Below are 56,791 nucleotides of genomic sequence, written 5' to 3'. Positions count from 1 at the left end.
GCGCTGGGCGGCCTGCACGGCCGCGCCGGTAGCGAGGATGGCAATGGCACCGCTGTCAACGTGCAGGGCGAGATCCAGCAGAAGCTCGACGTGCTGAGCAACGAGGCCTTCCTGCGCGTCAACGAGTGGGGCGGCCACCTGGCCGGCATGGCCTCGGAGGAAATGGCCGAGCCGTACCAGATTCCCGAGTGCTACCCTCGCGGCAAGTACCTGCTGGTGTTCGATCCGCTCGACGGCTCGTCGAACATCGACGTCAATGTCTCGGTGGGCAGCATCTTCTCGGTGCTGCGCGCACCCGAAGGCGCCACCGCCGTCACCGAGCAAGACTTCCTGCAGCCCGGCACGGCCCAGGTGGCGGGCGGCTACGCGCTCTACGGGCCTACCACCATGCTGGTGCTGTCCGTGGGCAACGGGGTCAACGGCTTCACTCTCGATCCCAACCTGGGGGAATTCTTTCTCACCCATCCCAACCTGCGCGTGCCGGTCGATACCCAGGAATTTGCCATCAACGCCTCGAACAGCCGCTTCTGGGAAGCGCCAATCCAGCGCTACATCTCCGAGTGCATGGCCGGGAAGAGCGGGCCACGCGGCAAGGACTTCAACATGCGCTGGATCGCCTCGATGGTGGCCGAGGCGCACCGCATCCTGATGCGTGGCGGCGTCTTCATGTACCCGCGCGACAGCAAGGACCCGGCCAAACCCGGCCGCCTGCGGCTGCTGTACGAGGCCAACCCGGTCGCCTTCCTGATGGAGCAGGCCGGCGGGCGCGCCAGCACCGGCCGGCAGCCGCTGATGTCGGTGGCGCCGGGCGCGCTGCACCAGCGCATCGGCGTGATCTTCGGCTCGCGCAATGAAGTGGAACGGATCGAGCGCTACCACACCGACCAGTCCGATCCCGACCTTCCCAATCCCCTGTTCAACGAGCGCAGCCTGTTCCGCGCATCTGCCTGAGGTGCATGGCCATGTCAGAACGTTATCCCATCATCGCCATCACCGGCTCCTCCGGGGCCGGTACCACGTCGGTGACCCGTACCTTCGAGAACATCTTCCGCCGCGAGGGCGTGAAGTCGGTGGTGATCGAAGGCGACAGCTTCCACCGCTACGACCGCGCCGAGATGAAGGTCAAGATGGCCGAGGCCGAGCGCACCGGCAATATGAACTTCAGCCACTTCGGCCCGGAGAACAACCTGTTCGGCGACCTGGAGAACCTGTTCCGCTCCTATGCGGAGTCCGGAACGGGCCTGCGCCGGCGCTACCTGCACAGCATGGAGGAGGCGGCCCCGTTCGGGCAGGAGCCCGGCACCTTCACCGAGTGGGAGCCGTTGCCGGCCGACACCGACCTGCTGTTCTATGAAGGTTTGCATGGCGGCGTGGTGACCGACGAAGTCGATGTCGCCCGGTACCCCAACCTGCTGATCGGGGTGGTGCCCGTCATCAACCTGGAGTGGATCCAGAAACTGTGGCGCGACAAGAAGCAGCGCGGCTATTCGACGGAGGCCGTGACCGACACCATCCTGCGCCGCATGCCGGACTACGTGAACTACATCTGCCCGCAGTTCTCGCGTACGCATGTGAACTTTCAGCGCGTGCCGTGCGTGGACACCTCCAACCCCTTCATCTCGCGCGAGATCCCCGCGCCGGATGAAAGCATGGTGGTGATCCGCTTTGCCAACCCGAAGGGGATCGACTTCCAGTACCTGCTGAGCATGATCCACGACTCCTTCATGTCGCGCGCCAACACCATCGTGGTGCCGGGCGGAAAGATGGAGCTGGCCATGCAGCTGATCTTTACGCCGTTCGTGCTGCGCATGATGGAGCGCCGCAAGCGCGCCGCCCTGTGAACCGCCGTGTTGCAAGGACACCCTAGATGAACGCACCCGAACGCATCGATTCCGCAGCGCGCTGCGCCAACGCGCTGCGCTTCCTGGCCGCCGACGCGGTGGAGCAGGCCAGGTCCGGCCACCCCGGCGCACCCATGGGCATGGCCGAGATGGCCGAAGTGCTGTGGCGACGCCACCTGCGCCACAACCCGGCCAACCCGGCCTGGCCCGACCGTGACCGCTTCGTGCTGTCCAACGGCCATGCTTCCATGCTGCAGTATGCGCTGCTGCATCTCACCGGCTACGACTTGCCGATTTCGCAGTTGCGCCAGTTCCGCCAGCTGCACGCGGCCACGCCGGGTCATCCCGAGCGCGGCGTGACGCCGGGCGTGGAAACCACCACCGGGCCGCTGGGGCAGGGCCTGGCCAATGCGGTCGGCATGGCGCTGTCCGAGAAGCTGCTGGCCGCCACCTTCAACCGGCCCGGCTTCGACATCGTCGACCACCACACCTATGTCTTCCTCGGCGACGGCTGCCTGATGGAAGGGCTCAGCCACGAGGCCGCCTCGCTGGCGGGCACGCTCAAGCTGGGCAAGCTGGTCTGCCTGTACGACGACAACGGCATCTCCATCGACGGCGACGTGGCCGGCTGGTTTGCCGACGACACCCCGAAGCGCTTTGCCGCCTACGGCTGGCATGTGATCGCCGGCGTCGACGGGCACGATGCGCAGGCCGTCGATGCCGCGCTGCACTCGGCCAAAGCCGAGCGCGAGCGGCCCACGCTGATCTCCTGCCGCACCGTGATCGGCAAGGGCGCGCCGGCCAAGGCCGGCGGGCACGATGTGCATGGCGCGCCGCTGGGCGCGTCGGAGATCGCCGCCATGCGCGAGGCGCTGGGCTGGGAGGCCGAGCCTTTCACCGTGCCGCCAGACGTGGCCGACGCCTGGGAGGCGCGCGCACAAGGCGCCGCGCGCGAGGCCGACTGGGAGGCGCGTTTCGCCGGCTATCGTGCCGCGCATCCGGAACTGGCCGAGGAATTCCTGCGCCGTATCAACGGCCGCCTGGCGGAAGGCTTCGATGCGGAACTGATGACGTTGCTGGACGCGCCCTCCGCACTGCAGGGCAAGATCGCCACGCGCAAGGCATCGCAGCTCTGCCTGGAGGCGCTGACGCCCGCCTTGCCTGAGCTGCTGGGCGGCTCGGCCGACCTGACTGGTTCCAATCTCACCAATGTCAAGGCTTCGGTCTGGGTCAACCACGCCGGGCACGGCAACTACGTCAGCTACGGCGTGCGCGAGTTCGGCATGGCCGCGGTCATGAACGGCATTGCGCTGCATGGGGGGCTGATTCCCTACGGCGGCACCTTCATGACCTTTTCGGACTATTCGCGCAATGCCATCCGCATGGCCGCGCTGATGCGGCTGCGCGTGGTGCATGTGCTGACGCATGATTCCATCGGCCTGGGCGAGGATGGTCCCACGCACCAGCCGGTGGAGCACGCCGCCAGCCTGCGTCTGATCCCCAACAACCAGGTCTGGCGCCCGTGCGATGGGACCGAGACCGCGTATGCGTGGCTGGCCGCGCTGCGGCGCGAGCAGGGTCCTGCCTGCCTGGTGCTGTCGCGGCAGGCGCTGATGCCGTTCGAACGCGATGCGGGCCAGTGCGCAGCCATCGCGCGCGGCGGCTATGTGCTGCGCGATACCGTGGCGCCGCGCGTGGTGCTGGTGGCGACTGGCTCCGAGGTGGAGATCGCGCAGCGCGCTGCGCTTGACCTTGCCGAGGCAGGCATCGCCGCGCGCGTGGTGTCCATGCCCTGCGTCGAGCTGTTCTACGCGCAGGAAGCGAGCTACCGGGACACGGTGCTGCCACCGGGCCTGCCGCGCGTCAGCGTGGAGGCGGGCGCCACCTGGTTCTGGCGCGGCGTCGTGGGCGAGGGCGGCGTGGCGCTGGGCATCGACAGCTTCGGCGAATCGGCGCCGGCCGAGGCGCTGTACCAGCACTTCGGCCTGACCCCGGCGCATGTCGCCGCTGCCGCGCGTTCCCTGCTGGAGGACAAGTGATGCCCACCGTATCCCTGCCTTGCACCGCGGTGCTGATCGACCTTGACGGCACGCTGGTCGACAGCGCGCCTGACATCGTCGAGGCCGCCAACCGCATGCTGGCCGAGCTCGGCAGCCCGCCGCTGCCGTTCGACACCGTGGCCGGCTTCATCGGCCGTGGCGTGCCCAACCTGGTGCGGCGCGTGCTGGAAACCGCGCAGCTTTCGCCGCGGGTGGAAGCCGCCGCTGCCGAGGCGCTGTTCCATCGTCACTATGCCGAGACCAATGGCCGCCTTGGGGCAGTGTTCCCGGGCGTGGAAGCGGGCCTGGCCGCGCTCAGGCGCGAGGGCTACCGGCTTGCCTGCGTCACCAACAAGCCGCGCGCACTGGCGGCACCGCTGCTGGCGCTGACCGGGCTGGCAGCGTACCTGGAAGTCCTGGTGGCGGGCGATTCGATTGCGCAGATGAAACCGCATCCCGAACCGCTGCGCCATGCCTGCCGGCTGCTAGACGTCGACCCCGCGCAGGGCGTGCTGGTGGGGGATTCGCCGGTGGATGTTGAAGCGGCACGCGCGGCCGGCATGCCGGTCTGCCTGGTGCGTTACGGCTACGCCGGCCCCGGCGGGCCCGCGGCGCTGGGCGCCGACGCGCTGGTCGATTCGATGGAGGCATTGCCGGCGCTGCTCACGCCGGCGCGGCTGGCTGCGTGATGTTTGGCCAACGCCGGAAAAGATACCAAGACAAGCACAAGGAGACATCATGACCATCAAGGTTGCCATCAACGGCTACGGGCGCATCGGCCGCAATGTACTGCGCGCCCACTATGAAGGCGGCAAGCGGCACGATCTCGAGATCGTCGCCATCAACGACCTCGGCAACGCCGGCACCAATGCCCACCTGACCCGGTACGACACCGTCCACGGCCGCTTTCCGGGCGAGGTCACGGTCGACGGCGATGCCTTCCGCGTCAACGGCGACCGGATCCGCGTGCTGGCCCAGCGCAACCCGGCCGAGCTGCCGTGGGGCGAGCTGGGCGTGGATGTGGTGATGGAATGCACCGGGCTCTTCACCAGCAAGGACAAGGCATCGGCCCACCTGAAGGCCGGCGCGAAGAAGGTGATCATCTCCGCCCCCGGTGGCAAGGACGTGGACGCCACCATCGTCTACGGCGTGAACCACGGCGTGCTGAAGGCGAGCGACACGGTGATCTCCAACGCCTCGTGCACCACCAACTGCCTGGCGCCGCTGGTCAAGCCGCTGCATGAACAGCTGGGCGTGGTGAACGGCCTGATGACCACGGTGCATGCCTATACCAACGACCAGGTGCTGACCGACGTCTACCACGAAGACCTGCGCCGGGCGCGGTCGGCGACCATGTCGATGATCCCCACCAGGACCGGCGCCGCCGCCGCGGTCGGGCTGGTGCTGCCCGAGCTGGACGGCCGGCTGGATGGCTTTGCCGTGCGCGTGCCGACCATCAATGTGTCGCTGGTGGACCTGTCCTTCGTGGCGGCGCGGCCGACCACCGTGGAGGAAGTGAACGGCATCCTGAAGAGCGCGGCCGAAGGCGAGCTCAAGGGCATCCTGGACTACAACACTGCGCCGCTGGTCTCGGTGGACTTCAACCACAGCCCGGCCTCTTCGACCTTCGACGCCACCCTGACCAAGGTCAACGGCACGCTGGTCAAGGTGTCGGCCTGGTATGACAACGAATGGGGCTTCTCCAACCGCATGCTGGATACCGCGGTGGCGCTGGCCCATGCCCGCTAGCAGGTTGCCATGATGAGCCTATCCCATCCGAAACCCACGGCGCCCCACACGCTGTCCGCGCTGCTCGCCGCAGGCGGGCTGGCCGGCAAGCGGGTCTTTATCCGCGCCGACCTCAACGTCCCGCAGGATGCCGCGGGCCATATCACCGACGACACCCGCATCCGTGCCTCCGTGCCCGCCATCGCGGCCTGCCTGCAGGCGGGCGCTGCGGTGATGGTCACCTCGCACCTGGGCCGGCCGCAGGAAGGGGAGCCGGACCCGCGCCACAGCCTGGCGCCGGTGGGCCGCCGCCTGTCAGAGCTGCTCGGCCGCCAGGTGCCGCTGCTGTCCGGCTGGACCGAGGGCGGCTTCCAGGTCCCGCCCGGGCAGGTGGTGCTGCTGGAAAACTGCCGCATGAACCGGGGCGAGAAGATAAACAGCGGCGAGCTGGCGCAGAAGATGGCCAGGCTGTGCGACGTCTACGTCAACGACGCCTTCGGCACCGCCCACCGCGCCGAAGCCACCACCCACGGCATCGCCAGGTACGCCCCGATCGCCTGCGCCGGCCCGCTGCTGGCCGCCGAGATCGACGCGCTGGGCAAGGCGCTGGGCCAGCCGGCGCGTCCGCTGGTGGCGATCGTGGCCGGTTCCAAGGTCTCGACCAAGCTGACCATCCTGAAGTCGCTGGCCGACAAGGTCGACCACCTGATCGTCGGCGGCGGCATCGCCAATACCTTCATGCTGGCCGCCGGCCTGAAGATCGGCAAGTCGCTGGCCGAAGCCGACCTGGTCGGCGACGCCAGGGCCATCATCGACATCATGGCCAGGCGCGGCGCCTCGGTGCCGATCCCAGTCGACGTGGTGTGCGCCAGGGAATTCAGCGCCACCGCCGCGGCCACCGTCAAGGACGTCAAGGACGTGGCCGACGACGACATGATCCTGGACATCGGTCCCAGGACCGCCGCGCAACTGGCCGGGCAGCTCAAGGCCGCCGGCACCATCGTCTGGAACGGCCCGGTGGGCGTGTTCGAGTTCGACCAGTTCGGCAACGGCACCAGGGTGCTGGCCCAGGCCATCGCCGATTCCAGGGCCTTCTCGATCGCCGGTGGCGGCGACACGCTGGCTGCCATCGCCAAGTACGGCATCGCCGACCGCGTGGGCTATATCTCCACCGGCGGTGGCGCCTTCCTGGAGTTTCTCGAAGGCAAGACGCTGCCCGCACTGGCCGTGCTGGAGCAGCGCGCCGCCACCTGAACCGGCCTCACCGAATCCCCATCGAGTAAAGGAGCTTCACCATGTCACTCATATCCTTGCGCCAGTTGCTGGACCACGCGGGAGAGTTCGGCTACGGCGTGCCGGCTTTCAACGTCAACAACCTCGAACAGATCCACGCCATCATGGAAGCGGCCGAGGAAACCGACAGTCCGGTCATCCTGCAGGCCTCGGCCGGGGCCCGCAAGTATGCCGGCGAGGCTTACCTGCGGCATATGGTGCTGGCCGCCGCCGAGACCCATCCGGACATCCCCATCGTGCTGCACCAGGACCACGGCTCCAGCCCGGCGGTCTGCCAGGCTTCGATCCGCTCCGGCTTCACCAGCGTGATGATGGACGGCTCGCTTCGCGAAGACATGAAGACCCCGTCCGACTACGACTACAACGTCGACGTCACCCGGCGCGTGTGCGAGATGGCACATGCGGTCGGCGTGTCGGTCGAGGGCGAACTGGGCTGCCTGGGCTCGCTCGAAACCGGCCAGGCTGGCGAAGAGGACGGCGTGGGCGCAGCCGGCACGCTGTCGCACGAGATGATGCTGACGGACCCGGCGCAGGCGCGCGACTTCGTTGCCCGTACCGGCGTGGACGCGCTGGCCATTGCCATCGGCACCAGCCACGGCGCTTACAAGTTCTCGCGCAAGCCCACTGGCGACATCCTGGCGATGGACCGCATCCGTGAGATCCACGAGCAGATTCCCGATACGCACCTGGTGATGCACGGCTCTAGCTCGGTGCCGCAGGAATGGCTGGAGATCATCCGCCAGTACGGCGGCGACATCAAGGAGACCTACGGCGTGCCGGTCGAGGAGATCCTGCGCGGCATCAAGACCGGGGTGCGCAAGGTGAATATCGACACCGATATCCGCCTCGCCATGACCGGGGCCATCCGCAAGGCCCTGTCCGAGGACCGCAGCGAGTTCGATCCACGCAAGGCGCTGCTGGCGGCCAAGAAGGGCGCGAAGGGCGTGGTGAAGCTGCGCTTCGAGGCCTTCGGCTGCGCCGGGCAGGCCTCGCGCATCAAGCCGGTGGCGCTGGAGAAGCTGGCAGAGCGCTACCGTTGACTGGCGCGCCGGCCGCGGGCAGACCGGCTGCCGGTCATTGCCCGCGGCAAGCCTGCTCAGGCACGTGCACCCATACCCGGAATCAGGTGCCCCACGCCGTGCCGGCATCCAGCGGATAGACCGGGCGCGCGACGTGACGGAACGGGAAGCGCTCGTAACGGGAACTGGTGACCCCTTCGCCATCACATTCCACCACGGCTTTCGCGATCGGAACGAAAACCGGGCGGCAGTACATGCGGGACTTGAGCAGCAGGAAGCGCGCCTTGAGCGGATCGATGCCGATATGGGTGAAGATGCCAAGGTCCCAGTGCTCCTGCGGCGTCTCCGTCACGATGACCTGCGCCGCCCCGATATCCAGCAAGGCGGTGCGTCCCATGCGGATGCGCTGCCCGGTGTAGGTCGGGCCGCTGATCACATACTCGCCGTCGCTGATCGCGGCAAGCTTGCCGGTCAGCAGCCTGGATTGCGGGAACACATCCAGTTGGGGCAGCGGTACCTTGTCGCCGACCGGCAGTGTGATGCTGGTGCCCACGCCGGCTGCCACCAGCGCCGCAACTGCCTGCGGATCGCAGACAGGCCCCACCGCAATGCCGATCAACCCCTGTGCCAGGGCCTCGTGAAGCACTGCCATGTTGTCGCAGGTGCCGCCGGACATGCAGTTGTCGCCATGGTCAAGCAGCAGGACCGGCCCTTCGCCGGGAGCGTCCGCAAGCCGTGCCGCACGCGCAATCGAATCGCCGAGCGGCTCGGCGTGATAGCCGAAGCCATCGCGCTCGGCCCAGGCCAGTGAGGCAATCCGCGCGGCCACGGCGTCGGCCCTGGCCTGGTCGCCGTCGCCCACCACGATCACGCTCAGGCATGGCGCTGCAATGTCGGCCAGGCCGAAGCCGGCCAGGACCGAGACGGCAAGCATGCCTTCCTGCTCTGCCTCGCGCGCCAGCGCTACGGCGCGCTGCATCGCGCCTTCGTCGGTACGGCTGCGCAAGGTGTGGGTGACCAGCGGTGGACGCCGCCACGCCATCACCGGCCGTGTGCGGCCCGCGATCATGTCCAGCAGCAGCCTGCCCGCATGCTCCCCGGTTTCGTACATGTCCACATGCGGGTAGGTCTTGAAGCTGACCGCAATGTCGGCATGGTCGATCAGTGCCTGGGTGATGTTGCCGTGCAGGTCCAGCGCCACCGCGACCGGGGCATCCGGCAGCACCTGCCGCAGGCGCATGAGCAAGTCGCCTTCGCCGTCGTCGCTGTTCTCGGCCACCATCGCGCCATGCAAGTCGAGCATCACGGCGTCGCAGCCGGCGGCGGCCGAGACGATGGTGTCGCTCAGGTGCGTGTAGGCGTCGGCCGCCACGCGGCCACTCGGGTTGGCGCCCGCGATCACCGGCACCACGATCTGCGCGCCCGCCGCCTCGGCCAGGTCGATGAACGCAGCCGCCGCGGTGCGGGTGCCCTTGGCGGCGCGATAGGCGTCCTGTCCGTAGCGCGGATCGAAAGACGCCAGCGGCGTCGGCACCGGGGAGAAGGTGTTGGTTTCGTGATTGAGGCGGGCAATCAGGATCTTCATTGGCAGGTCCGTTCAGGTGAGGGATGCGCGGGGTCCGCTTGCTACCGGCTCAAGGCCGCGTCGCCGCATCGAGCATGGCATGCAGCAGCACATTGCAGCCGGCTTCGAGGTGCTCGGGCCTGGCGTCCTCGATCTCGTTGTGGCTGATGCCGTCCTTGCACGGTACGAAGATCATCGCCGCGGGCGCCACGCGCGCCAGGTAGACCGCATCGTGGCCGGCGCCGCTGATCACGTCCATTTCGGAGAGCCGGAGCCGCCGTGCGCCCCCACGCACCGCCGCGACCAGCCGGTCGTCAAAGTGCTGCGGCGGGAAGTACACCACCTGGCGCACGTCGATGGCGATGCCGCTGCGCGCGGCCAGCGCTTCGGTCGCGGCATGCAAGGCCGCGTCCATGGCGGACAGGACGGTGTCGTCGGCGGCGCGCAGGTCGACCGTCATCGAGACCTTGCCGGGGATGACGTTGCGCGAGTCGGGATGCACCTCAAGGCAGCCAACCGTGCCGCGGCCGTGCGGGGGATGGTCCAGCGCGATGCGGTTCACGATACCGACCAGCTCCGCTGCGGCGAGCAGCGCATCCTTGCGCAGGCTCATCGGCGTCGGCCCGGCATGGGCTTCCATCCCGGTCAGCACCACGTCGTACCAGCGCTGGCCAAGAGCGCCGGTCACCACGCCGATGGTGGTGTCGTTCGCCTCCAGCACCGGACCTTGCTCGATATGGGCTTCGAAGTAGGCGCCCAGCGGCCGCCCGCCGATCGGCTCCGGACCGGCATAGTCAATGGCCTGCAGCGCGTCGCCAACGCAGACGCCGTCGCGGTCGCGCTGCGCGAGCAGATCCGGCAGCGCGAACTCGCCGATGAAGGCGCCGGAGCCCATCATGACCGGGACAAAGCGTGAGCCTTCTTCATTGGTCCAGACCGCCACCTCGATCGGCGCGTCGGTCACGATGCCGGCATCGTTCAGCGTGCGCACGACTTCGATGCCGGCGAACACCCCGTAGTTGCCGTCGAACTTGCCGCCCGTGGGCTGGGTGTCGATATGGCTGCCGGTCATGACCGGCGGCAGCGTGTCGTCACGCCCCGCACGGCGCGCAAAGATATTACCGATCGCATCGACGCGGATCGTGCATCCCGCGGCCTTGGCCTCGGCGACAAAGAAATCGCGGCCCTGGCGATCGAGGTCGGTCAGCGCCAGTCGGCATACGCCGCCCTTGGGCGTGGCGCCGATCTCGGCCAGGCGCATCAGCGTGTGCCACAGGCGTGCGCCGTCGATACGCAGGTCGTCCCGTGTTCCCGCAGAGGCTGGGGGCGTACGGGTGGCTGGCATGGTAGTCATGGCATCTCTCTTGTCGGTCGGCCGGCGCGCCGGCCAGCTTGATGGGTTCAGGCCGCCAGGCCCACGCCGAGATAGCGGTCCTTGACCGCCTCATCGGCGCGGAACGCGTCATTGCTGCCGGTGTAGACGACCCGGCCTTGCTCGATGATCACGTGCCGGTCGGCCAGTTGCGTGCAGACCTGGAGGTTCTGCTCGACCAGCAGGATCGGCACGCCCGCGGCCTTGATCACCTTGAGCTGGGCCACGATCTCTTCGACGATCACCGGGGCCAGTCCTTCCACCGGCTCGTCGAGCATCAGCAGGCGAGGGTGGTTCATCAGCGCGCGGCCGATGGCGAGCATCTGCTGTTCGCCGCCGGAAAGCTGCGCGCCGCCATTGCCGCGCCGCTCCCGCAGCCGCGGGAAAATGCAGTACACGTCATCGAGCTGCCACGGCGAATCGCGGCGCGCGGCCAGCTTGAGGTTCTCCTCGACGGTCAGCAGCTTGAAGATGCCGCGGTGCTCGGGAACGAAGCACAAGCCTTCGGCGGCAATCCGGTGCGGCGGCATGCCGGCGACATCCTTGCCGCGAAAGACGACCCGGCCGCCGCCCTTTGGTCCCTTCGGCGCGACGATGCCGGCAATCGCCTTGAGCGTGGTCGACTTGCCGGCGCCGTTGCGCCCGAGCAGCGTCACCAGTTCGCCTTCGCCAACGGCCAGCGATACGCCCTGCAGCACATGGCTCTTGCCGTAGTAGCCATGGATGTCCTGTACGTCGAGCATCATCCCTGGCCCCCGGTGATCATGTTACCGAGGTAGGCGGCCCGCACCCGCGGGTCGCCGCGCACGACCGCGGGCGCGCCTTCCATCAGCACCTTGCCCTGCTGCATCACAGTGATGGTGTCGGAGATGTCCATGACGATATCCATGTTGTGTTCGATCAGCACGACCGTGTGGTCCTGCGCGAGGCCGCGGATCAGCCGCTTCATCGCGCCGAGATCATCGACGCCCATGCCCGAGGTGGGCTCATCCAGGAAGATCGCCCGGGGGCGAGCGGCCAGCGCCATGCCGACTTCGAGCCGCCGCTGCTGGCCGTGCGAGAGCACGCCCGCCGCACTGTCGGCGACACGGGTCAGCTCCAGGCGTTCGAGCACCTGGTCAACCACCTCGGCGCAAGCCAGGTCGCCAGCCGGCAGCCGCCACCCGTTCATCGCCTTGCGCGGCGACGTGCCCAGTGCGGCCAGCCGCAGGTTTTCGCGCACGGGCAGGCTGGGGAAGAGGCTGGTGACCTGGAACGAGCGGGCAATGCCGCGCTGCACCCGCTGGTAGTCGGTTTCGGCGGTGACGTCCTTGCCGTCGAACACGATGCGGCCCGCGCTGACCTCGCGCGTGCCGGTCAGCATGTGGAACAACGTGGTCTTGCCGGCACCGTTGGGGCCGATCACCGAGTGGATGGTGCCGGGCATCACGCGCAGGTCGACCCCGCCCAGCGCCATGAACTTGCCATACTGCTTGACGATGCCGGTGGCTTCGAGAATCGGGGTGCTCATGCGCGTTCCTCCTGCGTCACTGGGGCGCGGCGCGCGCCGCGCAGGCGATCCGAGATGGTGGCACCCAGCCCCCACAGCCCGCGCTGCATGAACAGGCTGACCGCGATCAGCAGGAAGCCGAGCAGCATCAGCCAGCGCGGCCAGAGCGTGGAGAGCCAGTCCGCCAGCAGCACGTAGAAGGCCGCACCGAGCACCGAGGCGAAGATATTGCTGGTGCCGCCGATCACGGTCATGACCAGGATCATCTCGCTGGCGTGGTAGTCGATATTGGTCAGCGGCGCGATGCCAGTCAGCATGGCATGCAGCGCGCCGGCCAGGCCGGTTACGGCGCCGGAGATCATGAAGGCCAGCAGCTTGAACAGCCGGATGTTGTAGCCCACCGCAAGCGCGCGCTCCTCGTTGTCGCGGATCGCAAGCAGCGTACGGCCGAGCACCGACTCCGTCACGCGCAGCACGAGGAAGAACACCAGCAGGAACAACACGGCGACGAAGCCATAGAACTGCCAGGGCGACGCCAGCGAGAGGAGGGCATTGCCGCCCACCGACAGCGGCGGACGCGGGATGTCGAGCAATCCGTTGTCGCCGCCGGTGATCGCGGGCGCGGTGTAGGCCAGGAAATAGAACATCTGGGCGAACGCCAGCGTCAGCATCACGAAGTACGTGCCGCGCTGGCGAATCGAGAACCAGCCGACCAGGGCGGCGGCGGCCGCACCGACCACGATCGCCAGCAGCAGGGCGACCGGCATCGGCAGGTCGGCACGCGTCAGCGCCAGCCCGACCGCGTAGCTGCCCAACCCGAAGAAGATCCCCTGGCCGAACGACAGCAGCCCGGTGTACCCGAGCAGCAGGTTACAGGCCATTGCCGCCATCGCATAGATCAGCACCTCGGTCGCGAGCGTGCCGGACCGCATCGTCAGCGGCAACAGCAGCGCGACGCCCAGCGCGAGCCACCAGAAGCGGTAGCGCACCAACCATTGTTTGCCCGATGCCATCATCCCCTCCCAAGCAGGCCATGCGGACGCAGCAGCAGGACCGCGGCCATGGCGACATAGATCATCAGCCGCGCGCCTTCCGGCCACAGCGTACTCATCAGGCTCTGCACGATACCGACGAGCAACCCGCCCACCAGCGCCCCGGTAAAGCTGCCCATGCCGCCCACCACGACCACGATGAACGCCACGCCCAGCGCCTCCACGCCCATGAAGGGCTCCGCGCCGCGGATCGGTGCCGCCAGCACGCCGGCGATCGCAGCGGTGGCCGCGCCCAGCGCGAACATCAGGCTGAACAGGCGGAACACATTGATGCCGAGCAGCGACACCATCTCGGTGGATTCACTGCCGGCGCGCACGGCGCTGCCCAGCCGCGTGCCTTCCAGCAGCCACCACAGGCCCAGCGCGAGCAGGCCGGTGAAGCCGATGACGAACAGGCGGTATTTCGGATAGACGAAGTCGCCCCACATCACCACGCCCTGCAGCGCATCCGGCGGCGGCACGTCGACGCCCAGCGGTCCCCAGCCGACGATGATGAGTTCCTGGATGGCCAGGGCCAGGCCAACCGTGACCAGGATATGGAATTCATGCGGTTGCGCGTAGACGTAACGCAGCATGACCTTCTCGGTCAGCCATGCCAGCGCGCCAATCACGAGCGGCGCGACGATCAGTGCCACCCAGAAGTTCAGCCCGAACTGCAGCACCTGAAAGCAGAGGTAAGCGCCCAGCGCATAGAACGCGCCGTGCGCGAAGTTGACGAAACGCAAGAGGCCGAACACGATCGACAACCCTACAGCCAGCAGGAAGTAGAGCATGCCGATCCCGACGCCGTTGATCACCTGCAACAGATAGACGTTCATGGGTTCGTGCGAATGAAGGAAGCCGCCGCGCCGTGCGTCGCTGCGCAGCGCGGTGCTTCAGTAGTGCTTCGGTGTGCCTTGTCAGCGGGGCGGGCGCCCCGCCCGCGTGAGGCCAGTCAGGCCAGTCAGGCCATCTTGCATTGGGTCTGGTCGACTGGCAGGAACGCCTTGCCCACGCTCACCACCTCGGCGTAGTCGTCCTTGTCCTTCATGCGCGCTTTGGCCTTGCCCTTGAGCAGGTAGTAGTTCTTCAGCACCTGGTGGTCGGCGGCGCGGATTTCTTCCAGCCCGGTCAGGCCTTCGAATTTCATGCCTTCCAGCGCGGCGACCACCGCCTTCGGATCGGCGCTGCCGGCCTTGATCATGCCGTCGACCATGATCTTGGTGCAGATGTACGAGCCGGCCAGGCTGTAGTTGGGATTGGCCTTGAACTTGTCATTGGCACGCTTGACCAGCTCGCGGTTCAGCGGCGTATCGACGCCGTGCCAGTACTGCGCCCCGAAATAAACGCCTTCGCAGAGGTCAGCGCCGAGCGATTCAAACTGCTCCAGCCCCGATGCCCACGCCACCAGGATGGTGGTGTTCTTCTTCATGCCGAAGCTGATGGCCTGGCGCAGGGTGTCGGACGATTGCGAGCCGAAGTTCAGGATCAGCAGCACGTCCGGCTTGGCTGCCAGCGCATTGGTCAGGTAGCCGCTGAACTCTTTCTCGGTGAGGGCGTGGTAGCTGTTGCCGACATGCTCGATGCCCTTTTCCTTGAAGATCGTCTTGGCTGCGGACAGCAGACCGTCGCCGAACACATATTGCGGCGTGATGGTGTACCAGCGCTTGGCCTTCGGCATCGATTCGATCAGCGGGCGCACGGTTCGCTCGATCGCGCCATAGGTCGGCACCGACCAGCGGAATGTCGCGCGGTTGCAGTCCTTGCCGGTGATCTCGTCGGCGCCGGCGGTGGTCACGAACACACCGCCGAATTTCTCGGCCTCCTTGCCCATGGCCAGCGACTCGGACGACAGGATGCCGCCGGCGAAATAGCGCGCGGTCTTCTGCTGTGCCAGTTCCTGCACCTTGCGCACGGCGGTGGCCGGCTTGCCCTCGGTGTCCAGCACGCTGTACCGCAGCGGCCGGCCCAGCACCTGGCCGTACTGCTCGATGGCGAGCTTCATCCCCAGGTCCGCGAACTTGCCGTTGGCCGCGAAGGCCCCGGACATCGGCACCGGGCAGCCGAATTCCAGCGCTTCGCCCGCTGCGAACACGTTGCGGCCATGGATGAGGGAGGCAGGGACGGCAGACAGCGCCGCCAGTTTCAGCAGGTCACGACGATTCAAGGCTCACTCCTCGGTGTGTGGGGGATCGGGCTGCGCGGGGCGAAAGCCTGGGACCCGCCGTGTCACCGGCGCTCCACCGTCTCCCCGACATGCATTCGGTGATTTCCGCCCGGCGCCGACTTGCCGAGCAAGAATCGAACCTGTTTATCCTATTTATCATGATAAATAGAATAGAATCATCTTAGGAGTGGGCCAAAGTCGTTGTCAACAAAAGGGATCTCAGGGTTTACGCACCCGCGTTGGCGGCGTTCGGTGGATGGCGTTCAGCTGGACAACCGGCATAGTCCGCCTCAAAACGGCGCACGCAGGGCACTAGAATGGGAGCGCCGCAATTGGGGGGACTGCCTGCGGTGCGCAAGTAATTTCAAGGAAAGAGGCAATGGCGATGTTTCGCGAGGGGACGAGTGGCGCCATCGAGATCCGCAAGCAGAAGCGCGCGGACCTGGTGGCGGAGGAACTCAAGAGACTGATCACCCAGCGCAACCTGCGCCCCGGGGACAAGCTGCCGCACGAAGTCAAGCTGCAAGCGATGTTCTCAGTCAGCAAGAGCACCATCCGCGAGGCCTTGAAATCACTCGAGGTGCAGGGGCTGATCAGCGTCACCACCGGACCGGCCGGCGGCGGCACGATCGTGGAAGTGCCGCTGGACCGCACGTTCCAGCTGATGCAGAACTACCTGTTCTTCAAGGACGTGGGGATTGCGGATATCTACACCGTGCGGCGCCTGCTCGAACCCGAGCTCGCGGCGGGAGCGGTTCCCCACCTGACGGAGGATGACTTCCGGGCACTGGAGCGTACGATCGATCTCTGCGACCCGGCATCCGCCGCGGCCGCGACCCCGCTGCTTGACCAGCGGCAGGAAGACCTGACCTTCCACGACATTCTTGCGGCGGCCAATCCCAATCCGATGCTGCGCTTCTGCTGCGAACTGATCAATGAAATGATCCGCCAGCTGGTGGTGTTCGGTAACGACACGCCCGCCTGCGAGCACGAGCGCTTTGGCGCGGCCAACGTGGTTTTCCACAAGCGCATCGTCGCAGCTGCCCGCGACCGTGATGCGGAGACGGTACGCTCCCTGATGTCGGCCCATATGGAAGAGTGCACGCATTACGTGACACGTATGAACGGCCGCATCCATGGCCGCCTCGTGCTCGATTCCGAAATGCCCAGGCGCGGCCGCGTGGTGCGGACAGACGAGGCCTGACGCCCGGGCCCCGGGGACACATCGGAGCAGGCGACCGATCCTGACCTACACTAAAAAAGCGTCTTTCGCGTGCTCGGGTGCCGCTTTGACGCTATGCAACGTCGCTGGCAACCGATTGAAGCGGGCGAATGACGATGGCTCGGGCAACACACCATCACTTGCTGCCTGAATTCATCTGGAACTGATGTTCAAGAAGGGGGCATCATGTTGCAAGCCAGTGAAATCCAAAAGCGTTTTACTCATCTACAGCAAACCATCAGCGAGACATCACAGACCTGCCACGCCGACGCGACGACTCCAACAGACTTGATGAACTGGGTGGATGAGCTCGATAAGGAATGCAAATCGGCAACGAAAGTCATGTCGTCCAAGGATGACGATCGGATCCGGCAGTGGGTCGATGATCTCGAACGCATCGGTGATCGTGCAGAGCGCGCTTGCCTACAGGCCGGCGGGCTCGACGCAAAGGTCAAGGATGCAATTACCTCGATGCATTCGGAACTCTCCGACCTGAAGCACCAGCTGCACTGACCCGCCTGATCGCCCCGGCCCAGCCCGCCGGGGCGATTTTTACCTCGCCGCCGTCAACCGGAGTGAATGCAGGCAGAATTGCAGCATTCACACACTCGAGCTCACCATGACCAGCCTCGACCCAGCGGCAATCGTCAACTGGCACGCGCATGTGTACTTCGATGCTTCAAGCCGCGATGCGGCGTGGGCGCTCAGGGAAGTCATCGCGGTACGCTTCGGAGCCGTAGCGCAGATAGGCCGTTTCCATGAACGCCCGGTAGGTCCCCATCCGCTGTGGTCGTATCAGCTCGCGTTCGACCGCGCACACTTCAATGGCATTGTCGAATGGCTGACGCTGAACCACGGCATGCTGGATGTATTTCTCCATCCGAACACGGGTGAGGCCTTGCGCGATCATCGCGATGCCGCCATGTGGATCGGCCACTCACATCCGTTGAACCTGGCGGCGCTGGGCGGGTAGCAAGACCGACAGCTTCCCAGCCGCAGCCCCTGCCAGCCGCTCAGCCGACAAAGGCCTTTTCCAGCACGAAGTGGCCCGGCTCGCTCATATTGCCTTCGAGGAAGCCGCGCGCCTCCAGCAGGCCCCGCACTTCCTTGAGCATATCGGGGCTGCCGCACAGCATGACGCGGTCGTTTTCGATGGAGAACGAAGGAACATCGATCCGCGCGAACAGTTCGCCCGATTCGATCAGTTCGGTGATGCGGCCGCGATTGTGAAAGTCCTCGCGCGTGACCGTGGGGAAATAGACCAGCTTTTCGCGGACCAGGTCGCCCAGGTATTCATGCTGCGGCAGATGCTGGGAAAGCAGTTCGCGATAGGCCAGTTCCTCGACATAACGGCAGGTGTGGGTGAGCACGATCTTGTCGTAGCGCTCATACACCTCAGGGTCGCGGATGATCGACAGGAACGGCGCCAGGCCGGTGCCGGTGGCGAGCAGCCAGAGGGTCTTGCCGGGCAGCAGGTTGTCGACCAGCAGCGTGCCGGTCGGCTTCTTGCCGACGAAAATCTGGTCGCCCTCGCGCAGGTGCTGCAGGCGCGAGGTCAGCGGGCCGCCCGGCACCTTGATGCTGAAGAATTCCAGGGTGTCTTCGTAGTTGGGGCTGGCAATGCTGTAGGCCCGGAGCAGCGGACGGCCATTGACTTCCAGGCCGAGCATGGCGAACTGGCCATTTTCGAAGCGAAAGGCCGGGTCGCGCGTGCAGGTGAAGCTGAACAGCGTGTCGGTCCAGTGGTGAACGGAGAGTACGGATTGCTGGTAGAGATTGCTCATGGAAAAAAACGCCAGAGCCTGCCGGCAAGGCCGGCGGGCGAGGGTGGTGACCAGGAGGCCGCGCCAGTCAGCGCGGGCCCGCGAAACGGCGGATCACAGAGATGAATGATCCACTTGCTCGGGCGTATTGTAGAACGCCAGCGAGGGACGCATCGTGCCAGCCACGCATCGCCGCGAGATTGTGCTGGTCAGTACTGGACCGGAGCGCGCAGTTTGGCGTTGGCAATCCTGCTTCCTGGCCAAGTGGTTCGCCAGATGGTTTGCGACCGGGCCGGGTTCGAATGAGAGGAGGGCGTAACATACCTGCGCGCGATTCGGATCGCGCCATCCCGATGGGGGCAGGTACTTTGCGCTGACTGACAGCGATGTCGCCCCGGCGGGCACTACGAGCCGCGCAGGTCCTTGGGCCAGAAGGTAATCAAGATGTTGGCCGGCGCGACGCCGTTTTCGTCGCGCGGCAGCGGGTCGGATCGCGACACCGCGCGGAGGACAGCGTTATCCCAGGCCGTATTGCCGCTTGACTTGGCGAGCCTCGTCGACAGCACCGAGCCGTCCGGCGCCATATGCACGGCGACTACCGCTGCCGGATTGCCGCTGACTTCTTCATTGAAGATGATGTTCGGCTTGACCCGTTGTCGCACCCGCTCGGCATACCCGGACGAAGCCTTCGCGGCGGAGCCGGTGCCGGCCCCGGAGCCGGCACTGCCTGCCTGCGCCTGCGCCTGCAGCCGTGCCAGTTCGCTTTGGCGCTGGGCCGTGCTGGCCTGGCGCTGCGCTTCCGCCGCCTTGCGCTGTGCCTCCTTTCGTTCAGCCTCTGCGCGGGCCCGGCTCTCGCGCAGCGCTTGTGCTTCCTCTCGCGCGGCACGCTCGGCCTTGCGCTGTTTCTCCTGCAGCGAGATGTCGGCCTCTTCCTCTTCGACCGGCTTCGCGCTCGGCACCGGGGTGGTTGGCGGCTCTGTCATTGCCGTTTCCGGGATGGCCTCCCACAGTTCGGCCGTGACGCCCTCCGGCGCCGCGCTGCGCCAACGCACGCCGTAATAAAGCAGGACACCCAGCAGCAGGTGCATGAGCAGGGCCAGCAGGAAGCACGTCAAGGTGCCCCGTTCACGCACGGGCTGATAGGGATAGGCGACGTTCTGCATGGATCGCACGTCTTGCCGCTGCTCGTTTCCGGGCTTCCTTGCCTATGCACCGGTCGAGACGCCAGCTCCGCCGGCGGGCTCGTCTACGTGCCGCTCCAGTTTCAGGTACGAGTCGGCCGCGACCAGGCCGAACACGATGTGGGCAATGGCGGTCACCCAGCCTCGCGCTTCAGCAAACCATGGGAAGGCCGCGGTCATTCCGTGGAAATTGACCAGGTACAAGACCAGACCGAAAAGCGCTCCCACCAGCGAGGCCATACCGACGCTCGAATCGAAGCGGAAGGGCGCCATGATCGTCGCCAGGATCAGCGCGAACACGACGGAGAGAACGAAGTGGACCACGACGGCTGCGACCAACACGCTCATCTGGAAGGTGGCAGCTTGCGTCAACACGTCAGGGCCCAGCATGACGGCGGCGATCATGGTCAGCGGTTTCCAGGCGCTGACCCCCATCAACATAGCCGCAAGCAGGTCGAGTACGAGGAATACCACCCCGGCAACGATGCCTGCCAGCGCCGCCGCACGCCAGTCCGGCCACCGGTGCGCGTAGCGATGCGATTGCATATGAAGTTCCATGACATCCTCCTTTGATGCGGCAGAAACCAAAGCCGCTTTCCAAGGCGCAACTTCATTTTATGGGGTGCAACCGCATGAACCAAGGTGGGAGGCAAACTAAAAGAGTTTATAACAGCACTTTTTGTGAATGGTCACGTCGCTTGGCGCGTTGATGAAGCCACTGGCCTGGGGGCCGCGGACAACGCAGCCGCGCCTGAGCAGGCGGGTCGTGGCGGCGCTCCCGTTTCGATCCCTCCGAATCGCCGCTTCGGAAAAGGCCAGTTGGCCGGATGGCGGCTCGCCTCTACTCTTCCCGCATGCATCCGACCCAAGCAGATGCAACACAACGCATATCAAACCAAGGAGCGTATCAGCAATGCATGACTTGCCTCTCGACGGTGTGGTGGTGGTCGAGCTGAGCGACAGCGCTTCGGCGCCGTTCGCCGGCCAGATCCTGGCAGCGCTCGGCGCGGACGTCTGGAAGATCGAGCGGCCCACGGGGGATTCGGCGCGCGGCTGGGGACCGAGCAAGTGGAAGGGCAGCGGCGCGGCCTTCCATGCCATCAACCGCGGCAAGCGCTTCATCAGCCTTGACATCAAGGACCCCGGCGAGCTGGCCAAGCTGCACCAGCTGATCGCGGAGCGCGCCGACGTTTTCTTCCACAACCTGCGGCCCGGTTCGGCGGCGCAGTACGGGCTCGATGCCGACAGCCTGCGCGTGACCAAGCCGGAGCTGATCTGCTGCGAAGTCGGCGCCTTCGGCCACCAGGGCCCGCTGAATACCGCGCCGGGCTATGACCCGCTGATGCAGGCCTTCGCGGGGATCATGAGCATCACCGGCGAGGAGGGCCAGTCGCCGGTGCGCGCCGGGGTCTCGATCGTCGATTTCGGCACCGGCATGTGGGCTGTGATCGGCATCCTGGCGGCGCTGATGCGCCGGCAGAAGAAGCACGTGGGCGCGACCGTCCACAGCTCGCTGCTGGAAACCGCGATTGCCTGGATGTCGATCGGCGTCGCCAACTACAACGCCGACGGCGAGCCGGGCTCGCGCCATGGGTCTGGCGTCGCCTTTATCGTGCCGCATCGCGCTTACCCGACTGCGGACGGTGATCTGATCATCAGTTGCGCGAACGACGCGCTGTTCGCCCGGCTTTGCGAGACGCTGGACCGGCCCGAATGGGCGCGTGACGAGCGCTTTGCCACCAATGCGGGGCGCCTGCGCAACCGCGCCCTGATCGACGGGCTGATCGGCGAGCGCCTGGCCGAGCAGCCGCGCGCCTGCTGGCAGGAGCGGCTGGGCGCCGCCGGGCTGCCGTGCGCCCCGATCCAGACGACCGAGGAACTGGTGCACCACGCGCAGACGGAGGCGCTGGGCATCATCGGCAAGCCGTCAGAGGATGAGCTCGCTGTCGTCGGCTTGCCGCTGTCGTTCAACGGCAAACGTCCGCCGCCATTGTCGGCGGCGCGGGAAGTCGGCGACGACAACGCGGACCTTGAGTTCCTGGCCAGGCGGCCCAAGGCTTGACGACCAGGCGACATTTCACAACGGGGAGAGACATGACCGACGTTCCGCAAACGACGCGTCTCTTCGCCGAGATGCATGACCAACCCGAGTAACCATGAACGCCAACGCGAATGCTGCCGCCGCAGCCACCACGAACAAAACTGAGCGACCCCTGAGCGGCGTGCGAGTCCTGGCGGTCGAGAATTTTGTTGCCGGACCGTTTGCCTCGATGTGGCTCGCCGATGCCGGTGCCGAGGTCGTCAAGGTGGAGTCGCGCGACGGCGGGGATTTTGCGCGCAGTACCACCCCGGTGAAGAGCGCCGGGGACGGCTCCTTGCAGAGCTTGTCCTTCCTGCGCAACAACCGCAACAAGAAGAGCGTCACGCTGGACCTCAAGCATCCCGAAGGCAAGCGGATATTCACGCAACTGGCATGCGAGGCGGACATCGTCCTTGAGAACCTGCGGCCCGGCGTGATGGACCGTCTCGGCATTGGCTATAGCGCGCTGCGGGAGCACAACCCGCGCCTCATCTATGTCGCAATCTCCGGGTTCGGGCATGAAGATGTGATGCCGAGCCCGTACACGGACTACCCGGCCTTCGACATCATCGGACAGGCGCTGAGCGGGCTGATGTACCGGCCCGAGCGCCAGGGAGACCGGCCGACTTACCTCGGATTCTCGATGACCGACCTGCAGGGCGGCATCCTTGCCGCACAGGGGGCGCTGCTGGCTCTTTACCAGCGCGAACGAACCGGGTTGGGCAAGAAGGTCGACATTTCGCTCTATGACGCCTCGCTGGTGCAGAACGAGATCTCGGTGGCGATGTACTCCGCATTCCATCAGCCGGCGCCGCCCGGGCTGCACGCCGTGACCGCGCCGTTCGGCACCTTCCGCGCCAGCGACGGGTATATCGTCATCGCCGTGCTGGGGGATCATATCTGGCAGCGCTTCTGCCACGTGATCGGCATGCCGGCCCTGCTGGAGGATGCGCGCTTCCAGGACGGTATGGCCCGCAGTGCCAACAGCGATTTGCTCAACCCGCATATCGACGCATGGCTGGCCACGCGCACCCGCGCCGAGGCCGTCGAAGCACTGCGCGAAGGCGGGGTTCCGGCCTCCGCGGTCAATGACATTGCGGATGTCTTCGAATGCCCGCACGTTGCCGCGCGCCAAATGCTGATGACCCTGCAGGACCCGGCATGGGGCGCCATCCAGGTCGCGGGCAATCCGATCAAGATGTCGGAGACGCCCGAGCCGGAGGCTGGCCTGCCACCCCGGCTGGGTCAGCACACCGAGAGCGTGCTGGGCGACTGGCTGCGCATGAATGCGCAGCAGCTCGAGGCACTGTACTCGTCGAAGGTCGTCTGACCAACGTAGGGGCATCTGGCTCGAAACCATCAACGTCTCAACGGATAGGGGGTCCCCGAAGTGACAAGTCTTGAAGGAAAGGTCGCCATCGTCACCGGCGGTACAGGCGGGATTGGGAAGAGGGTCGCGTTACAGTTGGCTGCTCACGGTGCCATCGGCGTGCCCGGGCGCTTGATCTTCGTTCATCGGATTCTCTCGATGGTGGCCGCCCGCTACTGAATCGGTGGCACCTCAGGTGTCGGGGAAAAGTGGTGCTGAAGGATTTGCCATACCCCTTGACGCCTGACAAGCACCCACGTCGTCCTTAGTTCGGAGAAGGTCTCGCGTCCATCCGCGAGCACGAAGCGGAATTTCGCGTGCCCTTGCGCCAGCAGCATATCCGTGCCGAGTTCGATCACGGTTTGATCGACAAGGGACATGGATGCCGAAAGGAGCGTTCCGGCATACGAGCTGAAGTAGGCCAGGATCTCCGGCTGGCCGACGGCGTGGCCTGGGCGGCCGCCGAAGAATAGCGCCTCAGGCGCATACATGGACGTCAGCGCGTCGACATTCCACTCCCGTGCGGAGGCATTCCACCGGCGCTCGACGTCTCGCAATACTGCGTGCGCTTGCTCGGAAGCTGCGCTCGCGGTGGATTGGTGTCCGGTGCTGGTTGCCATGTCGTTGCCTCGCCTGGCTGGGGCGTTCCCCGCCATTGTCTTCCTCCCAGCTTTGGAGGCAATGCTACGACGACGGCGCAAGGCGGCACAGCCGGATCGATACAGTGTTCCGTACCCTGAAATTCGATTGCGATAGCGATAGCCGCGCCACGACGGTTGTCAGCAAGGGCGCTGTGCTCATCGCCATGACTTCATCGGGCAGGCTGTGGGCCAGGGAACCGTTTCAAAGTACGGGAGACTTCGTGCAAAGCCATTGGTTATCTGCCGGAGGTACAGCATAGTGAAAGCGTGCATGCCGGAAGTCGGTAGCCGCTGTCTCCATGCTCACTGCTGAGTGAGCTTAAGCCCCGAACGGCTTGCCGCGGGGCTCTTTTTTTGCAGTCGAAGAACCTTCCAATCCCCGTCCGAGAACGCGCGTGTGGCCGCGAGCGACGACGCGCGTATCGCCCCGCGCACCTTGATGCCTGCGAACGGATTGGCGAGCACGCAGCGCAGCGCTGCTGCATGAGCCATCGATACCAGAGGTGAGGTCGGACATCTCGAAGTCCGAGGCGGCCGCCGTGTGAACCCTATGGAAGCCGGGAAACACCTCCGAGCCCGACGCACTTCATGTTGGCATAAAAGGAGGGAAGTTAGTCCGTCAAGCCAAAGCCCAGGCTCCTATCATCATGTCCATCGCACCCGATTAAAGCGGAACCGATGTATGCGCTTCGGCGACGAAGCATTGCTCAAACCATGTAAGGAAATCATCATGCCCAACAAGCTCGATCTAGTGCTCTACACGTCATATACCCGCGTCACCGGCGGCCGCGAAGGCGCCGGCCGTTCCAGTGACGGCGCCATCGACGTCAGGCTGAGCACGCCCGGCTCCGGCCGGCCTGGTACCAACCCCGAACAGCTGTTCGGCATCGGGTACTCAGCCTGCTTCATCGTTGCCGTCGAAAGCGCCGGCAAGCAGTTGGGTGTCAAGCTGCCGAAGGACGCGGCCATCGACGCCGAAGTGTCGCTGGGCAAGACCGACGGCGGCGCCCACTATGGCCTCGGCGTGACGCTGAAGGTCAGCCTGCCGGGACTGGATGCGGCCGTGAAGAGGCAACTGGTGGAAACCGCCCACCAGACCTGCCCATACTCGCGCTCCCTTCGCGGCAACGTCGACGTGGGGTTCGAGATTCTTTAAGCACCGCGGAGCTACGTCCATGACTCACCCAAAGACTCAGAACCCGCCCGGAAGCGACCAGTTAGCTCCATCGCTTCCCGATACAGCTGCGTCCTCGCCGTTCAGCCGGCGCAGCTTCCTTGCCGGTTCGGCAGCCGCGCTTTTCGTCAGTCCATTCGCGTTCGCCTCTCGCAGCGCCGCCGCGACCAGCGCTGACGGACTCGCGGTGTCGGCGGCATTGGCCTCACGCCAGGCGGCCGACAACGAGGCGATCCGCCCCTTCCGCGCGCACGTGCCCGACGCCGACCTCGCAGATCTCCGCCGCCGCCTCGCGGCGACCCGCTGGCCAAACAAGGAGACTGTCGCAGATCCGTCGCAGGGCGCGCAGCTTGCGAACCTTCAGGGACTCGTCCGCTACTGGGCGACTGATTACAACTGGCGCAAGGCCGAGGCGAGGTTGAACGCCTTCCCGCAGTTCATGACGAGGATCGACGGGGTCGACATCCACTTCATCCACGTCAAGTCGCGCCACCCGAACGCGCTGCCGGTCATCGTCACGCACGGATGGCCGGGCTCGGTCTTCGAGCAGATCAAGCTCATCGGCCCGCTCACCGACCCCACCAGATACGGCGGCCGGGTGGAGGATGCCTTCGACGTCGTGATTCCGTCCCTGCCGGGCTTCGGCTTCTCGTCGCGACCGACCGAGACAGGCTGGGGATTGGATCGCATCGGCCGGGCGTGGGACGTGCTCATGAAGCGGCTGGGATACACGCGCTACGTAGCGCAGGGCGGAGATTGGGGGGCGGGCGTCGTCGAGAGGATGGGGCTGCAGGCGCCGGCGGGACTGCTCGGCATTCACACCAACTTGCCGGCGGTATTGCCTCCCGACGCAGCCGAGGCCTTCGCCAGCGGCGGACCCGCACCGGCGGGACTCTCCGACAAGGAGCGCGCGGAATTTGACGCCCTTAGAAACTTCACCAGGAACGGGGGCTGGACTTACCTGACCATGATGAGCTGGCGGCCACAGGCCGTCGGCTACGGGCTGACGGACTCCCCGGTTGGCCTCGCAGGGTGGATGCTCGTGCATGGCGGGTTCGGAAAGTGGGCGTACGGCAAGGACCCGAAGCAGACACCGACGAAAGACGACGTGCTGGACAACTTCTCGCTGTACTGGCTGACGAACACGGCGGTCTCGGCAGCGCGGCTTTACTGGGAGAACCGCGAAGAGAACCTTGTCAGTGCTGCCGCGCAGAAGACCCACGAGATCGTGCTCCCGGTGGCCATCACGGTGTTCCCAGACGACGATCTCTATCGAGCCCCGCAGACGTGGGCCCGCCGGGCTTTTCCCAACCTGGTCTACTTCAACGAGGTCGACCGAGGAGGTCACTTTGCCGCCTGGGAGTACCCGGGGCTCTTCGCGGCAGAGATGCGTGCGGCGTTCAGGACGCTGCGATGAGCTCGAGGACGCGGACGACCCTCGCGCTCCACTCGCGCCCCGTCCGCGTCTTCACTTCGAACCGCGCATTGATCCGCACAACCGCAATCCAAATTTTGAACGAGAAACTACAATGATCATGCTTATAAAGACGCTTGCCGTAATCGCGGCTGGCACCGTGCTCGCCACGAGCGCCTTCGCCCAGAGCGCGAAGGACATCCGCGGCGCTTCGCCGTACGTCGCGGTCGAGAATGAACCTGCCCCGAAGTTGATCGTGGATCCCCCGCTTCCCGAGGGGCTGGCCCACGGCATCTTCTGGGCTCAGTACCGAGTGGAGAACTTGCGCATCGCACCCGTGTTCGGGCCGGAGGCCGCCAAGGTATCTCCACGTGTCGGGCATCTGCACATCACGGTCGACGACCTGCCCTGGTGGTGGGCGGATCCGAGCGACGACAACACCGTCGACATAGCCGGGCTGCCGCCCGGCCAGCACAAGGTGAAGATCTCGCTGGTTGACGCTAACCACAACGTCTTCCCAGGACAGGTGGTGACACTGGAGTTCACCGTACCTGACCAGAAGGGCGCGAAAGCGCACTCACATAAAAGCTGAGCCCGAGGACGTGGACGCGCGCTCCACTCGTGCCCGCCCGCGTCCTCACTACGGTTCCCGCATCAATCCGCACAACCGCAATTCCCCGGCAGTCAGCCGTTCACGTCAGAGCCGAATCTGCTGCATGTCGCGAGCGGGCCGCTCGCTTCAACGCCTGGGGCGGTTCGCCGAAGACGCGCAGGAACGCCCGCCTCATTCGCTCCGGGTCGGAGAAGCCAGTTTCACTCGCGATGCGCTCGATCGTGAGTCGATCCGCCTCGACAAGAATCCGAGCCGTTTCCGCGCGCAGCCGCTCGACGGCGCGCGCAGGAGACTGACCGGTGTTCAACCGGAACTCGCGGCTGAAGTGGCGCTGGCTCATGTGGACGGCATGGGCGAGCCGCTCCACCGACAGGTCTTCGCGCAGGTGGTTCTTGGCGTAGGTCAGTGCCGCCTGGATGCGATCGGACTTGGATTCCAGCTCCGACAGCGCCGAGAACTGGGACTGCCCACCCGAGCGGCGATGGTGAACGACGAGCTGTCTTGCGACCGCTCCCGACACGTCGCTGCCCAGGTCGCCCTCCACCAGCGCCAGCGCGAGGTCGATGCAGGCGGTCATGCCGGCCGAGGTCCAGACGGTGCCGTCGCGCACGAAGATCCGGTCTTCTTCGACCCGGATCGACGGATAGCGGCGCTGAAGCTCCCGCGCATGGGCCCAATGCGTTGTCACGCGACGGCCCTCCAGGATCCCGGCCTCGGCCAGGACGAAGGCGCCGGTGCAGATGCTGGCCATGCGCCGAGTGGGCTCGAGCGCGCGCGAGAGCACCCGCAGGAGTTTGGGCGACGACGGCTGCGGCGTGGTCGCCCCGGCCACGATGAGCGTGTCGTAGACGCTCGGATCCAGCACAATCGTGTGAACCGCCGTGCCCAGCGAGCTTTTCACCGCACCGCCGCTTTCGGAGACGACATGGATGTCATAGGCAGCCTTGGGTGCAGCAAGGTTGGCCATCTCGAACACCGAGATGGCCACTATGTCCAGGATCTGGAAGCCGGGGAACACCACGAGTCCGACGCGTTTCATGTTGGCCTAAAACGAGGGAAGTTCGTCATTCAAGCTAAAGCCTAGGCCCTTATCCTTGGTCTGTCAAAGACATCCATTGCTTCCCATCCGCCCCCTCAGGGCATACGACATTCGAAGGTAGAGTAATGAGCTCAAAACACTCCCCATCTGCGGCCCAGAACCCCGACCAGTCCGGGCGCACGCTCGCGATCGACCGACGCCAGCTCCCTGGGGCGGCCGCCGCAGCGGCTTTCGGTCAGACTGGAGAACTCATGGCCGCAACGCGTTCGGCCAGCGCCGGTGAATTGCACGAGCTCGGGCTCGCAGCTGCAGCACGTGCAATTCGAAACGGGGAGATTTCCTCGGAGGCATATGTCGGGAAGCTGCTGGAACGAGCGCGTGAGCACGCCGACTTGAAAGCGTTCATCACAATCGATGGCGCCTCAGTGCTGGAGGCCGCAAGGCAAGCCGATCGATCGCTTCGAGCAGGACGCAGTGCTCCCTTGCTTGGCGTGCCCCTGGCGGTCAAGGACAGCTACCTGACCAAGGGGCTGACCACCACCGTCGGCACTTCCGTGCTGGCCGCCTTCAAGCCGACGCGGGACGCTGAGGCGATTACAGGTGTGAAAGATGCGGGGGCGATCATCTTCGGAAAGAACAACCTGGTGGAGATGTCGTACGGCCTGACGGGGCTCAATGCACACCATGGCCAGGTGAAGAACCCCTACAACAAGGCCAACGTCACGGGCGGCTCCTCCAGCGGGGCAGGCGCGTCGGTGGCTGCTCGCATCGTTCCCGCTGCGCTCGGGGGCGACACTGTCGGCTCGATCCGTGTTCCCGCCTCGTTGTGTGGTGTGGTGGGATACAAGCCGACGCCGGGCCGCTGGCCGGCCCAGGGCGTGGCCCCGATATCCGACACCCTCGACACGACGGGTCTCCTGGCGCGCAGCGTGGAAGACTGTGAGCTCGTGGACGCCGTGCTCACCAGGAGCCCTGTCCACAGCTCCGACGTAAGCGGCAACCTGAAGGGCGTCAAGTTCGCCTACGCGCCTCGGCAGTACCTGGCCGACGTGGACGGTGAGGTGGAGCGCGCGTTCCGCGAGACCTTACGACAGCTTAAGGACGCAGGAGCCGAGCTGGTGGAGGTCGATCTAGGGGAGGACTTCCTTGCCCTTGCCGATAGCACGACGTGGCCCATCTTCTTCCATGAGACGATGCCCGCCGTTCGCAGATTCCTCGCTGCCAACGCGCTGCCCGTTTCCTTCGAGCAGATCTATGCGGGGTTGGGCGAGAACATCATGAGTGGCTGGTCGCACTTCGTCGTGTCCTCCGGCGCAGGCTACGTGTCCGATGAGAAGTACCTCGCCGCACTTAACGTGGGCAGAAAAGAGCTGAGCCGCCGGCTTGCGGCGATTGCGTTCGGACAGGCCGATGCGCTGCTCTTCCCGACCACGCCGTGTGCAGCGCCTCGTATCGAGAATCAGTGGAAGTTCCGAGTCGGCGGCAAGGACTTCACGGACCTCTTCCTGTCCCGGAACACGCATCCGTCGAGCTCCGCCGGCGTGCCCGGTATCAGCATTCCGATGGCACTGAACTCGGAAGGGCTTCCACTCGGGCTCGAGCTCGATGCGGCCGCCGGTCGTGACCGTGAGCTGCTCACCCTGGCTCGCCGAGTCGAACAAGTCATTGGGCGCCTTCCCGGACCCACTGGGTTCTGAGCTGCACCCACAGTGACGCGAAGGCCGAGAGGCCTTCCTGGCCAACTGCGAACTGTACAATCTGCATGAAAAGGACGATCCCCCCATTTCGCGCTCAGAGAAACGGGGGGCTGCCCGCCAGTGCAGGCCCCGGCTTCTGCGTCGCTATTGCTTTCCCGGCCGTACGTCAGCAAGAATAGACGCGATGTTCCCCACGTTCTCCAGGTCCAGCACCGCGTCGATGACGCGAGCGATGTTGGCGTCGGGAATGACATCCCGCGCGTTGTCACGGAACTTCTGCACCAGCTCATCCGTGCTCATGTAGCTGTCCGGATCGGGGGAGGGGCTCCCCTTCGGGTAGCGCCGCTCGCCGGCAAAGGTCTGGCCGCGCGCCGACACCTCGATCCTGGCCGGCCGGCTGGCGGCATGGCCGGTCAGCAGCGCCACGTAGTCGGGGTGCACCGCATGCTCGACCTTGCTCATCAGGCGCATCACGGATTCGCCAAACACCAGTTCCGGATCCTGCCAGGCCTTGCCCGGCGGCACGCGATGCGCACCCAGCGCGATCCCGTGCGCGATGCTGAACTGTGCGTCGTGCACATGCCGGATCTCACGGTTGAGCCAAACCGGCTGCTCGACGAAACCCTCGACCCAGACCTTGATGCCGTCGATCTCGTCCGGCCGCAGTTCGTTCTGGTCGACGATCTCGTTGAGGCTGTCCAGCAGCGCATGCAGGATGCGGCAGTGCGGGTAGGGCTTGTAGGCCTGCTCGGTGGGAAACTGCCAGTCGGTGCCGAGTGCCGCGAGGATGCGGTCCGGCTCCCAGCGCGTGGTGCCGATGAAGCGCGGGAAACCGTATTCGCGGTCATCGAGGATCTGCAGGTCGCCACGGTGGCCGAACTCGGCCATGTGCGCGGCGGCCATGGCCGCCTGCGTCAGCGCGCCGGCAAGCAGGTACTTGATGGTGGAGCTGGGCGCATGCTGGAACCAGGCGACCTGCGAGTTCACCGGGCTGATGCTGCCGGCAATCCCGAGCGCATGCGCTGTCGTCTCCGCGCCCAGTCCCTTCAGCTTGACGATGGCCGCCGTCGCGCCGAAAACGGTGCTGCTGTAGCCATAGATCTTCGGCGGCGAGACCTTGCCGTCCTTGGTGTCGCGCAGGTAGTCCATGGCCTTGCCGAGCCGGTACGACATCTCGTGCGAGACCGCCAGCGCGGCAATCAGGTCCTGGCCGGACCGGCCCATGGCTTCGCCGACCGCCAGCGCACCGGGCAGGACATAGGGCGTCACGTGGCCCGGCGGCACCACCGCATCCATGTCGAGCGCGTTGATCAGTTCGCCGTTGGCAAAGGCCGCGCCGACGACCGACACTCGCTGGTCGGTGCCGATGATGGTGGCGTCGCCCGCGGCGCCGCCCATCAGTGCGCCGTAGTCGATGCCGATCTTGCCCTTGGGCTGGTCGACGGCGGCCAATGCGCATCCCAGCGAATCGAGGACGATGCGCTTGCATTCGTCCACGACGGCAGAGGGCAGCGTGTCGTAGGTGCCTTGTTGGCTGAAGCCGGCCAGTTGCTCGACGATGGTTGTTGCCATTGCATTCTCTCCAGGTAAGGTGTCGGGCCCCTGCGGCAGGGGCTGGCAGGGGCCGCTCGGCTTGTAGTTCGGCTTGTCGTTCGGCTTATTCCTTCGGGATGCCCAGGTCCGCCACGACCTTGATGTTGCGCTGCAGGTCCTGGCGCAGGAACTCGGTGAATTCCTCCGGAGACATGTTGCCGGCTTCGGCGCTGTCCCTGCGGAACCGCTCGCGCACGGCTTCGCTTGCCTGCGCCGCCTTCAATGCCTTCGCCAGCCGCATGACCACCGGCGTTGATGTACCGGCAGGCGCCGCCAGGCCCATGTAGACATGGAAGCTGTAGTTGGGCAGGCCCTGTTCGGCCAGTGTCGGAATATCGGGAAACGCCGCCAGGCGCTTGGGTGACGAGACCGCGAACGCGCGCAGCTTGCCGTCCTGGACGTACGGGCCCGACGAGTTGGCGCCGTCAAAGATCATGTTGACGCGGCCGCCAAGCACGTCCGGCATGGCGCCGGCGTTGCCCTTGTAGGGTACGTGGAGCATCTTGATGCCGGCCTGGTGCACGAACAGCGCGGCGGCCATATGGGTACTGGTGCCCATGCCTGCGGTGGCATAGGACATCGTGCCCGGGCTGGCTTTCGCATGCGCGATCAACTGGGGCAGGGTCTTGTCCGGCTGGGCGGAGAAGCCCACCATGATCAGCGGGGCCTTGTTCATCATGCCGATGCCGGTGAAGTCCCGCGCCAGATCATAGCCCGGCTCCAGCTTGGTGGCCTGCGCCAGCGCCAGGGTATTGGCGGTGGCGAGGATGGTGTAGCCATCCGGCTTCTGGGCTTTCACATAACGGATGCCAAGCATCCCGGCGGCCCCTGCCATGTTTTCCACGACCACGGGCTGGCCGAGATTCTCGGCCATCTGCTGCGCCACGGCGCGGGTCGTGACGTCGAGCAGCGCGCCCGGCGCCGAGTTGACGATGATCCGCACGGGCCTGGCCGGGTAGGCGTCCGCTGCGAATGTCGGGGCTGCCGCCAGCGCCATGATGATCGCGCCGCACAGGCGTTGAAGGGGATGGGTCATTGCTGCGGTCTCCTGTCTCGATATCTTTATTGGCAGCCCTGCGTGCAGGGTGCGCGTATGCATGCATGGTCGGAATGCGGGGCAGGCGAGGTCAATGCCGGGCTTGCAGGCGTTCCGTGCAATGAGCGGGCAAGGCGGACCGGGCCGCGCGGGCGCCGGGATGTGGTGACCGCGGCGCGTGGGTGCCGCGCGCGCAAAGGGGGTTAACCCCCATGGAACTCCACCGATCCCGCGCTCAGACTCTACCTAACGTTCGTCAGGTACGGGCGCGTCGGCCAGGCGCCGCGTGCAGGTGGGTATCGGGCGCAAGCACACCCAAGGATACGGAGACGCCCATGTTGCAGCAAGCAGGCGCGAGGCCGCGAGACCATCAACCCGGCATCGGCGCGATCTGGCCCAGGCCGGGCCGGTCCGCTACGGCGGAAAGCCAGGTGCGGGTGGTGCCGCTGGCACGCGGCCTGGCCGTGCTGGCCGCCTTCGGCCCGGAGCAGGCCTGGCTGGGCAACCAGGAAATCTCGCTGGAAACCGGCATCCCCGCGCCCACGGTCACGCGGCTGCTGCAGTCGCTGGTCGCACTGGGCTACCTGCACCACGACGAGGTGCGGCGCAAGTACCGGCTTGCGGCCGCCTCGCTGGCGCTCGGCTATGCGGCGATCGCCGATCCTGCCGTGCAGCGCGAGGCCAGCATCGAGATGCGCAAGTTCGCCGAAGCGACCGATACCTACGTGGTGCTCGGCACGCGCGACCGGCTCGATGTGATCGTACTGGACAGCCGGGTCGGCAGCCAGGCGGTGCTGGACCTGCGCCTGACGCCGGGAACGCGCCTGCATATCGCGTCTTCGCTGATGGGATCGGCGCTGCTTGCGGCGATCCCGGAACTGGAGCGCTGCTACCTGCAGGGCAATGTGGAGCGCAAGGCCGGCCGCGACTGGCCTATGCTGCGGCGGCGCATGGCCGAGAAGATCTCGCAGGTCCATGAGCTGGGCTTCTGCATGTCGCTCGGCGAATGGGAGCCTGAGCTGGCCAATGTTGCCGTGCCGGTGTGCGTGCCGGAGCAGCCGCCGCTGGTGCTGGCCTGCATCGGCCGCACCGCGCGCATGGCGCGCGCCCGCGTCGAACGCGAGCTGGGGCCGCGCCTGCTGGCGATGGCGCAGGTGCTGCAGGAGCGGCTGGCATCGCGCGAATAAGGCGGGCAAAATAGGCTGGCCCCTTACCATCCCGCCAGCCTTTCATGACCGAATTCAACCGCCTGCACCTGATCCGGCAAGTCGACCTGTTTACCTTGCGGCTGTTCCTGTCCGCTGTCGAAGAGCAGCAGATCGGTCGCGCCGCGATCCGCGAGAATATTGCCGCTTCAACGGCGACCAAGCGGATCCAGGACCTGGAAGATATTGCCGGCGTCAAGCTGCTCGAACGCGGACCCAAGGGCGTCGTGCCCAGTCCCGCGGGCGCGGTGCTGGTGCGCTACGCACGCGAGATCCTGGACAGCATCGAGAACCTGCGCTCCGAGATCTCCGCCTTCACCGAAGGCATGCGCGGCAAGGTGGTGGTGGCTTCGGCACGGTCGATCATCGCTCCCTTTCTTGCCCGTGAGCTGGGCGACTACGCGCGCGATTTCCCGCTGGTGGAGCTGGTGGTGCGCGAAGTCGAGAACGCCGCGATCATCGAGGCGGTGTCGCGCGGCGATGCCGACGTAGGCGTGTTCGCCATGGCCCACGAGCTTGAGCTTGGGGGCGTCGACGTGACGCCGTACCGCCGCGATCGGCTGGTCGCCGTGGTGCCCAACACGCACGCGCTCAGCGCGCGCGAAACGGTCAGGTTCGAAGACCTGCTGCCGGAACGGCTGATCCCGGTGGAATCGATGCTGGGCATGTTCCGCGCCGCGGCCAAACGCCTGGGCGCAGAGTTCGCCCCACCGTTCCACGTCGTCAGCGCCGGGGTCGCGACCAGTCTGGTGCAGGCCGGACTGGGCGTGACCGTTCTGCCCGAATGCCTGCTCAGCCACGATATGTTCGACCAGGTCACCAGCGTTGCCATCGACGAGTCATGGGCCGTGCGCACCACCCATATCGCCACGGCACGAGGTCGTGTCCTGAGCCCGCCTGCCGCCGCACTGATGAAGCAGCTGCTCGACCGCCCGCACGGCGAGCCCGCCGTTTCAGGGCAGGGCTAAGCGCCACCGCGCACCACTGCGCGGCTGCGCATCCGGGCGCCTCCTCCGGCTCACTTCGATCCCACCGAATCGCCGCTTCGGAAAAGGCCAGTTGGCTTGCCGGCTGCACATCACTACGCTTCCAACACGCATCGCAGCAAGGGTTCGCTGCAATGCAGGCAGATGCCAACGCAAACCAATGGAGGCAATACAGTGCAACCGAATTTCCTGAATGAATCGCAGGCCTTGTGGCTGGATACCGTGAACCGTTTCATGGACAACGAGGTCACGGTCGAGTACGTGCGCAAGTGCGACCAGAACCGTGACTATCCCTACGAGGCCTACGACAAGATTGCCAGGCAGGGCTGGCTGGGGCTGCTGTTCACGGAGGAAGAGGGCGGTGCCGGCGGTGACATCTTCGACTACACCCTTATGGCCGAAGGCCTTGGCAAGTTCGGCTTCGATTTTGCTGCAGCGGTCCTGGTGCCGACCTTCACGGCGATGAACATCGCAAAGTACGGCACGGCCGCGCAGAAGGACAAGTACATCCAGCCATTTATCGAGGGCAAGATCCGCTTCTCCGTGTCGATCTCCGAGCCCGACGCCGGCTCCGATGCCTCCAACACGAAGACCCGCGCCCGTCGCGACGCGAACGGCGACTGGATCGTTTCCGGGCAGAAGCTGTGGTGCAGCGGCGCGGCGGCCAATGATACGGTCATCGCCATGCTGGTACGCACGGATGCCGACAACAAGCACGGCGGCCTTTCCGTGCTCCTGATTCCGAACACCACGCCGGGCCTCGTGATCAACAAGCTGCCGACGCTGTCGCGGCATGCGACCGGCACCACCGAGATCTTCCTGGACGAAGTGCGCGTGCCGGGCGATGCGATGCTCGGCGAGGAAGGCCAGGGCTGGGAAATCATCACCAAGCACCTGGAACTCGAACGTTGCTCGGTGGCAGCGGCCTACGTCGGCAACGCGCAGACGGCGGTGTCGACGGCGGTGCGCTATGCCCACGAGCGTATCCAGTTCGGCAAGCAGCTTTGGGACTTCCAGGTGCTCAAGCACATGCTGGCCGATTGCCAGACCCAGGTGGATGCAGCACGCCTGCTGTGCTACCGGGCCGCGCAGATGGCTGCCGCGGACGTGCCTTGCAGCCGTGAAGTGTCGATGGCCAAGCTGTACGGCTCGGAGACGCTGAAGCACTGCGCGCTGACCGGCATGCAGGTGCTGGGCGGCTACGCCAACCTGCCGGAAGCCGACATGGAGCGCTACCTGCGCGAAAGCGTCCAGTCCACCATCGGCGGCGGCACCTCGCAGATCCAGAAGACCATCATTGCCAAGTCCATGCGGATGGGCTGACAGCGCCAACACTTCAAGGAACCAGCAAAATGACCGACACGACCAAGCGCGCTATCAACAACCGCATCGACCAGACCTTTGACGAGCTGCAGGTAGGCCAGATCTTCCGCTCGGGCGGGCGCACCGTCACCGAAGCCGACGTGGTCAACTACTGCGCACTGACCGGCAACTGGATCGAGATCCACTCCAACACCCACTACGCCTCCAAGACCCGCTTCGGCCAGCGCCTGGTGCAGGGTTCGCTGACCTACTCGATCGTCACCGGCCTGATCCAGTTTGGCCTGGGCATCCAGGCGAACTACGGCATCGACAATATGCGCTTCCGCAGCCCGGTGTACATCAACGACACCATTTACGCGGTGTGCGAGGTGATCGGCAAGAAGGAGAAGGACGAGAAGTATGGCGTGATCAAGTTCCTCATCAAGGCGATCAACCAGAACGGTGACCTGCTGCAGCAGGGCGAATGGAGCCTGCTGATGCTGCGCAGCCGCGAAGACCTCGACGCGCTGATCGCGTCGTCGCTGCCCGAACTCAAGGCGGCCTGAGGCGTGGCGGCCATGTCGACCAAGCCAGTGGCAGCCATCGTCGGGATGGGCGACGCCTACGCGTCCCGCGCGAATCGCAAAGACCCGCTGCAGCTCGCCGCCGAAGCCACGCGGCGCGCGCTGCAGGACGCGGGCATCAGCAAGGACCAGGTCGATGCCGTGTACACCGGCCGCTCGCCCTGGGCGGACAAGCGCTCGCAGTGGAGCAACATCTTCATCTCGCATATGCAGATGCCGGTTAAGCGCACCAGCGAGATCACCATGCACGGCGCCGGGCTAACGGCGACGCTGGCGGTGGCCTCGGAGATGATCGCTGCGGGCCAGGCAGAGTACGTGCTGTGCCTGCAGAGCGACGCGACCGAGCTGTTTGTCGATGCCGTGGCGATGGGTGCCGAGGCCGATGCCGATCCGCAATTCGAGGTGCCGTATGGCCCGATCATCCCTGCGCTATACGGCCAGGCTGCGTGCCGCTACCTTCATGAGTTCGGCCTGACCGAGGCGGACCTCGCGGAGGTGGCGGTGGCCAACCAGCGCTGGGGCGTGCATCACCCGCATGCTGCCAAGGCGCGCTTCGGCGAGATCGACCGCGAGACCGTGCTGGCCTCGCCCTATGTCGCCACGCCGCTGCGGCGCTGGATGTGCTCCACCTGGGGCGGCGGCACCGGCGGCGCGCTGGTGGTCACCTCGCCGGAACGGGCAAAGGCGGCGTGCAACCCCATCTACCTGATGGGCTACGGATCAGCCACGACGCACGAGTACCTGGGCGATCGCATGAACATGCGGTCGTGCAAGTTCCCCGAGCTCGGCCCGATGCCCAACCTGACCTACACCGCAACGGCGGCGGCGGCGAGGCAGGCCTATGCCATGTCGGGGCTGTCGCCGGCTGACATCGACATGGCGCAGATCTCGGTGAACTTCGCGCACATGGGGCCGATCGTCATGGAAGACCTGGGCTTCGCGAAGAAGGGCCGGGGAATCGACCTGTACCGCGAAGGACGCACCGGTGTGGACGGCGACCTGCCCACCGACACCAACGGCGGCTGGCTGTCGTTCGGCCAGCCGGGCATCTCCTGCAACATGGACAGCATGGTCGAGGCCGTGCGCCAGTTGCGCGGCGAAGCGCTCGGGCTGGCGCCCGCGCGCCGGCCGAAGACAGTGCTGGTGCAGGGTGCCGGGGGCATGCTGGCCGCTGGCAGCGTGCTGCTGCTGTCTTCCTCCACCTGATTTCCATCGGAGCCAGTGATGATCCAAACGCAAGACGGCTGGCCGCAGCCGTACCAGCTTCTCGATGCCAGGCCCTACTGGGAAGGCCTGGGCGCCGGACTGCTGAAATACCAGCGTTGCGGCGGATGCGGCCAGGCGGTCTGGCCGGCCCATTCCTTCTGTCCGCACTGCAGCGCCGACCAGCTCGCATGGGAAGTCTCCGCCGGACGCGGCAGGCTGTATTCGTACAGCACCGTGATGCGGGGGCCGACGCCGGCCTTTGCCGCGATCGCGCCGTACACGGTCGGCTTTGTCGAAATGGACGAAGGCTATTTCCTGTTCACGCAGATCGAAGGTCCGCCCGAGTCGATGCAGATCGGCAACCGCGTGCACGCGCGCATGATCGAACGCGGCGGGCAGGCGCTACCGGTGTTCGCCCAGGACTGACGCAGCGCACGACATATAACGCATAGAACGGAGAGAGACATGACAGTACGACTAGCAGCGGCCGGCCGCCGCCGCTGGCTTCGGCTGGCGGGTGCCGCCGGCCTGGCCGCCTGTGCGGCGCTATCCCTTCCCAGGCCGGCCGCGGCCGCGGAATGGCCGACCCGGCCTGTGAGGATCGTGATCGCGGTCGCGGCGGGCTCCACCGGCGATATCCTGGCCCGGACCCTGGCGCAGCGCCTCGAAGGCATCTGGAAGCAGCCGGTGATCGTCGAGAACAAGCCCGGAGCGGGCGGTGTCATCGGCACCGAATATGTCGTCAACGCCACAGATGGCCATACCCTCCTGCTGGGCACGCAAAGCTCGATCCTGCCCAAGTTCACCACCAGGAACCTGAAGTTCGACCCGATGACCGACCTGGTGCCGGTGTACAAGGTCATCAACTACCAGCTCGTCATCGCGGTGAATGCAGAAACCGCCCCGAAAGCGAAGACGCTGCGCGAACTGGTCGACCTGAGCAAGGGCAGCCCCAACGGGCTGTTCTTCGCCGGCACGGGCCAGACTTCGGTCTTCAACCTGACCATGGCCCTGCTCAACAAGTCGCTGGGCCTGAAGTACACGCCGCTGGACTTCAACAGCATCGGCGCCATGAATCTCGCGGCAATGCGCAACGACGCGCAGTTCCTGGTCAACACGCCGAGCTCGATGAAGTCGCAGATCGACTCAGGCAAGCTCAAGCCGCTGGCTGCCATCAGCGCCGAGCGTTACGCCAGCTTCCCTGAGCTGCCGACACTGGCCGAGGCGGTGGGCTACAAGGGCTACTTGCCGCTGCTGTGGGCTGGCATCTTTGTCCCGAAGGGAACGCCGGCGGCGGTGGTGGACCGCATTGCGCACGACTTCAGCACGCTGGAAGCGGACAAGGCATTCCGGAGCAGCATCGAGTCGCGCCTGAGCGGCCGCATGGTGGCGTCGTCGCCGTCTGCGTTTGCGAAGCAACTTGCTGAAGAGGCCAACGTCTGGAAGAACCTCTTTGCTGAAATGAACTACAAGCCGGAGTAGCCATGTCTGACAGAGGCCCGGCCCGCCGGGCCCGGAACAGGCCAGCGATTCCCAGGAGACAAAAGCCATGGCGCAAACGCCAGCCGGGCCCCTTGCGGGCATCAAGATCGTGGAACTGGGCGGCATCGGCCCGGGGCCGTTCTGCTGCATGTTGTTGTCGGACCTGGGCGCCGACATCATCCGCATCGACCGTCCGTCACCCTCCGACGGCGGCGCGCCGGTCGAGGCACGCTTCGACCTGCTCAATCGCGGCCGCCGCAGCGCGGCCATGGACCTCAAGCAGCCAGAAGCGGTCGCAACGGTGTTGCGGCTGGTCAGCCAGGCCGACGCCGTAATCGAGGGCTTCCGCCCCGGCGTGGCCGAACGGCTCGGGCTGGGCCCGGACGATTGCCACAAGGTCAACCCGCGACTGGTCTACGGCCGCATGACCGGCTGGGGGCAGGACGGGCCGCTGGCCCAGGAACCGGGGCACGACATCAACTACATCGCGCTGACGGGCGTGCTGCATTCCGTCGGCAAGGCCGGCGAGGCGCCGTCGATCCCGCTCAATCTCGCGGGCGATTTCGGCGGCGGCTCGCTGTACCTGGCGCTGGGCGTGGTGAGCGCCATCCTCGAGAGCCGCATGTCGGGGCGGGGCCAGGTGGTGGATGCCGCGATGGTGGACGGATCCGCATCGCTGATGACGCTGATCTACGGCCTGAGGGCAGCAGGGTACTGGACCGACGAGCGCGGCACCAACCGGCTCGATTCTGGCGCGCCCTGGTACAACGTGTACGAGACGAAGGACGGCAAGCATGTCGGCATCGGCGCCAATGAGACGCGTTTTTATCGCAACGCCGTGAAGCTGCTCGGGCTCGACGTCGACAAGCTGCCCGGCCAGCACGACCGCGCCGGCTGGCCGGCGATGCGCGGGCAGTTCGCCGCCGCGTTCCGGACTCGCACCCGCGATGAGTGGGCGGCGCTCGCTGGCGGTGCCGAGACCTGCATCACGCCCATCCTGTCGATGGGGGAGGCCCCCCACAGCATCCACCTGCAGGCGCGCAAGACCTTTGTCGAAGTCGAGGGCGTGGTGCAGCCCGCGCCGGCGCCACGCTTCAGCCGCACGCCGGGAAGCATCCAGCGGCCGCCGGCCCGCCCCGGACAGCACACGGACGAGGTGCTGGGCGACTGGGGGTTCTCCGCGCAGGAGCTTGCGGCGCTGCGCGACGCGGGTGCGATCCGCTGACGCCTGCTGCGGCAGCGGCCGCTTTCGGGGCCGCTATCTGGCCCGTTCGCTGCGTATCACGCTGAAACGGCTGGATGGGCGGGCACCGTGAACCGAAAGATCGCGCCGCGGGGCACGTTCGCGCTCGCCCACAATCGGCCGCCGTGTGCTTCGATGATCGAACGGCAGATGGACAGCCCCATCCCCAAGCCGGTGGACTTGGTCGTGTAGAAGGGGGCGAAAATGTGCTCGGCGCTGTGTGGGGCAAAGCCTGGCCCCGAATCGCTCACCGCCACGAGCACGCAGCCAGCGTCCGCGTCATCCCCCGTACTGATCAGCAATTCCCGCACGCCGTCGCCGACACCCCCCATAGCCTCCATCGCGTTGATGAGCAAGTTGAGGAGGACTTGCTGCAATTGGACCCGATCTCCTTGAATGAGCGGTAATCGGTCCGCGAGATGCGTCTGCACTGAGGCGCCGTGCTTCCGTGCTTCCCCACGGGTGAGCTCAATCACTTCGTGGATTGCCTTGTTGATGTCCAACGGTTCCTTCAGTGGTGGCGCTTTCTTGACCAGTTCACGGATGCGGCCAATCACGGCAAGCGCTCGATTGCCGTCGTTGACGATACGGCTGAGCACCTGCCGAATCTCCTCCAGGTCAGGCGGCTGGGCGCTCAGCCACCGCAGCGCAGCCTGGGCATTGGTCACCGTCGCGGCGATCGGCTGCTTGATTTCGTGAGCAATCGAGGACCCGAGCTGCCCCATCGTGGCGACGCGGTTCGCATGTGCCAATTCCGTCTGCACCTCGCGATAGCGTCGCTCGCTCTCGCGGACGCTTTCCTCCGCCTGCTTGCGCTCGGTCAGATCGAGCACGAAAGCGACACCTTCCTTCCGACTTGCTTCGAACGTGGCCGCACCGACCATGACGGGCACGCGGCTGCCGTCCTTTTTGACAAACTCTTTCTCGAAGGGCTGCGCGCGCCCCGTCTCCCCGATCTCTCGTAGCGCTCGTTCGTCGCCCTCGCGCCATTCCGGCGGTGTCAGATCCCTCCAGCGTACGCAACCTGCGACGAGATCGTCACGCGCGTATCCCACCATGCGAAGAAATGCGTCATTGGCCTCAAGGATGTCACCACCGGCATTCCAGACGATGATCCCGATGATGTTGGCGTCGACGAGGCGCCGGATCTTCGCTTCGCGCTCCACGAGTTCGTGGTACAGATGGGCGTTTTCCAGCGCGATCGCGGCCTGCGAGGCCACCAGCCTCAGTACGGCGATGCGAGCGGGGGTGAACACGCGCGTAGTGAGATTGTTTTCGAGGTAAAGCGCACCAGTGAGCTTCGCCTGATTCATCAACGGCAAGCAGAGAATGGAACGAGCACGTTGCTGACCAATGTAAGGATCTGCAGCAAACGATGGATCGGCCACGGCATCGTCGAGGATCACGCTCTCCCGGGTCCGCAGGACGTAATAGAGGACAGACTCCGGCAGCACCGCCGCGGTCACGGGCTCGTCCTGTAGATGCACGACGACAGTTTCGCCGCCAGTCGTCGCTTCCGCGGTTATCCGTTGTTCGCCGCCGTCCGGAAGAATCAACAGACCTCGTTCGGCGCCTGCCTGTTCAATCGCCGTACGCATGACCATCTCGATCAGCTTTTCCAGGACGATGTCTCCCGAGACCGCCTGCGACACCTTAATCACGGTCGCGAGATCGAGGTGTTCGACCGGCGTCGCGATCGTGCCCGTTGGGCCGGGCGCGAGCTCTTTCGTTCTGAGGTGCGGATACATCTGCTCGAGTTGCCGCACCTTCCCCTCGGCTCGCCAACGCAGGTAGCAGTAGCGAGCGTTGTGCAAATAGGTCTCGGCGATGACCTCGAATTCACGCGCCGCGTAGAATCGCGCGGCGAGTTCGTTGGCAAGCGCCTCGATGTGCAGAAAGCCGTTTGCGCGTGCCGAGCGGATGGCCTGTTGGTAAAGGCGCATCGCATCAAAATTGCGGTCTTCGATCCGGGCAATCTCCGCGCCCACCAGCGCGGCGCGGTTCTCGAAATTTTCCGGGCAATTCTCCGCCCAGACCTTCAGTTGCCTGTGATGCGTAGCCAGAGCATCCAGGTGTTGTTGTCGCTCGTGGGCTAGTCCGGAATCGCAGCAGGCGGCGTGGGACAACGCGCCGTAGAAGTGATATTCGGCTTCCTCGAAGAACGAGGCCGTGGTCCAGAGCAGCCCTTGCGCCATCGCTGCGGCGTCCATGGCCGTCGCATGGTCGCCGGCGATACAGCGCGCCTGCAACTTCCGGATCCAGTACCAGCACGCGGCAATCGCCAGTTCCGGATTCTCTGAAAAACGGCGCTCGATCCGAAGTTCATCAAACTGACTATCGTCAAGGCAACCAAATTCTGGCGTGAGTCCCCGGAGAGTCCGAATCAGCGCGACTTGCGTTGAGATGATGTCAATGGCAAGGCCGAACCGCGACTTCTCCGCGAACGCGAGGCCGTGTTCGGCTTCGGTTTGCGCCTCGGACAGCGACTCGCCGGAAAAAATAAGGTTCGAGTTCAGATCGTTGCGCGTGTAGGCGGCATACTGGAGATCACCGACGCGGTTCGCCGCTTCGAAAGCGCGGCGCTGCAGATCACGGCAAGCCCCCACGTGTTTCATCCAGGGCACGACAAAAAGCGCGAAGCAAACAAAGGTTCTCGCCTCGAGGCGTTTTAGCCCGCGCCGTTCGACGAGGTCGTAGCCTAGCTGGCCGAATCGGAATCCGGCCTTGTAGTCGCCGAAATGCGGTCCTGCGATTCTGATGAGAATGACATAGGCGAAACAGGAAGCATCGCAGTTGCCGCGCTCAAGGCTCAGACTGACCGCCTTGCAGATGGTCAGGGAAGCCAGGTTCTCATCGGTGTACAAGGCCGGCGTCCAGAGCTTCATCAGAACATCGATGGTTGCCAGGGACGCCGGGTCCTCCATCAGCGGCAAATCGATAAGATCGTCGATTGCCCGGTCCCCAAGGGTTGACCAGATGCGCTCGTATTCGCGTCGTACCGCTTCGTCTTTCGGATGGGGCGACCACTCGATACCGAAGTGCCGGAGGCAACTGAGGCCGACGATAATGGCGCGGCTGCTCTGATCGAGGACCAGGCAGACATCCATGTGCAAGCACGCGACGATGGCTTGTTCGACCGTCGTCGTGGCGTGATCTGACAGTGCCGCCAGGCGCTCGTCCGCAACAGATAACTCGCCGGTCAAGAATTCGCATTCGGCCCGGTTCAGCTCCAGCGCGAAGATTATCTCGTGGTGGCGGTCCCAGCTATCCTCCGCCAAGAGCGCCACGCCGATATTGAGATAGGTGAGCGCCGAGGCATAGGCGGTGGACCCCTTGGCCCGCTTTCCCGCAATCAGGTTGAGCTCGGCGAGTTGGTCCCGTTCCTCTTGCTGCGTGATCAGCGCAGCGCCGCGGTTGAGCTGATTGACGATCTCGAAGATCGCCTCCTCCCGCTTCTCGGCGGGAGTTCGCGTGACGAGCAGGCGACCGATCCGGAGATGGACCTCAGCGCGCATTGCTTTCGGGATCAGTGAATAGGCGGCTTCCTGGACACGGTCATGAATAAACTTGTAAGAGCCCTCCAGGCGCTCGACCAGTTCCTGACGGACGGCCTCCCAGAGAACCGTATGGACCTGCTTCTCCGAGGTCGCGAGAACGGTCGACAATATCGGGATCTCGGCGATGTTGCCGAGGCAGGCAAGCTGCTGCACCGCGTGTTGTGTTTCGACTGGCAAGCGGCTCAGTTTGCTGACCATCAGATCCACGACATTGTCGGTGTAACCTTTGGCGTGAATGCGATCGAGATCCCAGGCCCAGCACATCGCGTCATGATCGAAGTGGAACAAGCCCTCTTCGGCGAGCGAGTAGAGAAACTGAATCACGAAGAACGGATTGCCGGCGGTCTTCTCATGCACCAGCTGCGCCAGCGGCGCGACGCGCGCCGGTTCGCAGCAAACCGAATCCGCAATCAACTGCCCGAGATGTTCACGGGCAAGCCGTGCAAGCGCGATCTCCTCTACCTTCCCGCCAGCGTTCCTGATGGCTTGCAGCTTGCGCATCAACGGATGCGCGGCATCGACTTCATTGTCCCGATAGGCGCCGATCACCATCAGGTGCTGCAGGTCCGACCGTGTCAGCAGATCCTCCAGCAAGTCGAGCGTCGCCGCGTCGAGCCATTGAAGATCATCGAGGAAGAGAGCCAGCGGATGTTCCGGCCGGGCGAAAACACCAATGAATCGGCGAATCACGAGCTGAAAGCGGCTTTGCGCCTGCTGCGGCTCAAGCTCCGGCACCGGCGGCTGGTCACCCGTGATGAGCTTCAGCTCGGGGATGAGGTCGGTCATGAGCCGCGCATTCGGCTCCAGGGCCTCCAGCAGCGCGCCGCGCCAGCTCGCCAGTTCGGTGTCCCGCTTGCCGAGCAGCGGCCGCACCAGGCTCTGGAAAGCCTGCACCAGCGTCGAATAGGGAATGTCGCGCTTGTACTGGTCGAACTTGCCGGATGCAAAGAGCCCCCGCGGCGGCACCAGCACCTTGTGCAACTCATTGACGACGGAGGTTTTTCCGATGCCGGAATACCCCGAGACCAGCACCAGTTCCGTTGCGCCGCTTGTGACCACGCGGTCGAAGGCCGCGAGCAACGTATCGACCTCGCGCTCCCGGCCGTACAGCTTCTCGGGGATCACCAGCCGGTCGGGCGTGTCGTGTTCCCCCAGCGGGAACGCATCGACCTGGCGATCGCGCTCCCAGCCAGCGAGGCAGCGTCGCAGATCCTGCTCGGCGCCGGCCGCGGTCTGGTAGCGCTCCTCGGCCGTCTTGGCGAGCAGCTTCATGACGATGTGGGAGAGCGGAGCCGGTACCGGCGTCAGGCGCTCGCTGGGCGGCACCGGCTTTCGGGCGATATGGCAGTGCACCCATTCCATCGGGTCGGCCGCCGAAAAAGGCAGCGCGCCGGTGAGCATCTGGTAGAGCACGACGCCGAGCGAATAGAGGTCGCTGCGCGAATCGATGGAGCGATTCATCCGACCGGTTTGTTCGGGCGCCATGTAGGCGAGCGTGCCGGCAATGGTTTCGGGCGGCTCGGGCGCCTGGTGCTCGCGCGGCAGCCGCGAGGCGATGCCGAAGCCGGTGAGCCGCGCCCGTCCGTCCGTGCAGTTCACGAGGATATGGGCGGGCTTGAGGTCCTTATGGACGAGGCCGCGCTGATGGAGTTGGCCCAGCGCCGCCGCGATGCCGACGGCGAAGTGCAAGACACTCCCCACCTCCATGGGCGCGGCGAGCAGCCGCTCGAGCGGCTCCCCCCCCGGATCCTCGAGCACCAATAAGGTCCGGCCGTCTTCGCGCAGAAGCTCCAGCGGCCGCACCGCCCACGCGCTATCGAGTTCATCCTTCAGCCTGAATTCGTGAGCGAGGCGATCGAGGCTGGCGGACGATGGATAGTCGGCGGCGGGCCGCACAATCAGAACGTTGTCGGCGCCGCTATTGCCCGGGCGCTGGCCTCGACAGAAGACGCGCTCGCCGTCCTCCCACAAGATTTGAATGCTTAGGCTGTTACCCATCGGCGCTGAAACCATGTGAAGGGTTCATCTTGCACTTTGCTGCAGGCTGCTGCCCGGCGTTGGGCCAAGAGGACGCCACATTCGTCCGCCACAACCGGGCAGGATGCGCTCAGAACGCCATTTGCGCCACGGCATTTACGCAGCATCGACGCTGCAGCGGTAGGCGTCTCCCTAGATTACACCTTGATGATTCGTCCACCGGCCGGGTTGGGTCGGCAAGTGACCTTCGTTCACGCCGGAAATCGGTGACGAGCCCAAAAAAATTGCGCCTGGTCGCGGTATGACACGCGAGCAGGCGCCAGTTCCCTTTACCTCTTCCCTTTTCTGCTTCTTGTCTGGTTGCCCCGGTCGCGCCGCATTGAAGCGACACGGCCGGAGCCAATCCGTCAGAACTTATGGCGAATATTGACCATGACCCCCGTCTGGTTCTCGCCCGGCGTGATGGTGCTGCCGAAGCCGTTCAGGCCAAGGTTGGAGTTGTCCTTGTTGCGCACGTACCCCACGTTCAGGAAGGCATCGGTGCGCTTGGACAAGGCGTAATTGGCCGACGCGACCAGCATCCACGGATCCTGTCCGTTACGCCGGTTATTCAGGTAGTAGCCCGCGCCGGTCAGGGTGAGGGCGGGCGTGGCCTGGAAACGGTAGCCCAGCCAGAACAGGTCGTTGCGACGCGCGACACCGATATCGCCGTTGAACCAGCGATAGCCGGACAAAACCGTCGAGCTGCCGAAGCTGAAGTTGGCCGCCGCCGCGATGCGCCGGTCGGTCTGGCCGGAGCTCTGTCCGGTGATGCCACGCGTGCCTTGTTGCTGGTCATAGATCACGGTGGCGCCGAAGTTGCCGCCGGCGTATTCCAGGCCGCCGCCAAACGCACGGTCGCTCTTGACGTCGCCGGGTACCTCGGTGCCGAGCGACGTGGTGCCGCCGCTGGTGATGCTGGTACCGCGGGCAAAGCTGTACAGGGCGGTTGCGGTGACGGGGCCGAACTTGCCCGTGTACTTGGCCGTGTTGTCGTAGCGGCCCGCAAGGTTGGTATCGATCGACAGCGCCGAATAGCGTGCCGCCAGCACCATCGGTTCATAGTTGATCAGCAGGTCGAAGAGGGCGTTCTGCTGCCGGCCGAGCGTGACGCGGCCCCACTTGTGGTCCAGGCCCACGAACGCCTGGCGGCCGAACAAGCGGCCGCCCTGGCTGGATACACCGCTGTCGAGATCGAAGCCGCTCTCCAGCGCGTAGACCGCTTTCATGCCGCTGCCCAGGTCCTCCACGCCGCGCAAGCCCCAGCGCGAGCCCGACACGTTGCCGGACGTCATGCGAAACAGCTTGTCGCCGGCGGCATTGGCGTGGCTCAGGTATTCCAACCCGATATCCGCGACGCCATACAGCGTGACGGACGATTGCGCGGCGGCGAATGGTGCAGCCATGGACAACAGCACTGCTGCGTAATACCGACTCTTCATAGGGCTCCTCCGTTGTGGTCTTGTATGTGTGCGGAGTCTGTGAGATGTCGTGCGATGGCGTCAAATCCCATGCGACAACTGTGCCGTGCAATGAAATTGAAGACACTTGGAGTACCTGCCGGTGCGGGTAAACCTCATGGAAGCTGGCGGTCCTTGCTGCCAGAATGGACCTAACAACCGTAAGGGACGAGGGGTGCGGATGCAGGCGCGTGCGCGCGCGTGACGATGTTCCCTTCTGCAAGCTGTACGGAGTCGCAATGAATCCTTCCTCACCCGTCACCATGACGCTGGAGCGTGGCCTCCAGGTACTGCGCGCCTTCCGCGCGGAGCGCGTGCCCCTGACCAACGGCGAACTGGTGCGCCGGACGGGCCTGTCCAAGTCCACGGTGTCGCGCCTGACCATGACGCTGGTCAGCATGGGCTTCCTGCGCCGCGTGGCGGGCGGGCCGCAATTCGAGCTGGCCAGCGGCCCGCTCGGCATTGGCCACGCCTACCTGGAAACCAACGCGGTCACGCGGCTGGCCCATCCGTTCATGCAGCAGCTGGCCGACCGCCTCAACGTTTCGGTGGCGCTGGCGGTGCCCGACCAGCTCGACATGCTCTATGTCGCGTATCGCACCAGCACGCGCATCGCCACGCTGCGGCTGGGCACAGGATCGCTGTTGCCGATGGGGCTGACGGCGATCGGGCGGGCGTGGCTGTGGGGATTGCCCGAGGACACCCGGGCTGGCTACATTGCATCCGTGGTAGAGGCAGCGGGGCCGCAGGCCGAAGAGGTGCAGAAGAACATCGAGGCGGCGTTCGAGGACCTGCGCACGAGCGGCGTGTGCATGTCGGTCGGCGAATACCAGCGCAATGCCTATGGCATCGCGCTGCCGCTCAGGGTGGGGCGCGCGGACACGCTGATGGCGCTGAACTGCGGGGCGGTCGAACTCCGGCCGGACGTCGATGCGATCCGGGCGCGCATCGTGCCGGAACTGACGACCGCAGCGGTGGAGCTGATGGTGCTGCTGCGCGATGTCGGCAGTGAGGCTTAGCGGGCCGGGGCCGGGGCCGCGTTCCGTGCTCTGGAAGCCATTGTCCGGGCCGCGGGCAGGCGCGGCGCTCCGGACCGCGCCACGGCATTCCAAAGTACGGCACAACACCGCTGCGTTGATTGACTTGCCTCGGTGCGTCGCGCACGCTGGACCTATGCGATGGCGCTCCTGATACAGCATGAACTGTCTTGACCACATCGCGCCGCAGCAACCGTGCAACCCATACGCTGGATTTTCGATGAGTGACTCTCTGCACAATGACTGGATCCCTACGGGAGACGATATCGCCACGGCGAACGTGTCGGCGCTGGTCGCGCGCCTGGGCCTGAAGGATTACGACGAACTGCTGGCCTTCTCCAACGAGAAGCCCGACGCCTACTGGGACGCCGTCATCGACTTCTGCGGGATGGTGTGGGACGTTCCGTACGTGCAGTACGTGGACGCTTCCAAGGGCAAGCCGTTCCCGAAGTGGTTCCCGGGCGGGCAGCTCAACTGGGTCAAGTCCGCGCTCAAGTGGGCGGACGATCCCGCGATGGCATCGCACACCGCCGTGGTGGCCGAGAAAGAGGGCGGCGCGGTCGAGCAACTGAGCTATGCCGAGCTGGCGCGCAAGGTGGCCGGCTTTGCCGGCGGCCTGAAGGCGCTCGGCGTCAAGCGCGGCGACCGCGTTGGCCTGCTGATGGAAAACGGCGTCGAGGCGACAGTGACCTCGCTGGCCATCGCCTGGATCGGCGCGGTGACCGTGCCGCTGTTCAGCGGCTTCGGCGTCGATGCGATCGTGTCGCGCCTGTCGTCGTGCTCGGCCAGCGCGCTGGTGGCCACCACCGGCTTCTCCCGCCGGGGCAAGTGGGTTGATACGCGCAGCCTGGTCGACGAGGCGCTGTCGCGCCTGCCGGACATCGGCACCACGGTCTGGAAGCATGCGGGCGAAGCGATCGCCTTCGGCGACAAGGTACTGGACTGGCGGCAGGTGGCCAGCGCGCAGCCGGATGCCGCGCCCGAGCGGATGTCGCCGGACGATCCCTTCATGATCATCTATACCTCCGGCACCACCGGGAAGCCCAAGGGCACCGTGCATACCCACGGCAGCTTCCCGATGAAGATCGCGCACGATTCGGCCATCCATTTCAATGTCAGCCCGAAGGATGTGTTCTGCTGGCCGGCGGACATGGGTTGGGTCGCCGGCACGCTGGTGATGTCGTGTGCGCTGCTGCGCGGCGCGACGCTGGTGTGCTATGACGGCGCACCGGATTACCCGGACTGGTCGCGCATGTCGCGCATCGTCGAACGCTACGGCGTGACGCACTTCGGCTCGGCGCCGACGCTGATCCGGGGCCTGGCCGCCAACGAGGCCATCGCCACGCAAGGCGATACGTCGACGGTCAGGCTGCTGATCACGGCCGGCGAGGGCATCGATCCTGAACACTTCCTCTGGTTCCAGAAGGCGTTCGGCGGTGGCCGCCGCCCGGTCATCAACTACACCGGCGGTACCGAGGTATCCGGGGCGCTGCTATCCAGCGTGATCGTCAAGCCGATCAGCCCGGCCGGGTTCAATACCGCCTCGCCGTCGGTGGCCGCCGACGTTGTGGATGCGGATGGCAAGTCGCTGACCAACACCGTGGGCGAGCTGGCGATCCGCCGGCCGTTCGTCGGCATGACGCAGTCGTTCTGGCAGGACGACGAGCGCTATCTCGACACCTACTGGCACACCGTGCCGGGCATCTGGGTGCACGGCGACCTGGCGCTGCGCCGCGACGACGGCACCTGGTTCATGATGGGCCGCTCCGACGACACCATCAAGCTGGCGGGCAAGCGCCTTGGCCCGGCCGAGATCGAGGACGTGCTGCTCGAACTGCCCGAGATCGCCGAAGCCGCCGCGATCGGCGTGGAGGATCCGGTCAAGGGGCAGAAGCTGGTCGTGTTCCTGGTGCCATCGGCTGCCATGACGCAGTCGAACGAGGCACTGGCGGCCGCTGTCAGCAAACATGTCGACGGCCGGCTGGGGCGCCCGTTCCGCCCGTCCGTGGTCCACGTGGTCGCGCAGCTGCCGAAGACGCGCAGCTCCAAGATCATGCGCCGCGTGATCCGCAGCGTTTACACCGGCCTGCCTGCCGGCGACCTGTCCGCGCTGGACAACCCGCCGGCACTTGAAGAGATTCGCGCCGCTGCCGCGCATTGACGCCGCCGTGAGGGCGTCATTGATTGACGGGAGCGTGTGTATTTCCTTGTTCGCTGGACACGCCCCCGCACTTTTATTCAGGAGATTCCATGTCGAAAAGCAATGCCGCCGCGGGCGCGGCCTATGAGAACTATTCGAGCCTGGCGTTTGACCGCCCCGGCGAGGGCGTACTGCGCATCACGCTGAACCGTCCCGAGCGCCTGAACGCGCTGGATGCGCGCGGCCATGACGAGATTGCCCGCGTGTGGCGCGATATCGATGCCGACCCGAGCGTGAGCGCGGTGGTGCTGTGCGGCGCGGGCAAGGCCTTTTCCGCCGGTGGCGACTTCGAGATGGTCGAAGAGATGATCGACTCCTTCGACGCGCGCGCCCGCGTCTGGCGCGAGTCGAAGGACCTGGTCTACAACATCATCAACTGCTCCAAGCCGATCGTTTCGGCCATCCACGGCTCCGCTGTCGGTGCCGGGCTGGTTGCAGCGCTGCTGGCTGATATCTCGGTGGCGGCGCGCACCGCGCGGCTGGTCGATGGCCATACGCGCCTCGGCGTTGCCGCCGGCGACCACGCCGCGATTGTGTGGCCGCTGCTGTGCGGCATGGCCAAGGCCAAGTACCACCTGCTGCTGTGCGAGCCGGTGAGCGGCGAGAAGGCGGAGCAGATGGGCCTGGTGTCGCTGGCCGTGGATGAGGCAGAGCTGCAGGACACGGCGGTGTCGATCGCCACGCGTCTGGCCAATGGCGCGCCGTCGGCGATCCGCTGGACCAAGTATGCGCTGAACAACTGGCTGCGCCAGGCAGGCCCGACCTTCGATGCTTCGCTGGCGCTGGAGATGTTCGGCTTCGGCGGCCCCGAGGTCAGGGAAGGCGTTGCCTCGTTCCGCGAGAAGCGCGCTCCGGTGTTTCCGCGCACGACCACGGCCTGAGCGGGAAGGGCGCGGCACGCTGTGGTGGCGGCGAACGGGGCGTTCGGAAATTGCACAGGCAGGAAATCGGCCTTGCGGCGATGATATCCATCGTCGCATCGTCCCTCACCACCTTCCGAGCCAACATGCGCGTTCATCTGCAATGCCACATGCACGTCAGCCTGCAGCGGCTGTTGCTGGCCTTTCCGCTAACGGTCGCCGTCACGCACGGCAGGCTGGTGATCAGGCGGCGCGGGTACGAACGCCTGCTGTCGCCGGGGCAGGAGGCTGCCATCGCCCCCTTCGAAGCCATCGACCTGCACCTGGACGGAAGCAGCGTGCAGCCAGCCGCCTGTAGCCTGGAGATCCAGGGCATGGTGCCGGCCGCCGTGCAGGCATCGCTGCATCACCGCATCTGCAAGCGGGTATTCCTGCAGCCGCAGTACGCCTGGAGCGCGGCCTTTATCGCCGAACGGCTGGATATTTCGACTGCGCAGGTGCGCCGCACGCTGTTCTCCCAGGGCACGGCCCTGACCGATCTTTGCCGCACGCAACGGCTGATGCGGGTGCTGTTCGAAGCCATGGCGGGCGACGTCGCGATGTCCAATCTTGGGCGCTTTGCCGGCTGGCCTGCCAATAGCGACCTCGACTCTGCTTTCTACGATCGCTTTGGCTTGACGATGGATGCCGCGCGGCGGCTGGCACTGCATCGCTCGCCCGAGCAGCGCCGCTCGGTGGCCTGATCCGGGCGGCGCGGCGCGCCCGTTTCCGCATCGCCCCCGCACGGCATTTCCGAAGTACGGAACGCCTCGGGCGCCTTGATTGACTGGCAAGGGGCCGACGGTCACGATCGATTCCACCAGGCCCCGCCTTATGCGGGCGCGGCAGCCAGTCAAATATGGAAACGAACAAAGATGTCCAAGGTGCTTGAAGGTATCCGCGTCCTCGATTTCGGACGCTTCATTGCCGGCCCTTTCTGCGCAGCGCTGCTCGCGGACTACGGTGCCGACGTCATCCGCATCGATCGGGTAGGTGGCAGCGAAGACCGGTTCATCGTGCCGGTCACGGACTCGGGGGAGGGGGCGCTGTTCCTGCAGTGCAACCGCAACAAGCGCTCGATCACGCTGGACATCGACAGCGAGGAGGGCCGCGAGGTGGTGCGCCGCCTGGTGGAGACGGCCGACGTGGTGGTGGCGAACATGCCGCCGAAAACGCTGGCGAACCTGGGGCTGGATTATGCGACGCTGAGCGCGATCAATCCGGGCATCATCCTGACCGCTTCGACGGCCTTCGGCTCGCATGAAGGCGCGGGCCACCGGGTCGGCTTCGACGGGGTGGGGCAGGCGATGAGCGGTGCAGTCTATATGTCGGGCACGCCCGACAGCCCCACCAAGGCGATGGTGCCTGTCGTCGACTTTTCCACGGCTTTGTCGTGCGCGCTCGGCACGGTGATGGCGCTCTATGAGCGGCGCAACAGCGGGCGCGGGCAATGCGTCGAGGCGTCGCTGCTGCAGACGGCGCTGAACCTGTCCAGCGGCGCGCTGATCGAGGAAGCGGCGCTTGCCATCGACCGGCAGGCGATGGGCAACCGCAGCCCCTCCTATGGGCCCTCGGACATCTTCCGCGTGGCCGACGGCTGGATCATCGCCCAGGTGATCGGGCAGCCGCTGTTCCGGCGCTGGGCCAACCTGATCGGCGCGCCGGAGCTGGTGGACGATCCCCGCTTCAGCGACGACCTGCGGCGTGGCGAGCACGGTGAGTTCTTGAGCGACCTGATGGGCAAATGGTGCGCCAGCCGCACCCGCGATGACGCGCTGCGGGAACTGGAGAAGGCCAAGATCCCGGCAGCGCCGATCTATTCCCCGCGCGAGGCACTGGATGATGCGTCGATCCAGGAGTCCGGCGCTTACATCTGGCTCGACTATCCCGGCCTGCCGCGCAAGGCGCCGATCGTGGCCCCGCCAGCGGTGCTGTCGCGCACCCCGCCTGAGGTTGCGCGGCGGCCGCCCACGGTCGGTGAGCACACCGAAGAAGTCCTTGCCGAGGTCGGCTTTGACCGCGCGCAGGTGCAAGCCATGCGCAAGGCAGGCATCGTCTGACAACGCCGTCGCACCATGGCAATTCGCGCTACGCGATTCCCCGGTTCGCCAGTGACTACTTGAGCGCAACCGGGCCGCTCCACTAGCATCGATTCAGAGTAAGCGGGCTCCGCCTCCAGGGAACGACGAACAGGTCCGGCAGCGCATGTCGCATGCAGGCCAGCTTCATCCGGCGTCCGCAAGCTACCTGACGTGTGTGACGGAGACGCAGCCATGATGCAAACGAGACGGGATGTCGCCAAGGGAGACGTGAGGGTGGTTCCACTGGCCCGAGGCCTGGCTGTGCTGTCCGCATTCAGTGCGGCACAGCCGTGGATGGGCAATCATGAGATTGCCGTGGAGACGGGCCTGCCGGCACCCACAGTGTCCCGGATGGTGCATTCCCTGGCGGCGTTGGGGTATTTGCGCTATGACGAGACCCAGCGCAAATACCGGCTCGCCGCGGCCGCATTGACCCTTGGCTACGCGGCTGTGGCAGGCGATGGGGTGCAACACGCCGCCCGCGTTGAAATGCAGAGGTTTGCCGATGCCAGTGATACCCACGTCATTCTGGGAACGCGCGACCGGCTCGATGTCATCGTCAACGAATCGCAGGCTGGCAAGAACGTGCAGCTCGACACCCACCTTGCGACAGGGATCCGCGTGCCGATCGCTTCGTCCCCGATGGGCTGGGCGCTTCTTGCCGCGTTGCCTGAACAGGAGCGCTTCTACCTCCAAAGCAACGTCGAACGCAAGAGCGGCCGGGACTGGCCAGCGCTGCGCAGGCAGATGGCCGAAGGCATGTCACAGCTTCACGAGTTCGGCTTCTGCATGTCGTTTTGCGGTCGCGAGCTGGCTTCGGTTGCGGTGCCCGTCCGCGTGCCCGGGCATCCGTCGGTGGTGCTGGCCTGTGTCGGCCGCAGCATGAACCGCGCGAGGGTGGAGAGGGAACTGGGCCCCAGGCTGGCCGCGACAGCGCATGCCCTGGAGGAGCGGCTCAGCGTGCATCACTGATGGCGCGATGGTGGACCCCGTCCACCATCAGATCTGTGCATCGGTATCCCGAAGCAGGTCGACAAGCTCGGCTGCCGCGGCTTTCAGCATTGGCGCGATACGTTGTGTAATGGCGGTCATGTCCGGCTCAAGCGCAACGGCGCCGCAACTCAGCGACATCAGTGTTGCCGAACGTCCCACCGTGACCGGAAGTGCAATCCCATATGCGTTGCGCTGATAGGTGCCCAGGGACGTGCATACGCCAAGGGTCTGGAGATCCTGGAAGGCCGCCCCGATGCCGCGTTCGAGTTCGCCGGCACGCGCGCCGGCGGCATGCTTGAGGGCTTCCAGATAGTCATGCCGGTCGTCAGTCCGCAAGCCCCATAGCCAGGCTCGGCCGCTCGCCGTCCAACCCATCGGAAGCAGCGATCCGACGCCGAGGCGCAGGGTCGAAATGCGGGAACTGGTCCGATGCGCGATGTACAGCATATCGAGCTGGTCGGGCACGGCGAGCGAGACGGACACGTTGAGCCGGTCCGCCAACGCCTGCATGAATGGATGCACGCGCTCGGTGACGGGGTTGGTTTCCAGGTAGGTGTCCCCGATGTCGAGAGAACCCGATGCCAGTTCGAACTGCGTGCTGCCGGCTACGCGGCGAATAAAGCCCAGCGCGACCAGGGTGGTGGTCAGGCGCGATACCGTTGCTTTGGACAAGCCAGTGCGCCTGACGAGTTCGGCATTTGTCAGTGGCGTACGTTCGGCACGGAAGGCGCGAAGCACATGCAGGCCCGGCTCCAGGGTCATCGTGATTTGCGCGGGACGTGTCATGAATGCTTGCCCTTTCCGTGCGCCGCTGCCGGTGGCGTGCTTATCGGTTCTCTTTTCCGCGCCGGCGTGCGCTGCGTTTTCCATACCGCTGAGACTGATGGTAAGGGCGCCAACCGCGCGGCTCAAATGCCGATTGGCGAGGCCACGATTACCGGAATGCGAACGCACCGCGTGCCACGGATTCGCGGGTAACGAATCGGGACGTCGTGGTTTGTCATTTGATGCGGCGCGGCAAGGCTTATACGATTCCAGTACTCATGATCCGGCCTTGACGCCGGTTCGCCTGCGGGTCGCAACGTCAGGATTCTTTCGAAAGTTGCGAGATTCGCTTCCAGTGCGCATCCTCCTTCGGCAACTCAGAGAGAAACTGGCGGCGATCCGCGATGTCGACGTACATCGACTGATGCGCGCAGAACGCCTTGAACGCGGACGACTGGGCGATACGAACAGTTCGTCGGACAGGCGTTCCACGACTGGCGCCGGCGTCGCCACAGGTGCCAGGGCCGCGATCCACGACGCCACCTGGAAGCCCGCAACCCCAGCCTGCGCCGCGGTCGGAACATCCGGGATCTCGAGCCATCGCCCGGGGCTGGTGACGGCGAGCCCGCGCAGCTTCCCTGCCTTGACCATCGGCACCACGCTTGGTGCCCCCTGGCTGGTGAAGTCCACCTGGCCGGCGATGACGTCTGTCACGGCGGGGCCGTTACCCTTGTAAGGGACATGCTTTGCGCGCGTCTTCGTCAGGTCGTTCAGCATCACGGAGCAAAGATGAGAGGTGCTGCCCGCTCCCCCGGATGAAAACGTGATCTCGCCCGGCTTGCGCTTCATGGCCGCGATCAGGTCGCCCAAGGTCTTGTAGGGCGAATCGGCCTTGACCACGATGCACAGCGCGGAACTGCTCACCCTGGCAAGCGGAACAAAGTCCTTGACCGGATCGAATGTGACCGGGCCATCGACAAACCACCGCGTGGTCAGGTGCGGAACACCGGCGAACAGCAGCGTATACCCGTCACCGGCCGCCTTGGCAACGGCGTCGGTGCCGATAAGGCCGCCGGCGCCGGCGCGGTTGTCCACCATGACCGGGGTCTTCAGGCCCTTTGCCAGCGCCTCGGCGACGAATCGCGCGGTGATGTCGACCGCCGTGCCCGGCGAGGCCGGCACCACAATGCGAATCGGCCGCGACGGGTATTGCTGTGAAAAGGCCGTCGGCGCGCAAACGGCGGCCCCTAGTGACGCCACGGATGTCAGGAAATGCCTTCTGCTGAACATACAGTCTCCTCTGCTATGCCTCGAAGATAGGCCCGGCCAGCGGGCCCGGCAATCAGCGCTGGCGCACCGTTCCGTGCTTTGAGTACAGGCGGACGTTTCGATGCACGGAACGCCGTGGGC

48 protein-coding genes (1 of these 48 running past the window's edge) are annotated in these 56,791 nt (G+C 65.6%); 30 read left to right on the top strand and 18 right to left on the bottom strand.

Annotated features, from left to right (window positions below; genetic code table 11):
- The 7 genes in view from AC10V3_RS28280 to fba are tightly spaced (at most 49 nt apart) and all read left to right on the top strand, a layout consistent with a single transcriptional unit that may run on beyond the window.
- Positions 1–951, top strand: partial view of a class 1 fructose-bisphosphatase gene (locus tag AC10V3_RS28280; RefSeq protein WP_022538670.1) — the 3' portion only. 144 nt of this gene lie to the left of the window's left edge; 951 of the gene's 1,095 nt are visible here — the last part of the coding sequence; its start codon lies off the left edge, out of view; it ends in the stop codon at positions 949–951.
- Positions 952–962: 11 nt separating this feature from the next.
- Complete coding sequence (locus AC10V3_RS28275; RefSeq protein ID WP_041682083.1) at positions 963–1,841, top strand: phosphoribulokinase; 879 nt, start codon at positions 963–965, stop codon at positions 1,839–1,841.
- 26 nt (positions 1,842–1,867) lie between these two features.
- On the top strand, positions 1,868–3,880 hold the full coding sequence (gene tkt, locus AC10V3_RS28270; protein ID WP_490923795.1) for a transketolase: 2,013 nt from the start codon (positions 1,868–1,870) through the stop codon (positions 3,878–3,880).
- The gene (gene gph / locus AC10V3_RS28265) at positions 3,880–4,569 is read left to right on the top strand and encodes a phosphoglycolate phosphatase (protein WP_022538667.1); all 690 of its coding nucleotides are present in this window, start codon (positions 3,880–3,882) and stop codon (positions 4,567–4,569) included. Before tkt ends, gph begins: the two co-directional genes overlap by 1 nt.
- A 49-nt stretch (positions 4,570–4,618) precedes the next feature.
- The gene (gene gap, locus AC10V3_RS28260) at positions 4,619–5,629 is read left to right on the top strand and encodes a type I glyceraldehyde-3-phosphate dehydrogenase (RefSeq protein ID WP_022538666.1); all 1,011 of its coding nucleotides are present in this window, start codon (positions 4,619–4,621) and stop codon (positions 5,627–5,629) included.
- A gap of 9 nt (positions 5,630–5,638) precedes the next feature.
- The gene (locus AC10V3_RS28255; RefSeq protein WP_454753127.1) at positions 5,639–6,862 is read left to right on the top strand and encodes a phosphoglycerate kinase; all 1,224 of its coding nucleotides are present in this window, start codon (positions 5,639–5,641) and stop codon (positions 6,860–6,862) included.
- A 41-nt stretch (positions 6,863–6,903) separates the two neighbouring features.
- Positions 6,904–7,941 (top strand): class II fructose-bisphosphate aldolase, encoded by a 1,038-nt coding sequence (gene fba, locus AC10V3_RS28250; protein ID WP_022538664.1) that lies wholly within the window; start codon positions 6,904–6,906, stop codon positions 7,939–7,941.
- Positions 7,942–8,023: 82 nt separating this feature from the next.
- Here the strand turns inward: fba and AC10V3_RS28245 are convergent, their stop codons facing one another.
- From AC10V3_RS28245 to AC10V3_RS28215, 7 genes are all read right to left on the bottom strand, one after another.
- A complete protein-coding gene (locus AC10V3_RS28245; RefSeq protein WP_022538663.1) occupies positions 8,024–9,505 on the bottom strand; it encodes a M81 family metallopeptidase in 1,482 nt (493 codons plus the stop codon).
- A 49-nt stretch (positions 9,506–9,554) separates the two neighbouring features.
- Positions 9,555–10,829, bottom strand: a complete 1,275-nt coding sequence (locus tag AC10V3_RS28240; protein ID WP_051370019.1) for a Zn-dependent hydrolase — start codon at positions 10,827–10,829, stop codon at positions 9,555–9,557.
- A gap of 56 nt (positions 10,830–10,885) precedes the next feature.
- Entirely contained in the window at positions 10,886–11,602 is a 717-nt protein-coding gene (locus tag AC10V3_RS28235) for an ABC transporter ATP-binding protein (RefSeq protein WP_022538661.1), read from the bottom strand.
- Positions 11,599–12,366, bottom strand: coding sequence for an ABC transporter ATP-binding protein (locus AC10V3_RS28230; protein WP_022538660.1), 768 nt, complete (start codon positions 12,364–12,366; stop codon positions 11,599–11,601). Before AC10V3_RS28230 ends, AC10V3_RS28235 begins: the two co-directional genes overlap by 4 nt.
- Complete coding sequence (locus AC10V3_RS28225) at positions 12,363–13,358, bottom strand: branched-chain amino acid ABC transporter permease (RefSeq protein ID WP_022538659.1); 996 nt, start codon at positions 13,356–13,358, stop codon at positions 12,363–12,365. Before AC10V3_RS28225 ends, AC10V3_RS28230 begins: the two co-directional genes overlap by 4 nt.
- Positions 13,358–14,215 carry a branched-chain amino acid ABC transporter permease gene (locus AC10V3_RS28220; protein ID WP_022538658.1) on the bottom strand — a complete coding sequence of 286 codons (858 nt, stop codon included), beginning with the start codon at positions 14,213–14,215 and terminating at the stop codon, positions 13,358–13,360. Before AC10V3_RS28220 ends, AC10V3_RS28225 begins: the two co-directional genes overlap by 1 nt.
- Positions 14,216–14,340: 125 nt before the next feature.
- A complete protein-coding gene (locus tag AC10V3_RS28215) occupies positions 14,341–15,543 on the bottom strand; it encodes an ABC transporter substrate-binding protein (RefSeq protein WP_490923790.1) in 1,203 nt (400 codons plus the stop codon).
- 379 nt (positions 15,544–15,922) lie between these two features.
- On the opposite strand from AC10V3_RS28215, the gene AC10V3_RS28210 reads away from it, so the two are divergent.
- The 3 genes from AC10V3_RS28210 to AC10V3_RS28200 all read left to right on the top strand — a co-directional run bounded on the left by AC10V3_RS28210 (position 15,923) and on the right by AC10V3_RS28200 (position 17,738).
- Positions 15,923–16,747 carry a FadR/GntR family transcriptional regulator gene (locus tag AC10V3_RS28210; protein WP_022538656.1) on the top strand — a complete coding sequence of 275 codons (825 nt, stop codon included), beginning with the start codon at positions 15,923–15,925 and terminating at the stop codon, positions 16,745–16,747.
- 204 nt (positions 16,748–16,951) lie between these two features.
- Positions 16,952–17,278 carry a hypothetical protein gene (locus AC10V3_RS28205; RefSeq protein ID WP_022538655.1) on the top strand — a complete coding sequence of 109 codons (327 nt, stop codon included), beginning with the start codon at positions 16,952–16,954 and terminating at the stop codon, positions 17,276–17,278.
- Between the two features lie 106 nt (positions 17,279–17,384).
- Complete coding sequence (locus AC10V3_RS28200; protein WP_022538654.1) at positions 17,385–17,738, top strand: DOPA 4,5-dioxygenase family protein; 354 nt, start codon at positions 17,385–17,387, stop codon at positions 17,736–17,738.
- 40 nt (positions 17,739–17,778) lie between these two features.
- Here AC10V3_RS28200 and AC10V3_RS28195 read toward each other — a convergent pair whose 3' ends face one another.
- From AC10V3_RS28195 to AC10V3_RS28185, 3 genes are all read right to left on the bottom strand, one after another.
- Positions 17,779–18,549: a ferredoxin--NADP reductase gene (locus AC10V3_RS28195; RefSeq protein WP_022538653.1), complete on the bottom strand. Its 771-nt coding sequence runs from the start codon at positions 18,547–18,549 to the stop codon at positions 17,779–17,781.
- 383 nt (positions 18,550–18,932) lie between these two features.
- A complete protein-coding gene (gene tolA, locus AC10V3_RS28190) occupies positions 18,933–19,691 on the bottom strand; it encodes a cell envelope integrity protein TolA (RefSeq protein WP_490923787.1) in 759 nt (252 codons plus the stop codon).
- A gap of 42 nt (positions 19,692–19,733) precedes the next feature.
- A complete protein-coding gene (locus tag AC10V3_RS28185) occupies positions 19,734–20,267 on the bottom strand; it encodes a hypothetical protein (RefSeq protein WP_022538651.1) in 534 nt (177 codons plus the stop codon).
- 355 nt (positions 20,268–20,622) lie between these two features.
- Between AC10V3_RS28185 and AC10V3_RS28180 the strand changes: the two genes are divergently transcribed.
- Positions 20,623–21,771 (top strand): CaiB/BaiF CoA transferase family protein, encoded by a 1,149-nt coding sequence (locus AC10V3_RS28180; RefSeq protein ID WP_490923785.1) that lies wholly within the window; start codon positions 20,623–20,625, stop codon positions 21,769–21,771.
- Positions 21,772–21,865: 94 nt separating this feature from the next.
- Positions 21,866–23,119, top strand: coding sequence for a CaiB/BaiF CoA transferase family protein (locus AC10V3_RS28175; protein WP_022538649.1), 1,254 nt, complete (start codon positions 21,866–21,868; stop codon positions 23,117–23,119).
- Positions 23,120–23,331: 212 nt separating this feature from the next.
- Here the strand turns inward: AC10V3_RS28175 and AC10V3_RS28170 are convergent, their stop codons facing one another.
- Positions 23,332–23,778, bottom strand: coding sequence for a YybH family protein (locus AC10V3_RS28170; RefSeq protein WP_349605926.1), 447 nt, complete (start codon positions 23,776–23,778; stop codon positions 23,332–23,334).
- A 751-nt stretch (positions 23,779–24,529) separates the two neighbouring features.
- Between AC10V3_RS28170 and AC10V3_RS28165 the strand changes: the two genes are divergently transcribed.
- From AC10V3_RS28165 to AC10V3_RS28155, 3 genes are all read left to right on the top strand, one after another.
- Positions 24,530–24,955: an organic hydroperoxide resistance protein gene (locus AC10V3_RS28165; protein WP_041682079.1), complete on the top strand. Its 426-nt coding sequence runs from the start codon at positions 24,530–24,532 to the stop codon at positions 24,953–24,955.
- Between the two features lie 19 nt (positions 24,956–24,974).
- On the top strand, positions 24,975–26,390 hold the full coding sequence (locus AC10V3_RS28160) for an epoxide hydrolase family protein (RefSeq protein WP_490923782.1): 1,416 nt from the start codon (positions 24,975–24,977) through the stop codon (positions 26,388–26,390).
- Positions 26,391–26,502: 112 nt separating this feature from the next.
- Positions 26,503–26,979, top strand: a complete 477-nt coding sequence (locus AC10V3_RS28155; protein WP_022538645.1) for a DUF6130 family protein — start codon at positions 26,503–26,505, stop codon at positions 26,977–26,979.
- Between the two features lie 100 nt (positions 26,980–27,079).
- Here AC10V3_RS28155 and AC10V3_RS28150 read toward each other — a convergent pair whose 3' ends face one another.
- A complete protein-coding gene (locus AC10V3_RS28150) occupies positions 27,080–28,039 on the bottom strand; it encodes a GlxA family transcriptional regulator (RefSeq protein ID WP_022538644.1) in 960 nt (319 codons plus the stop codon).
- 251 nt (positions 28,040–28,290) lie between these two features.
- Here AC10V3_RS28150 and AC10V3_RS28145 point away from each other — a divergent pair, with 251 nt between their 5' ends.
- Positions 28,291–29,736, top strand: a complete 1,446-nt coding sequence (locus AC10V3_RS28145; protein ID WP_454753120.1) for an amidase family protein — start codon at positions 28,291–28,293, stop codon at positions 29,734–29,736.
- Positions 29,737–29,880: 144 nt separating this feature from the next.
- Here the strand turns inward: AC10V3_RS28145 and AC10V3_RS28140 are convergent, their stop codons facing one another.
- Positions 29,881–31,308 carry an MmgE/PrpD family protein gene (locus AC10V3_RS28140; RefSeq protein ID WP_022538642.1) on the bottom strand — a complete coding sequence of 476 codons (1,428 nt, stop codon included), beginning with the start codon at positions 31,306–31,308 and terminating at the stop codon, positions 29,881–29,883.
- A gap of 85 nt (positions 31,309–31,393) precedes the next feature.
- Positions 31,394–32,365, bottom strand: a complete 972-nt coding sequence (locus AC10V3_RS28135) for a Bug family tripartite tricarboxylate transporter substrate binding protein (protein WP_022538641.1) — start codon at positions 32,363–32,365, stop codon at positions 31,394–31,396.
- Positions 32,366–32,700: 335 nt separating this feature from the next.
- On the opposite strand from AC10V3_RS28135, the gene AC10V3_RS28130 reads away from it, so the two are divergent.
- The 8 genes from AC10V3_RS28130 (at position 32,701) to AC10V3_RS28095 (ending at position 40,355) form a co-directional block, all read left to right on the top strand.
- Entirely contained in the window at positions 32,701–33,552 is an 852-nt protein-coding gene (locus AC10V3_RS28130) for an IclR family transcriptional regulator (RefSeq protein WP_022538640.1), read from the top strand.
- A gap of 44 nt (positions 33,553–33,596) precedes the next feature.
- The gene (locus AC10V3_RS28125; protein ID WP_022538639.1) at positions 33,597–34,538 is read left to right on the top strand and encodes a LysR family transcriptional regulator; all 942 of its coding nucleotides are present in this window, start codon (positions 33,597–33,599) and stop codon (positions 34,536–34,538) included.
- A gap of 192 nt (positions 34,539–34,730) precedes the next feature.
- Complete coding sequence (locus tag AC10V3_RS28120) at positions 34,731–35,879, top strand: acyl-CoA dehydrogenase family protein (protein WP_454753118.1); 1,149 nt, start codon at positions 34,731–34,733, stop codon at positions 35,877–35,879.
- 29 nt (positions 35,880–35,908) lie between these two features.
- On the top strand, positions 35,909–36,424 hold the full coding sequence (locus AC10V3_RS28115) for a MaoC family dehydratase (protein WP_022538637.1): 516 nt from the start codon (positions 35,909–35,911) through the stop codon (positions 36,422–36,424).
- 12 nt (positions 36,425–36,436) lie between these two features.
- Positions 36,437–37,648, top strand: coding sequence for a thiolase family protein (locus AC10V3_RS28110; protein WP_041681782.1), 1,212 nt, complete (start codon positions 36,437–36,439; stop codon positions 37,646–37,648).
- Between the two features lie 18 nt (positions 37,649–37,666).
- Positions 37,667–38,074 carry a Zn-ribbon domain-containing OB-fold protein gene (locus AC10V3_RS28105; RefSeq protein WP_022538635.1) on the top strand — a complete coding sequence of 136 codons (408 nt, stop codon included), beginning with the start codon at positions 37,667–37,669 and terminating at the stop codon, positions 38,072–38,074.
- Between the two features lie 39 nt (positions 38,075–38,113).
- A complete protein-coding gene (locus tag AC10V3_RS28100) occupies positions 38,114–39,130 on the top strand; it encodes a Bug family tripartite tricarboxylate transporter substrate binding protein (RefSeq protein ID WP_022538634.1) in 1,017 nt (338 codons plus the stop codon).
- A gap of 67 nt (positions 39,131–39,197) precedes the next feature.
- On the top strand, positions 39,198–40,355 hold the full coding sequence (locus AC10V3_RS28095; protein ID WP_454753117.1) for a CaiB/BaiF CoA transferase family protein: 1,158 nt from the start codon (positions 39,198–39,200) through the stop codon (positions 40,353–40,355).
- A 56-nt stretch (positions 40,356–40,411) separates the two neighbouring features.
- On the opposite strand, the gene AC10V3_RS28090 is transcribed toward AC10V3_RS28095, so the two are convergent.
- Entirely contained in the window at positions 40,412–45,943 is a 5,532-nt protein-coding gene (locus AC10V3_RS28090) for a trifunctional serine/threonine-protein kinase/ATP-binding protein/sensor histidine kinase (protein WP_490923777.1), read from the bottom strand.
- Between the two features lie 371 nt (positions 45,944–46,314).
- Positions 46,315–47,388, bottom strand: coding sequence for a porin (locus AC10V3_RS28085; RefSeq protein WP_022538631.1), 1,074 nt, complete (start codon positions 47,386–47,388; stop codon positions 46,315–46,317).
- A 257-nt stretch (positions 47,389–47,645) separates the two neighbouring features.
- On the opposite strand from AC10V3_RS28085, the gene AC10V3_RS28080 reads away from it, so the two are divergent.
- The 6 genes from AC10V3_RS28080 to AC10V3_RS28055 all read left to right on the top strand — a co-directional run bounded on the left by AC10V3_RS28080 (position 47,646) and on the right by AC10V3_RS28055 (position 54,595).
- Complete coding sequence (locus AC10V3_RS28080; protein WP_022538630.1) at positions 47,646–48,425, top strand: IclR family transcriptional regulator; 780 nt, start codon at positions 47,646–47,648, stop codon at positions 48,423–48,425.
- A gap of 238 nt (positions 48,426–48,663) precedes the next feature.
- Positions 48,664–50,604: an AMP-binding protein gene (locus AC10V3_RS28075; RefSeq protein ID WP_454753115.1), complete on the top strand. Its 1,941-nt coding sequence runs from the start codon at positions 48,664–48,666 to the stop codon at positions 50,602–50,604.
- Between the two features lie 89 nt (positions 50,605–50,693).
- Positions 50,694–51,524, top strand: a complete 831-nt coding sequence (locus AC10V3_RS28070; protein WP_022538628.1) for an enoyl-CoA hydratase/isomerase family protein — start codon at positions 50,694–50,696, stop codon at positions 51,522–51,524.
- A 125-nt stretch (positions 51,525–51,649) separates the two neighbouring features.
- Positions 51,650–52,246: an AraC family transcriptional regulator gene (locus AC10V3_RS28065; protein WP_490923776.1), complete on the top strand. Its 597-nt coding sequence runs from the start codon at positions 51,650–51,652 to the stop codon at positions 52,244–52,246.
- Between the two features lie 171 nt (positions 52,247–52,417).
- Positions 52,418–53,602, top strand: a complete 1,185-nt coding sequence (locus AC10V3_RS28060) for a CaiB/BaiF CoA transferase family protein (RefSeq protein WP_022538626.1) — start codon at positions 52,418–52,420, stop codon at positions 53,600–53,602.
- A gap of 213 nt (positions 53,603–53,815) precedes the next feature.
- Positions 53,816–54,595, top strand: coding sequence for an IclR family transcriptional regulator (locus AC10V3_RS28055; RefSeq protein ID WP_022538625.1), 780 nt, complete (start codon positions 53,816–53,818; stop codon positions 54,593–54,595).
- Positions 54,596–54,622: 27 nt separating this feature from the next.
- On the opposite strand, the gene AC10V3_RS28050 is transcribed toward AC10V3_RS28055, so the two are convergent.
- On the bottom strand, positions 54,623–55,402 hold the full coding sequence (locus tag AC10V3_RS28050; protein WP_490924321.1) for an IclR family transcriptional regulator: 780 nt from the start codon (positions 55,400–55,402) through the stop codon (positions 54,623–54,625).
- 255 nt (positions 55,403–55,657) lie between these two features.
- Positions 55,658–56,671 carry a Bug family tripartite tricarboxylate transporter substrate binding protein gene (locus AC10V3_RS28045; RefSeq protein WP_490923775.1) on the bottom strand — a complete coding sequence of 338 codons (1,014 nt, stop codon included), beginning with the start codon at positions 56,669–56,671 and terminating at the stop codon, positions 55,658–55,660.
- Between the last annotated feature and the right edge of the window lie 120 nt (positions 56,672–56,791).

This window comes from Cupriavidus sp. PB-02, from assembly GCF_058252315.1.
Note: the sequence above shows the minus strand (reverse complement) of the source record. Positions and strands in the feature narration are given on the sequence as shown.

What these genes read in the sequence shown, in the direction of transcription:
- AC10V3_RS28275 (WP_041682083.1), top strand. Translation starts at nt 963, where the DNA reads ATGTCAGAACGTTATCCCATCATCGCCATCACCGGCTCCTCCGGGGCC.
- tkt (WP_490923795.1), top strand. Translation starts at nt 1,868, where the DNA reads ATGAACGCACCCGAACGCATCGATTCCGCAGCGCGCTGCGCCAACGCG.
- gph (WP_022538667.1), top strand. Translation starts at nt 3,880, where the DNA reads ATGCCCACCGTATCCCTGCCTTGCACCGCGGTGCTGATCGACCTTGAC.
- gap (WP_022538666.1), top strand. Translation starts at nt 4,619, where the DNA reads ATGACCATCAAGGTTGCCATCAACGGCTACGGGCGCATCGGCCGCAAT.
- AC10V3_RS28255 (WP_454753127.1), top strand. Translation starts at nt 5,639, where the DNA reads ATGATGAGCCTATCCCATCCGAAACCCACGGCGCCCCACACGCTGTCC.
- fba (WP_022538664.1), top strand. Translation starts at nt 6,904, where the DNA reads ATGTCACTCATATCCTTGCGCCAGTTGCTGGACCACGCGGGAGAGTTC.
- AC10V3_RS28245 (WP_022538663.1), bottom strand. Translation starts at nt 9,505, where the DNA reads ATGAAGATCCTGATTGCCCGCCTCAATCACGAAACCAACACCTTCTCC.
- AC10V3_RS28240 (WP_051370019.1), bottom strand. Translation starts at nt 10,829, where the DNA reads ATGCCAGCCACCCGTACGCCCCCAGCCTCTGCGGGAACACGGGACGAC.
- AC10V3_RS28235 (WP_022538661.1), bottom strand. Translation starts at nt 11,602, where the DNA reads ATGATGCTCGACGTACAGGACATCCATGGCTACTACGGCAAGAGCCAT.
- AC10V3_RS28230 (WP_022538660.1), bottom strand. Translation starts at nt 12,366, where the DNA reads ATGAGCACCCCGATTCTCGAAGCCACCGGCATCGTCAAGCAGTATGGC.
- AC10V3_RS28225 (WP_022538659.1), bottom strand. Translation starts at nt 13,358, where the DNA reads ATGGCATCGGGCAAACAATGGTTGGTGCGCTACCGCTTCTGGTGGCTC.
- AC10V3_RS28220 (WP_022538658.1), bottom strand. Translation starts at nt 14,215, where the DNA reads ATGAACGTCTATCTGTTGCAGGTGATCAACGGCGTCGGGATCGGCATG.
- AC10V3_RS28210 (WP_022538656.1), top strand. Translation starts at nt 15,923, where the DNA reads ATGGCGATGTTTCGCGAGGGGACGAGTGGCGCCATCGAGATCCGCAAG.
- AC10V3_RS28205 (WP_022538655.1), top strand. Translation starts at nt 16,952, where the DNA reads ATGTTGCAAGCCAGTGAAATCCAAAAGCGTTTTACTCATCTACAGCAA.
- AC10V3_RS28200 (WP_022538654.1), top strand. Translation starts at nt 17,385, where the DNA reads ATGACCAGCCTCGACCCAGCGGCAATCGTCAACTGGCACGCGCATGTG.
- AC10V3_RS28195 (WP_022538653.1), bottom strand. Translation starts at nt 18,549, where the DNA reads ATGAGCAATCTCTACCAGCAATCCGTACTCTCCGTTCACCACTGGACC.
- tolA (WP_490923787.1), bottom strand. Translation starts at nt 19,691, where the DNA reads ATGCAGAACGTCGCCTATCCCTATCAGCCCGTGCGTGAACGGGGCACC.
- AC10V3_RS28185 (WP_022538651.1), bottom strand. Translation starts at nt 20,267, where the DNA reads ATGGAACTTCATATGCAATCGCATCGCTACGCGCACCGGTGGCCGGAC.
- AC10V3_RS28180 (WP_490923785.1), top strand. Translation starts at nt 20,623, where the DNA reads ATGCATGACTTGCCTCTCGACGGTGTGGTGGTGGTCGAGCTGAGCGAC.
- AC10V3_RS28175 (WP_022538649.1), top strand. Translation starts at nt 21,866, where the DNA reads ATGAACGCCAACGCGAATGCTGCCGCCGCAGCCACCACGAACAAAACT.
- AC10V3_RS28170 (WP_349605926.1), bottom strand. Translation starts at nt 23,778, where the DNA reads ATGGCAACCAGCACCGGACACCAATCCACCGCGAGCGCAGCTTCCGAG.
- AC10V3_RS28165 (WP_041682079.1), top strand. Translation starts at nt 24,530, where the DNA reads ATGCCCAACAAGCTCGATCTAGTGCTCTACACGTCATATACCCGCGTC.
- AC10V3_RS28160 (WP_490923782.1), top strand. Translation starts at nt 24,975, where the DNA reads ATGACTCACCCAAAGACTCAGAACCCGCCCGGAAGCGACCAGTTAGCT.
- AC10V3_RS28155 (WP_022538645.1), top strand. Translation starts at nt 26,503, where the DNA reads ATGATCATGCTTATAAAGACGCTTGCCGTAATCGCGGCTGGCACCGTG.
- AC10V3_RS28150 (WP_022538644.1), bottom strand. Translation starts at nt 28,039, where the DNA reads ATGAAACGCGTCGGACTCGTGGTGTTCCCCGGCTTCCAGATCCTGGAC.
- AC10V3_RS28145 (WP_454753120.1), top strand. Translation starts at nt 28,291, where the DNA reads ATGGCCGCAACGCGTTCGGCCAGCGCCGGTGAATTGCACGAGCTCGGG.
- AC10V3_RS28140 (WP_022538642.1), bottom strand. Translation starts at nt 31,308, where the DNA reads ATGGCAACAACCATCGTCGAGCAACTGGCCGGCTTCAGCCAACAAGGC.
- AC10V3_RS28135 (WP_022538641.1), bottom strand. Translation starts at nt 32,365, where the DNA reads ATGACCCATCCCCTTCAACGCCTGTGCGGCGCGATCATCATGGCGCTG.
- AC10V3_RS28130 (WP_022538640.1), top strand. Translation starts at nt 32,701, where the DNA reads ATGTTGCAGCAAGCAGGCGCGAGGCCGCGAGACCATCAACCCGGCATC.
- AC10V3_RS28125 (WP_022538639.1), top strand. Translation starts at nt 33,597, where the DNA reads ATGACCGAATTCAACCGCCTGCACCTGATCCGGCAAGTCGACCTGTTT.
- AC10V3_RS28115 (WP_022538637.1), top strand. Translation starts at nt 35,909, where the DNA reads ATGACCGACACGACCAAGCGCGCTATCAACAACCGCATCGACCAGACC.
- AC10V3_RS28110 (WP_041681782.1), top strand. Translation starts at nt 36,437, where the DNA reads ATGTCGACCAAGCCAGTGGCAGCCATCGTCGGGATGGGCGACGCCTAC.
- AC10V3_RS28105 (WP_022538635.1), top strand. Translation starts at nt 37,667, where the DNA reads ATGATCCAAACGCAAGACGGCTGGCCGCAGCCGTACCAGCTTCTCGAT.
- AC10V3_RS28100 (WP_022538634.1), top strand. Translation starts at nt 38,114, where the DNA reads ATGACAGTACGACTAGCAGCGGCCGGCCGCCGCCGCTGGCTTCGGCTG.
- AC10V3_RS28095 (WP_454753117.1), top strand. Translation starts at nt 39,198, where the DNA reads ATGGCGCAAACGCCAGCCGGGCCCCTTGCGGGCATCAAGATCGTGGAA.
- AC10V3_RS28090 (WP_490923777.1), bottom strand. Translation starts at nt 45,943, where the DNA reads ATGGTTTCAGCGCCGATGGGTAACAGCCTAAGCATTCAAATCTTGTGG.
- AC10V3_RS28085 (WP_022538631.1), bottom strand. Translation starts at nt 47,388, where the DNA reads ATGAAGAGTCGGTATTACGCAGCAGTGCTGTTGTCCATGGCTGCACCA.
- AC10V3_RS28080 (WP_022538630.1), top strand. Translation starts at nt 47,646, where the DNA reads ATGAATCCTTCCTCACCCGTCACCATGACGCTGGAGCGTGGCCTCCAG.
- AC10V3_RS28075 (WP_454753115.1), top strand. Translation starts at nt 48,664, where the DNA reads ATGAGTGACTCTCTGCACAATGACTGGATCCCTACGGGAGACGATATC.
- AC10V3_RS28070 (WP_022538628.1), top strand. Translation starts at nt 50,694, where the DNA reads ATGTCGAAAAGCAATGCCGCCGCGGGCGCGGCCTATGAGAACTATTCG.
- AC10V3_RS28065 (WP_490923776.1), top strand. Translation starts at nt 51,650, where the DNA reads ATGCGCGTTCATCTGCAATGCCACATGCACGTCAGCCTGCAGCGGCTG.
- AC10V3_RS28060 (WP_022538626.1), top strand. Translation starts at nt 52,418, where the DNA reads ATGTCCAAGGTGCTTGAAGGTATCCGCGTCCTCGATTTCGGACGCTTC.
- AC10V3_RS28055 (WP_022538625.1), top strand. Translation starts at nt 53,816, where the DNA reads ATGATGCAAACGAGACGGGATGTCGCCAAGGGAGACGTGAGGGTGGTT.
- AC10V3_RS28050 (WP_490924321.1), bottom strand. Translation starts at nt 55,402, where the DNA reads ATGACACGTCCCGCGCAAATCACGATGACCCTGGAGCCGGGCCTGCAT.
- AC10V3_RS28045 (WP_490923775.1), bottom strand. Translation starts at nt 56,671, where the DNA reads ATGTTCAGCAGAAGGCATTTCCTGACATCCGTGGCGTCACTAGGGGCC.